46 protein-coding genes and 1 pseudogene (1 of these 47 running past the window's edge) are annotated in these 57,671 nt (G+C 41.2%); 20 read left to right on the forward strand and 27 right to left on the reverse strand.

Translation table 11 applies throughout. From position 1 onward, the window contains the following. Positions 1 to 16: 16 nt before the first annotated feature. Together WA1_RS10645 and WA1_RS10650 are read left to right on the forward strand one after the other, a co-directional pair. Positions 17 to 217 (forward strand): ATP-binding protein, encoded by a 201-nt coding sequence (locus WA1_RS10645; RefSeq protein ID WP_017743996.1) that lies wholly within the window; start codon positions 17 to 19, stop codon positions 215 to 217. Positions 218 to 255: 38 nt separating this feature from the next. Then, a complete protein-coding gene (locus WA1_RS10650) occupies positions 256 to 2,868 on the forward strand; it encodes a CHAT domain-containing protein (protein WP_051077054.1) in 2,613 nt (870 codons plus the stop codon). Positions 2,869 to 3,209: 341 nt separating this feature from the next. Here WA1_RS10650 and WA1_RS10655 read toward each other — a convergent pair whose 3' ends face one another. The 4 genes from WA1_RS10655 to WA1_RS10665 all read right to left on the reverse strand — a co-directional run bounded on the left by WA1_RS10655 (position 3,210) and on the right by WA1_RS10665 (position 9,812). Next, entirely contained in the window at positions 3,210 to 5,636 is a 2,427-nt protein-coding gene (locus WA1_RS10655) for a PAS domain-containing hybrid sensor histidine kinase/response regulator (protein WP_017743998.1), read from the reverse strand. Positions 5,637 to 5,707: 71 nt separating this feature from the next. Continuing rightward, entirely contained in the window at positions 5,708 to 7,966 is a 2,259-nt protein-coding gene (locus WA1_RS10660) for an FdhF/YdeP family oxidoreductase (RefSeq protein WP_017743999.1), read from the reverse strand. Between the two features lie 190 nt (positions 7,967 to 8,156). Next, the gene (locus WA1_RS62090; protein WP_473163460.1) at positions 8,157 to 8,483 is read right to left on the reverse strand and encodes an AcrVA2 family anti-CRISPR protein; all 327 of its coding nucleotides are present in this window, start codon (positions 8,481 to 8,483) and stop codon (positions 8,157 to 8,159) included. A gap of 9 nt (positions 8,484 to 8,492) precedes the next feature. Next, a complete protein-coding gene (locus WA1_RS10665) occupies positions 8,493 to 9,812 on the reverse strand; it encodes an RNA-guided endonuclease InsQ/TnpB family protein (RefSeq protein WP_017750191.1) in 1,320 nt (439 codons plus the stop codon). Positions 9,813 to 9,895: 83 nt separating this feature from the next. On the opposite strand from WA1_RS10665, the gene tnpA reads away from it, so the two are divergent. Continuing rightward, positions 9,896 to 10,300 carry an IS200/IS605 family transposase gene (tnpA, locus tag WA1_RS10670; protein ID WP_017750192.1) on the forward strand — a complete coding sequence of 135 codons (405 nt, stop codon included), beginning with the start codon at positions 9,896 to 9,898 and terminating at the stop codon, positions 10,298 to 10,300. A gap of 203 nt (positions 10,301 to 10,503) precedes the next feature. Here tnpA and WA1_RS10675 read toward each other — a convergent pair whose 3' ends face one another. Further along, entirely contained in the window at positions 10,504 to 11,583 is a 1,080-nt protein-coding gene (locus tag WA1_RS10675; RefSeq protein ID WP_066612820.1) for an AcrVA2 family anti-CRISPR protein, read from the reverse strand. A 46-nt stretch (positions 11,584 to 11,629) separates the two neighbouring features. Here WA1_RS10675 and WA1_RS56825 point away from each other — a divergent pair, with 46 nt between their 5' ends. Further along, complete coding sequence (locus tag WA1_RS56825; RefSeq protein WP_017744000.1) at positions 11,630 to 11,788, forward strand: pentapeptide repeat-containing protein; 159 nt, start codon at positions 11,630 to 11,632, stop codon at positions 11,786 to 11,788. A 387-nt stretch (positions 11,789 to 12,175) separates the two neighbouring features. After that, the gene (locus WA1_RS10680) at positions 12,176 to 12,760 is read left to right on the forward strand and encodes a hypothetical protein (RefSeq protein WP_017744001.1); all 585 of its coding nucleotides are present in this window, start codon (positions 12,176 to 12,178) and stop codon (positions 12,758 to 12,760) included. A 39-nt stretch (positions 12,761 to 12,799) separates the two neighbouring features. On the opposite strand, the gene WA1_RS10685 is transcribed toward WA1_RS10680, so the two are convergent. Then, positions 12,800 to 14,626, reverse strand: a complete 1,827-nt coding sequence (locus tag WA1_RS10685) for a response regulator (protein WP_017744002.1) — start codon at positions 14,624 to 14,626, stop codon at positions 12,800 to 12,802. 317 nt (positions 14,627 to 14,943) lie between these two features. Here WA1_RS10685 and WA1_RS10690 point away from each other — a divergent pair, with 317 nt between their 5' ends. Next, positions 14,944 to 15,387: an energy transducer TonB gene (locus tag WA1_RS10690; protein ID WP_017744003.1), complete on the forward strand. Its 444-nt coding sequence runs from the start codon at positions 14,944 to 14,946 to the stop codon at positions 15,385 to 15,387. 31 nt (positions 15,388 to 15,418) lie between these two features. Here WA1_RS10690 and WA1_RS10695 read toward each other — a convergent pair whose 3' ends face one another. The 6 genes from WA1_RS10695 to WA1_RS10725 form a co-directional block, all read right to left on the reverse strand. Then, positions 15,419 to 16,093: a DevA family ABC transporter ATP-binding protein gene (locus WA1_RS10695; RefSeq protein WP_017744004.1), complete on the reverse strand. Its 675-nt coding sequence runs from the start codon at positions 16,091 to 16,093 to the stop codon at positions 15,419 to 15,421. 36 nt (positions 16,094 to 16,129) lie between these two features. Further along, positions 16,130 to 17,173, reverse strand: a complete 1,044-nt coding sequence (locus tag WA1_RS10700; RefSeq protein ID WP_017744005.1) for an AI-2E family transporter — start codon at positions 17,171 to 17,173, stop codon at positions 16,130 to 16,132. Positions 17,174 to 17,317: 144 nt separating this feature from the next. Continuing rightward, the gene (devC, locus tag WA1_RS10705) at positions 17,318 to 18,484 is read right to left on the reverse strand and encodes an ABC transporter permease DevC (RefSeq protein ID WP_017744006.1); all 1,167 of its coding nucleotides are present in this window, start codon (positions 18,482 to 18,484) and stop codon (positions 17,318 to 17,320) included. Positions 18,485 to 18,529: 45 nt separating this feature from the next. Further along, a complete protein-coding gene (locus WA1_RS10710; RefSeq protein ID WP_017744007.1) occupies positions 18,530 to 18,871 on the reverse strand; it encodes a DUF2834 domain-containing protein in 342 nt (113 codons plus the stop codon). Positions 18,872 to 19,178: 307 nt separating this feature from the next. Further along, entirely contained in the window at positions 19,179 to 20,351 is a 1,173-nt protein-coding gene (locus WA1_RS10720; RefSeq protein ID WP_017744009.1) for an ABC exporter membrane fusion protein, read from the reverse strand. A 38-nt stretch (positions 20,352 to 20,389) separates the two neighbouring features. Beyond that, positions 20,390 to 20,974 (reverse strand): TetR/AcrR family transcriptional regulator, encoded by a 585-nt coding sequence (locus tag WA1_RS10725; RefSeq protein ID WP_017744010.1) that lies wholly within the window; start codon positions 20,972 to 20,974, stop codon positions 20,390 to 20,392. Between the two features lie 318 nt (positions 20,975 to 21,292). Between WA1_RS10725 and WA1_RS10730 the strand changes: the two genes are divergently transcribed. The 5 genes from WA1_RS10730 to WA1_RS10750 all read left to right on the forward strand — a co-directional run bounded on the left by WA1_RS10730 (position 21,293) and on the right by WA1_RS10750 (position 26,502). Next, the gene (locus tag WA1_RS10730) at positions 21,293 to 21,976 is read left to right on the forward strand and encodes a fasciclin domain-containing protein (RefSeq protein ID WP_017744011.1); all 684 of its coding nucleotides are present in this window, start codon (positions 21,293 to 21,295) and stop codon (positions 21,974 to 21,976) included. Positions 21,977 to 22,176: 200 nt separating this feature from the next. Then, the gene (locus tag WA1_RS10735; RefSeq protein ID WP_017744012.1) at positions 22,177 to 22,548 is read left to right on the forward strand and encodes a hypothetical protein; all 372 of its coding nucleotides are present in this window, start codon (positions 22,177 to 22,179) and stop codon (positions 22,546 to 22,548) included. 315 nt (positions 22,549 to 22,863) lie between these two features. Next, positions 22,864 to 24,216, forward strand: a complete 1,353-nt coding sequence (locus tag WA1_RS10740) for a histidine phosphatase family protein (protein WP_017744013.1) — start codon at positions 22,864 to 22,866, stop codon at positions 24,214 to 24,216. Between the two features lie 98 nt (positions 24,217 to 24,314). Continuing rightward, a complete protein-coding gene (locus tag WA1_RS10745) occupies positions 24,315 to 25,607 on the forward strand; it encodes a dihydroorotase (RefSeq protein WP_017744014.1) in 1,293 nt (430 codons plus the stop codon). A 202-nt stretch (positions 25,608 to 25,809) separates the two neighbouring features. Next, positions 25,810 to 26,502: a hypothetical protein gene (locus WA1_RS10750; RefSeq protein ID WP_017744015.1), complete on the forward strand. Its 693-nt coding sequence runs from the start codon at positions 25,810 to 25,812 to the stop codon at positions 26,500 to 26,502. Positions 26,503 to 26,576: 74 nt separating this feature from the next. Here the strand turns inward: WA1_RS10750 and WA1_RS10755 are convergent, their stop codons facing one another. Then, a complete protein-coding gene (locus WA1_RS10755) occupies positions 26,577 to 28,160 on the reverse strand; it encodes a phytoene desaturase family protein (protein WP_017744016.1) in 1,584 nt (527 codons plus the stop codon). A gap of 111 nt (positions 28,161 to 28,271) precedes the next feature. Between WA1_RS10755 and WA1_RS10760 the strand changes: the two genes are divergently transcribed. Continuing rightward, complete coding sequence (locus WA1_RS10760) at positions 28,272 to 29,054, forward strand: ABC transporter ATP-binding protein (RefSeq protein ID WP_017744017.1); 783 nt, start codon at positions 28,272 to 28,274, stop codon at positions 29,052 to 29,054. Between the two features lie 93 nt (positions 29,055 to 29,147). Next, positions 29,148 to 30,740 carry an MlaD family protein gene (locus WA1_RS10765; RefSeq protein ID WP_017744018.1) on the forward strand — a complete coding sequence of 531 codons (1,593 nt, stop codon included), beginning with the start codon at positions 29,148 to 29,150 and terminating at the stop codon, positions 30,738 to 30,740. A 111-nt stretch (positions 30,741 to 30,851) separates the two neighbouring features. Here WA1_RS10765 and WA1_RS10770 read toward each other — a convergent pair whose 3' ends face one another. Beyond that, on the reverse strand, positions 30,852 to 31,142 hold the full coding sequence (locus WA1_RS10770) for a DUF3288 family protein (RefSeq protein WP_017744019.1): 291 nt from the start codon (positions 31,140 to 31,142) through the stop codon (positions 30,852 to 30,854). Between the two features lie 277 nt (positions 31,143 to 31,419). Here WA1_RS10770 and WA1_RS10775 point away from each other — a divergent pair, with 277 nt between their 5' ends. Continuing rightward, positions 31,420 to 33,885: an ATP-dependent Clp protease ATP-binding subunit gene (locus WA1_RS10775; RefSeq protein WP_017744020.1), complete on the forward strand. Its 2,466-nt coding sequence runs from the start codon at positions 31,420 to 31,422 to the stop codon at positions 33,883 to 33,885. Between the two features lie 709 nt (positions 33,886 to 34,594). Here WA1_RS10775 and WA1_RS10780 read toward each other — a convergent pair. The 11 genes from WA1_RS10780 to WA1_RS59615 all read right to left on the reverse strand — a co-directional run bounded on the left by WA1_RS10780 (position 34,595) and on the right by WA1_RS59615 (position 45,702). Next, positions 34,595 to 36,169 (reverse strand): rhomboid family intramembrane serine protease, encoded by a 1,575-nt coding sequence (locus tag WA1_RS10780; protein WP_033335377.1) that lies wholly within the window; start codon positions 36,167 to 36,169, stop codon positions 34,595 to 34,597. A 96-nt stretch (positions 36,170 to 36,265) separates the two neighbouring features. Further along, positions 36,266 to 37,354, reverse strand: a complete 1,089-nt coding sequence (locus tag WA1_RS10785) for an AI-2E family transporter (protein ID WP_017744022.1) — start codon at positions 37,352 to 37,354, stop codon at positions 36,266 to 36,268. A gap of 465 nt (positions 37,355 to 37,819) precedes the next feature. Then, entirely contained in the window at positions 37,820 to 39,256 is a 1,437-nt protein-coding gene (locus WA1_RS10790) for a bifunctional orotidine-5'-phosphate decarboxylase/orotate phosphoribosyltransferase (protein ID WP_017744023.1), read from the reverse strand. A 225-nt stretch (positions 39,257 to 39,481) separates the two neighbouring features. After that, positions 39,482 to 40,162, reverse strand: coding sequence for a zinc-dependent metalloprotease family protein (locus tag WA1_RS10795; RefSeq protein WP_051077056.1), 681 nt, complete (start codon positions 40,160 to 40,162; stop codon positions 39,482 to 39,484). A 151-nt stretch (positions 40,163 to 40,313) separates the two neighbouring features. Next, positions 40,314 to 40,559 carry a hypothetical protein gene (locus WA1_RS10800; RefSeq protein ID WP_017744025.1) on the reverse strand — a complete coding sequence of 82 codons (246 nt, stop codon included), beginning with the start codon at positions 40,557 to 40,559 and terminating at the stop codon, positions 40,314 to 40,316. A gap of 276 nt (positions 40,560 to 40,835) precedes the next feature. Next, positions 40,836 to 41,369: a hypothetical protein gene (locus WA1_RS10805; RefSeq protein ID WP_272819115.1), complete on the reverse strand. Its 534-nt coding sequence runs from the start codon at positions 41,367 to 41,369 to the stop codon at positions 40,836 to 40,838. Next, positions 41,366 to 41,872 carry a DUF4365 domain-containing protein gene (locus WA1_RS10810; RefSeq protein WP_017744027.1) on the reverse strand — a complete coding sequence of 169 codons (507 nt, stop codon included), beginning with the start codon at positions 41,870 to 41,872 and terminating at the stop codon, positions 41,366 to 41,368. Before WA1_RS10810 ends, WA1_RS10805 begins: the two co-directional genes overlap by 4 nt. Before the next feature lie 13 nt (positions 41,873 to 41,885). Then, a complete protein-coding gene (locus WA1_RS10815; protein WP_017744028.1) occupies positions 41,886 to 42,608 on the reverse strand; it encodes a molybdopterin-dependent oxidoreductase in 723 nt (240 codons plus the stop codon). Positions 42,609 to 42,663: 55 nt separating this feature from the next. Further along, positions 42,664 to 43,263, reverse strand: a complete 600-nt coding sequence (locus tag WA1_RS10820) for a cytochrome b/b6 domain-containing protein (protein WP_017744029.1) — start codon at positions 43,261 to 43,263, stop codon at positions 42,664 to 42,666. A gap of 103 nt (positions 43,264 to 43,366) precedes the next feature. Next, positions 43,367 to 43,510: a hypothetical protein gene (locus WA1_RS56830; protein WP_017744030.1), complete on the reverse strand. Its 144-nt coding sequence runs from the start codon at positions 43,508 to 43,510 to the stop codon at positions 43,367 to 43,369. A 50-nt stretch (positions 43,511 to 43,560) separates the two neighbouring features. Further along, positions 43,561 to 45,702 carry a PAS domain-containing protein gene (locus WA1_RS59615; RefSeq protein WP_272819116.1) on the reverse strand — a complete coding sequence of 714 codons (2,142 nt, stop codon included), beginning with the start codon at positions 45,700 to 45,702 and terminating at the stop codon, positions 43,561 to 43,563. 368 nt (positions 45,703 to 46,070) lie between these two features. Here WA1_RS59615 and WA1_RS10830 point away from each other — a divergent pair, with 368 nt between their 5' ends. The 4 genes and pseudogenes from WA1_RS10830 (at position 46,071) to WA1_RS10840 (ending at position 54,674) form a co-directional block, all read left to right on the forward strand. Further along, positions 46,071 to 48,002 (forward strand): AAA-like domain-containing protein, encoded by a 1,932-nt coding sequence (locus tag WA1_RS10830; RefSeq protein ID WP_017744032.1) that lies wholly within the window; start codon positions 46,071 to 46,073, stop codon positions 48,000 to 48,002. A 632-nt stretch (positions 48,003 to 48,634) separates the two neighbouring features. Next, a pseudogene (locus WA1_RS52560) lies at positions 48,635 to 48,983 on the forward strand (IS4 family transposase); the annotation flags it as partial. Positions 48,984 to 49,020: 37 nt separating this feature from the next. Beyond that, positions 49,021 to 53,970 carry a HEAT repeat domain-containing protein gene (locus WA1_RS10835; RefSeq protein WP_017744034.1) on the forward strand — a complete coding sequence of 1,650 codons (4,950 nt, stop codon included), beginning with the start codon at positions 49,021 to 49,023 and terminating at the stop codon, positions 53,968 to 53,970. Continuing rightward, positions 53,955 to 54,674 carry a hypothetical protein gene (locus WA1_RS10840; RefSeq protein WP_066612826.1) on the forward strand — a complete coding sequence of 240 codons (720 nt, stop codon included), beginning with the start codon at positions 53,955 to 53,957 and terminating at the stop codon, positions 54,672 to 54,674. The genes WA1_RS10835 and WA1_RS10840 overlap by 16 nt, the downstream gene beginning before the upstream one ends. A 73-nt stretch (positions 54,675 to 54,747) precedes the next feature. On the opposite strand, the gene WA1_RS10845 is transcribed toward WA1_RS10840, so the two are convergent. Beyond that, entirely contained in the window at positions 54,748 to 55,128 is a 381-nt protein-coding gene (locus tag WA1_RS10845; protein ID WP_017750188.1) for a hypothetical protein, read from the reverse strand. 105 nt (positions 55,129 to 55,233) lie between these two features. On the opposite strand from WA1_RS10845, the gene WA1_RS10850 reads away from it, so the two are divergent. Continuing rightward, complete coding sequence (locus tag WA1_RS10850) at positions 55,234 to 56,634, forward strand: IS4 family transposase (protein ID WP_026135398.1); 1,401 nt, start codon at positions 55,234 to 55,236, stop codon at positions 56,632 to 56,634. Between the two features lie 214 nt (positions 56,635 to 56,848). Next, positions 56,849 to 57,364, forward strand: coding sequence for a hypothetical protein (locus WA1_RS10855; protein WP_066612828.1), 516 nt, complete (start codon positions 56,849 to 56,851; stop codon positions 57,362 to 57,364). A gap of 55 nt (positions 57,365 to 57,419) precedes the next feature. On the opposite strand, the gene WA1_RS10860 is transcribed toward WA1_RS10855, so the two are convergent. Continuing rightward, positions 57,420 to 57,671, reverse strand: the 3' portion of a protein-coding gene (locus WA1_RS10860; RefSeq protein WP_033336833.1) for a hypothetical protein. The gene runs 117 nt beyond the window's last position; the window shows 252 of its 369 coding nt (coding positions 118–369); the start codon falls outside the window, past its right edge — the gene reads right to left on this strand; the stop codon is at positions 57,420 to 57,422.

Below are 57,671 nucleotides of genomic sequence, written 5' to 3' on the forward strand. Positions count from 1 at the left end.
GATTTCAATCACAAGCATGTTTTTTCCAAATAGGGATGCTCCCCCTGGTTCAAGAATATTTGAACAATTTTTCACTATAAAAACTGTAGAGAAAGGAACTGGATTGGGATTATCAATTTCTCAAGAAATCATAGAACAAAAACATAAAGGTAAACTTTACTTTTGTTCGGAGTTGGGACAAGGAACGGAATTTTTAATTGAAATTCTTGTTAAATAATAGAGACCAAACTCAAATAAAAAAAATGAGGGAATAATATGTCTACAAAATGCATATTGAGGAGATTGGCAAAGTATAGTTCTGGCAGGAATTTACTCACATTTTTGCTACTAATAAGTAGTTTTTCAGAGATCGCACAAGCTGATTTAAGTCCGAAGTTAAAAACTCATACGACTGCATCTTGGGTAGCCTCTGATGCCAGTAATAATGGACAATTTCCAATCAAAGATGCCAAATCCCAATTGGATAGAGGGAGAACTTTGTTTGATGCGGGACAATTTGCTGCTGCGGCTAAATTTTGGGAATTAGCGGCTATGAGTTTTCAGGGAGAGGGTGATACGACAAATCAAGCAAAGAGCTTATCATATCTTTCCTTGGCGTATCAGAACTTAGGAGAGTTGTACAAGGCAGAGAAAACAATTGTTAACAGTCTTAATCTCTTAAAACAAAAAGAAGGATATCCAGGTACTCTGGCTGTAGCGTTAAATACTTTAGGAAATCTCAAGCTGGTACAAGGAAAAGGGGAAGACGCCCTGAAAAGTTGGCAAGAAGCTGAACGAGCTTATGCGGCTGCTGGCGATTTAGTAGGAAAAACAGGTAGTCAAATTAACCAAGCACAAGCACTAAAATCTTTGGGACATTATCGAAAGGCGCAAAGTCTATTAGCAAATATCACTCAGCAGTTTCAAAGCCTACCTGATTCCCTACTAAAAATGCAAGCCTTGCAAAGTTTGGGGGTAGCTTTACAAATGGTAGGAAATTTACAAGAATCTCAGGAGATTTTAGAACAAAGTTTGGCAATGAGTCATCGCCTTAACTCTCGTGCAGACAGCAGTCAAATTCTTTTTAGCTTGGGAAATACGGCAAGAGACTTACAACAAAACCAAGTAGCATTAAGTTATTACCAACAAGCGACCGTAAAAACAACTAACCCCCAAGTGCAACTAAAAGCACAATTAAACCAATTGAGCCTTTATACAGAAACATCACAATGGGTACAGGCTCAATCTTTATTAGCATCAATAAAATCTCAACTAAACAGCCTCCCTCCCTCTCGCGTATCGATTTATGCAGCTGTTAACTTTGCTCGCAGTCTTTCTCAATTGGCACAAAAACACGAAGGAAAAGCTACACAATATCAAGAAGCAGCAAAGGTATTAGCTCGTGGGATACAACAAGCAGAAACTTTGGGAGATACGCGAGCCAAAGCCTATGCTTTAGTTAAGTTAGGAGGATTGTATTTCCAGACACAACAGTTAGATCTGGCGTTGCAAGTCACAGAACAAGCCCAACAGATTGCTGAGGCGATTCATGCTTCTGACATCTCTTATCAAGCTTACTGGCAAATTGGGCGCATTCGTAAAATTCAAGGAGATACTAAAGCGGCTCTAGTAGCATACGATTTAGCCGTTAACACTCTCAAGTCTTTGCGTAGTGACTTGGTGTCGATTAATCAAGATGTGCAATTCTCTTTTCAAGAGAGTGTAGAGCCAGTTTATCGAGAGTTAGTGGATTTGTTGCTACAATCCAAGCCCAGTCAAGAGAATTTAGTCCAAGCGCGGGAAACAATTGAAGCCTTACAGTTAGCCGAACTAGACAACTTCTTTCGGGAAGCTTGTTTAGAAGCTAAACCACAGCAAATTGACCAAATCGACAAGACTGCTGCAATTATTTATCCGATTATTTTACCCGATCGCTTGGAAGTCATTGTATCGATTCCTGGAAAGCCTCTTTTAAGTTATAAAACTTTTTTATCTAAAACGGAGCTCGAAAACAGTCTTAAACAGATGCGACAGTCCCTCAATCTTGCTTACTCTAAAGAAGAACGCTTACGCTTATATCAATCTTTATACAATTGGCTGATTCGTCCTGTAGAGTCTGAATTAGCCAAGAGTGGAGTAAAAACTTTAGCATTTGTATTAGATGGCTCTTTGCGAACTTTGCCAATGGCTGCTTTACATGATGGCAAACAGTTTTTAGTGGAAAAATATAGTCTTGCTCTCTCTCCAGGGATGCAGTTATTGCAGGCGCGATCGCTCAAAGGAGATAATTTAAAAATGATGACAGCAGGATTGAGTAAAGCACGTCAAGGGTTTAAAGCTTTGCCAGGAGTCAATTTGGAAATCAAACAGATTGTCTCAGAAGTTTCTACTCAACTCCTTTTGAATGAAAAATTTACTAGCAGTAACCTACAAAAAGCTGTTCAATCAAAGCCTTTTTCAATTTTACATTTAGCAACTCACGGTCAGTTTAGTAGTAGATCTGATGACACTTTTATACTGACCTGGGATAGCAAGCTTAAAGTCAAAGAATTGGGTGAATTAATTAAGTCTAGAAATGAAGACGAAACTCAACCAGTAGAGTTATTGGTTCTGAGCGCCTGTCAAACAGCTAAAGGGGACGATCGCGCTATCTTGGGATTGGCGGGAATAGCAGTTCATTCACGTGTACGTAGTACCTTGGCGACACTCTGGGCTGTGAAAGATCAATCTACAGCCAAATTTATGTCACAGTTTTATAAACATCTCAGACAACCAGGAATTGGTAAAGCGGAAGCTTTGCGACAAACTCAGTTAACATTTTTGCACGATGCCAATTTTTCTCACCCTTTTTATTGGGCCCCCTTTGTCTTAGTTGGAAATTGGTTATAACTTTAGAGGATGTATTCCTATCAGAACTTGCTGAGTCTTAAAGAACTAACAATAAGTAGTACAAGAAATCCAAGTATATTTCTGATTTTGATGTTATTTTCAGATCCGATAGAAAGCTTATTTATAAGCATATCTACTGTCTCTGAAATCTTACCCTGTAAAACACTTGTTTCTTCTGATTTAACTTTAATATGTGTGGAGTCTGTAAATGAAAGTTTCAGCCCATTAAATAAATTTGTATATATTTAAGTTAAGCAGTAAACGCTAGACAAACTTAGAACAAAAAGGTGACAAACTTGAAACAAACGGGCGAAGTGATAGTCTCAAGAAAAAGAGACATTTTATTGCTTGGAAATTTTTAAAGTGACGATCGCTTCTATCAACTCCTCTGGTTCAACGGGTTTTGCAATATGCCTCTGAAATCCTGCAGCCAAAGCCCGGAGTCGATCGCGCTCTCCCGCATAAGCCGTTAGGGCAATTGCTGGAATTCCGCCTCCGTGTTCCGGGGGGAAACTCCTCAATTGACGTATAAGTTCATACCCATCCATTTCTGGCATACCAATATCGCCGATCAAAAGATCGGGTTTGAATAATGTAAAAACTTCCAAAGCTTCAAATGCGGATGCTGTGACTTTTATCTCTGCTCCAGTTTGTTCTAGAATTGTGAAAATGAGTTCTCGCATATCGGCTTCATCATCCACCACTAAAATTCGCAAATTAGCGAGTTGGGAAGTATCATCCACAGCGCTTGCAGATGCAGCCACATCTGTTTTTCCGCCGTTTTCATGCTTCAGCAGTGGCAGTGAAACTGTAAACGTTGCGCCCAATCCTTCTCCGGGACTGTCTGACTTAACGACGCCGCCATGCAGTTCAGTTAAATACCGGACGATCGCTAATCCTAGCCCCAAACCACCAAATTGTCGGGTCGTTGTGCTATCCTCTTGTCGAAAATGCTCAAACACGTGTGGGAGAAACTCTGGAGTGATACCTTTCCCTGTATCTTTGACTTGAATGTGAGCATTGGTGCCAACTTGTTCAAGCCGAATTTCGATTTGTCCTCCAGATGGTGTGAACTTCACGGCATTGGAGAGTAAATTCCACACAATCTGTTGTATGCGCCCCGAATCACCTGAGACAAGACCAATGTCGCCTGCTACGACCTTCTGAATTTCAATGTCCTTTGCCTCAACTGATAGGCGTACAGTTTCTAAAGCTGCATTAACGACTTCCACCAAATTCACCGGATAAACATTCAGCATCATTTTGCCGCGCAAGATGCGTGAGATATCAAGCAAGTCGTCAATTAGTTGAATTTGCAACTTGGCATTGCGTTCGATCGTCTCTAACGCTTGCTTTGCACTCGCTTGATCGAATTGGCGAGTTTGGAGTAGCCTTGCCCATCCCAGAATTGGGTTGAGGGGCGATCGCAACTCATGAGATAGTATAGCTAAAAACTCATCTTTGAGTCGGTTTGCAGTTTCGGCTTGTTCCCTCGCGACACGCTCCCGTTCTAATAATTGCTCCCGTTCTTGTTCTGCAAATTTGCGCTCGGTAATATCCAGCGCAATGCCCGTCATGCGTTTGGGTTGCTTGTTGTCATCGTAAAACGTCTGCCCGATCGCCGTTAGCCATCGCTCCCCTTGTGTTGGGTGGAGAATGCGGAATTCAACATTGAGATCGATTTGATGCTCTAGCGCTTCACGTGCTGCTCGATCTGCGTGCGTGCGGTCTTGTTCAACAATTGAACTTAACCAATTGTCATAAGAAGGCTGGGTGATTGCTGGATCGAGACCATAAAGACGATAGTATTCTTCTGACCAAGTGACGCGATCAGTGGTGATATCCCAGTCCCACACACCAGCGTTAGCTGCTTTTTGAGCAATTCTCAGTCTTTCTTCACTCTGCCGTAGTGTCTCTTCTGCTTGCTTGCGGTGGGTGATATCATTTACCAATACCACAAAACCTTCAACATTTCCTTGGCAATCGAAGTGAGGAACGTAAGTAGCAATGACATCACGCGTGCCACCTGCGCTATAAGGAATTCTGCTCTCAAAGGTAACCTTTTGCCCTGAGAGTACCTGCTCGACATAAGGATGAATAACTTCATATGCCGCTTTGCCCAACACTTCTCTGAGATGCTTTCCGTTCACTTCAGTCGCAGCTCGCCCAAACCACTCCTCATACTTCTGATTGTTAAAGCGGTAACGCTGTTCAGCATCAACAAATGAAATGAGAACAGGTACAGCATTTGTGAGCAAAAGCAGTTCGACTTCTCGCTGCTGCAAGGCGACCTTAAAATTTTGCTCTTGTTGTTGCAGTGACAATTCTGCTTGTTTGCGTTCGGTAATATCGTTAAAGGAAACTGCTATCCCGTCGTTTAACTTCACAACGACGTTCCGAAACCACCCTGTCAGAGCTTTGTTGTCGTAAAATGTCTCAAAAGTTGTCGAAATGCCAGTTTCGACGACTGTCACGTAGCGCTCAAAAATTCCACTGGTTTTACTATCGGGAAAGAGGTGCAGTAAAGACTGACCGAGTAACTCTTCTGGTGTACCGTTCAAACCTCTTGCAGCAACTGGATTGGTGTATTCGATAGTAAAGTCGGCGATCGCTCCTGCGACATCCCGGACGCCACGCAGAATGATAAATCCATCGGGTGATGCTTCTATCACCAACCGAAATCGCTCCTCACTCTCTGATAACGGAACTATTTCTTGACTCTCTACAGGAGAGGGACTATCAGAAATCCCAGCTTTCACCTCAGTCATCGAATTTTTCAAGCGTGGAGAGTTCAAGTACTACCTTATTTTGAGGAGATCGATTTATAAATCTATCTACCTCAAGGAGTAATTATTGGAATTTTACCACTAGAGAAGACCTTTTCCAAACGCACAACAGCGTTATAATCGGGAATACCTACTTCTGGCGATCGCTTGCTTTTATCTAACAAGACATTTCCCTCTGGCCAATGAATTTGTAAATTTCTTGGCATAACGGGTGCGATATACACCTGTCCCCTAAACTCACCAATGTCATTTTTCAGCATCACCGCATCCCCATCTTGAAGCTCCAACTTCTCCGCATCGACACCACTCATAAGTACAGCCGATCGCACTGCGCCAGTAATAGCATCCTTGCGTTCTTGTACCATGCTGTTAAATTGCTTACCACGGCGTGTTGTCACCCAGAAATAACCCTCTGGTAGATACCGTTCTTGAGGAGTCAGCACAGAAAATCGGGCTTTGCGATCGGGTGTTGGGAAGTTCCAACCAAAACACAGATGCGCTCCGCCATACTGAAATTGGTCGCCCGCTTCCTTCAAATGTTGAACTCCCGCATACTGAGGAATCACTTGAGCAATCTCTTGGCGCATTGCACTGGTGTTGTGAAAGTGTAACTTCTCTGCTAAATCTGGACGCACTCGCTTTGCTAACTCCAGAAACACTTCCCATTCTGGACGCGCCTCCCCAATACGGGAACCCGGAATTTCCGGGCTAAAAATGACACGGCGTTCTGTATTTGTCTCTGTGACTCCCCCTGGGATTTCATAACGAGTCGTTGCTGGTAAAATTACCACCGTCTCAACGGATTCCAAAAGCATTTGTTTGGATACAACAATATCCATGTGAACCCGCAGAGGTACGCGCTTTAAAGCTCTTTCCACATAATCTGGTTCTGGCAAAACCTCTAAAAAATTTCCGCCTACAGAGAACAAAACATCTAAATTGCCCTCAGCCGCAGCATCAATCATTTCAGAAGCAATTAACCCCTGAGTCGTGGGAACTTCAAAACCCCAAACTTCACTGATAGACGCTGCATTTTCCGGGGTGATAGGTTTTCCCCCTGGGAAAGTGGTGGCATAACATCCCATTTCTGCACCCCCCTGAACTCCAGAGTGTCCCCGAATTGGCATCAAACCACACCCTTCTCGACCAACAAATCCCTTCGTCAAAGCTAGATTAATAATTGCGCGAACATTATCTTCCCCACACTCATGCTGAGTAATGCCCATACTCCAGACAAAGACAGCTTTGTTTGCTTCGCCAACCATTTTGGCAAAGGCATACATAGAGTCGCGAGTCGCGCCAGAAATTTGCTCGAGTTCGGACCAAGACTGCGTATCGAGAAATGCTTTGAGTTCGTCAAAATTGGTGGTGTAGTTTTTGATAAAAGACTCGTCAATCCAACCATTGGCGATCGCGTGCTTCATTGTACCATTCAAGAAAGCCATGTCTCCGCCAATATTCACCAAAAAGAAATCTTCAGCAAACTTTGTACCAAACAAAGCGCTTTCAGGAATTGATGGTACCCAATAGCGTTCCATTCCTGGCTCGCGGTAAGTGTTAATCACGACTATCTTTGTACCCGCTTTTTTCGCCCAATGGAGATATTTCACGGTAACGGGCTGATTGTTGGCGACATTGGAACCAATGAAAACTAACAAATCGGTTCCGATCCAGTCTTTGTAGGAACAGGTGGTTGCAGCAACTCCGATAGTGGATTTCAAAGCGTTGGTGCTGGGGGAATGGCATATACGGGCAGCATTGTCAAGATTGTTAGTTCCCATTGCCCGCACGGCTTTTTGAGTGGCGTAGTAAGTTTCGTTGACCGTCCCCCGACTGGTGAAGTAGAAACCAAGGCGATCCGGTGTAGAGGCTTGGATATGCTTGGCAATTAAGTCCAGAGCCTCATCCCAAGTGATGCGACTGAAACCAAGTTCCGTGCGATCGCGTTTCATGGGATAAGGAAGTCGTCCCATGGACTGTAATTCAGCACCGCTTTTCTTTTGTAACTCAGAGACATTGGCGAGGAGTGTGGGGTCGAGTGCTGGCATTGTATTGAGGCGTAACAACCGCAGACGAACATTGCAGACATGGATGCCATCTACAGTCCAATCCTTCATCCCCGTTGTTCCCAAAGCACAACCATCGCAAACTCCTTTGTTTAGGATTTCCCAAGCATAAGGCAAATTGTCAGCGTTTTCCAACACAGCCCTAAACACTTCCCAGTAGTTATTCGGATACTGCTCGCCAATGCCGAAGGGTTTCCAGCTAGCCCAAATAGAAGGGTTCCAACTTTTTTTAGGCTTCCGCAACATGATGGCAGCTCCTTTTCACCGTTTCGCTTGCTAATGGGTTATTTCTATAATGATAGTGCTTGCTCACCTCGGTTACAACTTGTAGTGCAGTAGTAGAGTTGGCAATGCTAGCCCTCTCAAGGTGGATAAAAACTTCAGGAAATCAATAGCACTCTCACCTCTTACCTCTGCGTACTCTGCGTCTCGGCGGTTAACTTTCACGATCCGCAACTTCGTAAATCCTATAACAATTTGAAAGCTGATACTTTTGACGATGAATCGTTGTTTCTTTAATCCACATAAATCGCCACTGTTGTAAACCTTTACCGTATCGTTGTTTGCGGAGATGTGCTCGTCGCTTATGGGGGGAAACTACGCGCCCTACGCTAGGGACTAACATTAATTCTTCATCAACCGTTTCCCGTTCAAACTGCTCAAATGGCTGCTTAGCTCTTCCACAAAACTTAATCTTTCTGTATCCTAATTCGTTAAGTTTCTTTTGAGCATTGACGCCTCCCCTGCCTGAAGGCGAGGGGATTCTTTTCGCTCAAGCCGTCTTTGGCAGAGGCTGCTTACTCGCAACGTGCCAAAGATGTAGCCTGACTGGAGCCGTCAAAGTCTCCCTACACACTCCGTCAAGGTTTATACCCAACATCGTGTTTACTTTACGCAGAATATTAGCAGCACCGTTACAATCTGCGTTGATATACCAATTTTTATTTCCAGTACGGTACAATCCCCGCTTCACTCTTTTCCCAGATGGTTTATAGCCTATGGGTTTCTCACCATGTTTCGGCAATTCGTCACCATCAAAGAATGAAGATTTTGAAGTGTACGCTTCTTCAGTTTCTACAAAATCAATACCGTGCAGTTTGCACAGCTGTTCAATCCGATCTTTCAATTTAGCCGTGGGTATTTGGACAAAAGACTGATTGCCTTTCTTGCCCATATCAACTCTCTGTTTTTGTCCTGGGTTCCACCCAAATACAATTGTCCCAATGCTTTGTTTTAAGCAATGGTCAATCACAATACGAGATGCTTTGTTAACCGCATCTCGCATTTGTCGGTTGCGTTTCTCGGTGATGCTCGCAAGATGTTTACTCCAAAAACCTTGAGGTTTACCTTCTTTCAAAGTTGCAACCTGTTTATTAAACCATTGATTAAGCGATTTGATATGCAACCCGTCAACAATGAACGAAGTCCCAATATTAGACACACAGGTTAGCCAGTTATTTTTACCGTGGTCAATACCCAGCGCTTTCATTTTGTCGAGCTTAACGGCATCTGGAGACTTTGCCGCATAGGAGTAGGCAGCGTAGAACTCCCCGTTTCTGGGAACAATAGTTAGTTCTCTAATTTGTTCTGGGTCAATGTTTGTCGGAGTAGGAAGAAACAGTTCGCTTATTCCTTCCAAGGTTTTCAATTCAGCCCCTAAAGGAATACGAACAAACGAAATTCCTAAATCAAAAGTAAGTGCTTGCTTTGGGTATGAGACTTGAAACAGCCCTCCTTTTTTCCTATAGCTAGGCGGTTTTGGCTCTGAATTTAAATGCGGCAATTCCCCTCTACGCCACATAGGAAGCAGTTCTTTGAAGCTTTTAAATCCTTCAGCGACAGATTTTAATGTTTGTTGTGCTGACTGAGAATAGAGCAGTTTATAGTTAAGCTCTTCCTTCAAATCATGCGCCATTTGCTCATAAGGCACGCTTGGTAAGTTGCCAGGATGAGTTAGCTTGTGGTTCTGATTAATGTAATAGATAGCTTGATTCCAGAGACTGTTGGAACGCTTACAGATAAATTCCAGAATGTTTGTCTCAAACTGGGGTAGTTTAATGCGAATGAGTTGAGTTTGTATGAGTTCTGCCAAAAATTAAATCTCCTTTATTGTTGGCACAATTGTTTTATTATACAATAGCTGTATACAACAACGCAACCTTGAATTCCGGATATATGGCTAAATTTTCTCCTGACGAGTACAGACACGAAGGGAATGCAGTCTCACTACTCAACTACCATTTCGTTTTCATTCCTAAGCGTAGAAAAAAAGTATTAGTTGGTCGTATAGCTGAAAGACTACAAGAAATTATTTGTGATGTTTGCAACGAAAACCGATGGAAGATTGTGGCAATGGAAATTATGCCTGACCACGTGCATCTATTTATTAATGCTAAACCTACCGACAACCCGTCCTTGATTATGAATCGTGTTAAAGGAAGAGCATCTCATTTCTTGCGTAAAGAGTTTCCTGAATTACTTAAACTCCCTACTTTATGGACTCCCAGCTATTTTGTTTCAACTGCTGGTAATATTTGTACGGAAACCGTGAAGCGGTATATTGCACAACAGAGAGAATAGCGAAAGTACCTGCACCCTAAAGGGTGCTTGCGGCTTTCATCCGGGAGACCAAGCTCTTAAAAAATGGGGAAACCCTCAAACCCCTTAACTGTCTAGAGGTAGTGCAGGATATCCATAAATAGGGTTTCCCCATTTTTCTTGCCCAATTCCAGCCCTTGTCTAAAGCACAGATGTATCTCTCCGCCACGCTCCGAGCTACATCTTCAAGGGTTTTCAGCCGTTTTCCTTATAATTCCAGACTGTGATGCGTACTTAGTTCGATTGACAAGATTTTCAGGGGCTACCTGAGGATAATCTTCTTGGATTTCTTCCGGGTAAGATTGCAAGTAAAGCAGGCAGTTAACAACTAAATTTATATAATTAATTATTTGCTTAAATTTGCTGTCCATTCCTAATTTATGTTGATTTTTAAAATTTTCTAGATCTGAACTGGAAAAACGATCTTCTTTCTGTCTTTTGATCCTTTGCTTGTTATTGATTTCTTCTAATCTTTTTCGTTCTAATTCTGCCGCTTCCCCAACAGTTATATTTGCGAACGATCTGTTTAATATGAAATGGATTACATCTTCATAACAATCAATGCAATTATTCGGATATTTATTCGTCTTACTTTTAATGCTAGTCAGTGCAATTCTTAAAGAACTAGTATTAGGACATTGACTCACATAAACACCATCTAACCAAAAACAAACATCATTTTTCAAAGTAGATGATTTTTGAGAAACGATTGATGTAATCAAAGAATTGATGTTTCCATCAAATTTTTTATCGTCCTGTTTACCAAAATATAGATAAATTGTCGGAAATGGCAGGTGAATATCTTTTAATAATACGTTCTTGATGTCAGTTTTCCCAAATAATTCTAGTAATTGCGGTGAAAAATCAAAAATGTTACTTCCGTGATAACTAAGGGATATATATTGTCGTAAAGTTATATAATCATCGTTATGAAATATTTCTAAAAAATCTAGCCCTCTTTCATATTGAGTTACTTTTCCTAAAAAATAATATTTATTAATTGTTCGATAAACTTTTCTTAAATAATCTGGATATATATCTGAAGATAATGAAGATTGAATATCTTTTATTCGTTGGCTAACCAGATAATTATAAGATTTTTCTAGTTGTTTTTGAGAGCAAGAAAAGATAATATCGACATCTTTACCACTATCTAATGAAAAAGTTTGAATAGCTTCATTGAGAAAATGACTTTTTGATGAAGCATAACGAATAGGGTGGTAATGAGATAGAGGGTTGGGCTTGCATTCTTGTTTTTTACTCATACTTGGGTGTTACTCATTGTTTACCCCAAGTATTCCCCAATCAAAGATGAAAATTACAAGCAAAGTCATATTGTATGGAGCTGACTTGACTAAAGCTGACTTGTTCGGTGCTAGCCTTACTACTGCTGATGCCAGATATCTCACCTTGTGCAACACCATTATGCCAGATGGTACTGTTAGAACTGAGTTCATTGATACTGAGTGATTGAGCTACTGATTCTGTATCGGCTAGGAGAGGTGAGCACAATAGCTTCTGATAATGGTGACAATATCATCAATCGAACCTGGTTTAAGTACGGCTTTTGGAGTAACAAATTGATACATTTCGCTAATTCAAAATAAGTAAACCAAAAATGGTTTATAAACTGACTTTCCAACAATTGTCAACAATCGTAGGGGCGCAGCAGCCTTGTACCCCTACAAAGATCCCCTCATATCCTCTTGTAACCAATAGTTGTCTGTCATTGGTAAGGGTTTCAACTCTCTTTACATTTTGTAACTTAATTCTGTTTATTTCTGCCTACCTACTTATATCAGATATCATTCATCAAATTTTGGGAATTATAAATTTATGCATTCCTAAACTTTAACTATGAATTTTAAACTAACTGCCCTAGTTGTTCTTGCTCTTGCTGTAGTATCTATAGCCACCCCAACCCTGGCTCAACAACTTCAGAAATCTCAATACAAAGCCGGAGAATTGCTCGTTACTTTGGGAAGTGATGACTCCTATCAAGGATGTGACAGAGAAAATCAATGCATCACACTTCATGGCTCCGAAACCGTAATTGATAGAAAGTATAGCAGTAAGCGCTGGTTAAATGGTGAATACACTTACGCAATATCCTGGCGTGAAGGTAAAAGGGAAAATATGCGCTTGAGTATTCTGAAAAACGATCGCCGCATTTTTACTAGCGAACTTGTTCCCTTCTCCGATCTAAAGTGGGAGAAATGGTGTGATGTTACAGGCGTGTACGCGGGACAACTCCCTATTCTTTATGCCCCTGCAGGCAAATCAAAGGCAGCATTAAACAATGGAAACATCGTTCGTGCTATTCGGCAAAAAGATGATTGGACTTATGTGGAAGTAGCGCGGGGTTCAAATGCTGGAGTGAACAGAGTGCGGGGATGGGTAAACTCCAACTATTTACAATGCACTAAAGAAGCAAATAAGTGAATTTTGGATGCGTGGATTTTGGATTGAAAAAGCCTTAAACTATACTTGCTGTTTCCTTATTCTACTGAGGCGGCGGAGAACCCGAGTTGTTAGTTCGGCTTCTTCAACAGACTTGTTAATGTAGTCATCTGCACCGACTGCAAATGCTTTGTCAATCTCACTCTTTTGTGTGCGTGCTGACCAAAAGATAATTGGTATCCTGTACCATTTCGGGTCGCAACGCACAACCTGACACAATTCCAAGCTGTTTAATTCAGGCATTTCCACATCTAGTATGAGTAAATCTGGTCTCGAAGCAATCAGCACTTCCCAAAATTGATGCGGATCGCTTAATGTTGTGACTTCCACTCCTAACGGCTGCAGGAGATTTGTCAGATGTGATAAAGCTGCTTCATCTTTATCTACTACCATTACCCGGTTACCAGAAGAAGTCTCTTGCGTACTGCTTAATACCTTAGTCACAACTTTGAGGATACTATAGCTTGATTGGGGTTTTTGTAAAAAAATACACCCACCTAGGCGAGCAACTTCCAACCTGTTTGCTAGACTTCCTTCTCCAGAAAAGACCAAAACAGGTATTTTGGGAATTTGCTGTGCTAGTTCGTGAAGTAATGTCAGCCCATCTTCTGTAGAACTGGGGAAGTTAAGGTCAAGCAGGATAACATTGGGTGGAGTTTGGGCAATGACCTTTCGCGCAACTTCTAAATCTGTTGCTACTTCCACTCGCAACTTCCAAGCGATCGCTTCAATCCTAATTCTTTCTGCTAACATCAAATCGTCATCCACAATCAAAATCAGTGGAGAGTCAGAACTTTGCTCTCCTTCTGTTTCGGATATTGGTGTTTTTTGTAACTCTTGTCCAAGTAATTCCACTACCATAACAATTTGCTTAACGTCATCAGCTTGCAATTGCTTGTAAGGTTGAAAAAAATCCTCTAACTCCCTTGCTAGTTCAGAACCGTGCATCAAACCAAATATTCCCAATGACCCGGCTAACGTGTGTGCTTCGTATTTAGCCTGTTGTAGCAATTCGGGAGTCAACTGACCTGTTGCTAGTGCGGAAGTTGCTTGTTCTAACACAGCAAAATGTTCTACATATTTACCCTTGAATTTTTCCCAAACTTTAGAGGTGGTTGCTTTCACCTTTTTTTGGTTGATTGTTTGCTTAACGGAAAAATCATCTTCTTTTGATTTTGATGGAGTTTTCAGTCGATACCCCAACCCGTGAACTGTTTCAATTGGATCGGATGCACCTGCTGCTCTAAATTTTTGTCGCAAACATTTGATGTGAGTGCTAACAGTTTCTTCTCCCGGTGAATCAGCAAAATCCCATAGTTTCTCTAAAACAGCTTTGCGGCTAAAAACACGCTTAGGATTGAGCAGGAAAAGCTCTAACAAACAATACTCTTTAGGAGTTAATCGTAAGGGTTTTTGTCCGCAAGTCACTTGGTTGTTAACAGTATCAAAATGTATATCTTCCCAAACAATGACAGATGACGGTACTGTTTTTCCTCGCCGTAAAAGAGCACGCACCCGTGCTAACAATTCATTCATTTCAAATGGCTTAACAACATAATCATCTGCTCCTGCATCCAAACCCATGACTCGGTCTGTTGTGCTGTCTTTGCCAGTCAAGAGTAAAATAGGACTTTGATACCCTAAAGAGCGCAGGCGTCTGCACACACTAATACCATCCATATCCGGAAGCATAATGTCTAAAAGAACTAGGTCATATTCAAATGCCTTCGCCAGTTCTAAACCAGTCTGTCCATCCATTGCTTGGTTAACTGTATAGTTATGAGCAATCAGAATGTCAGAAACCACTAAACTGGTAGGGCGATCGTCTTCTACCAACAGAATTTTCACGGATTTGCTTCCCTTTTATAATATAGAGTGCCTCAGGTTATAGCGATCGCAGCAATCTGGGGATAAAGTGTAATATTAGTTACATTATAAGGGATGGAGCTTAAGATACAAGTCTAAAGGCTGCAAGTTTGAGTCTGACAAGTGCTATCAAAAGTCTTTCAGGTAAAAATGAAGAACTTGTGGAGACAACATTAATTATAAATTATAAATTATAAATTGAAGGTTTAAGCATTTAGTAGGTTAACAGATGACTGTGGAAAAATACTGGCATAGAATAGCGGCTACTCTATGTTTTATTTTTTGCAAGCGAGGCTTTTGTGAAGTTATTTCTTGTTCGCTCTCTATGGGTAGCACCCACCGTTTTGGTTTTAGCATCTACGCCAGCCCGATCGCAAGTTAGTACAAAAATTAATATAATCCCGCCTGCCGAGCAAACAGGTATAAATGGTAGTAGCGGTTTTGAGACTAAAATCCTAGAACAGCCGAAATCAGCAGTAGGGAATGGTTCTCAATTTATTGAAAATTGCGCCTTTTGTAACTTCAAGTATCCAGAAACTGCAAGACAGCAAGGTATGACAGGCACGGTGGAAATGAGTGTTGAGGCTGATGATGTTGGTAATGTAACCAAGGTGAAACTGATTCGTTCTAGCGGTTACAAAGAATTGGATGCCTCTGCTATTGAACAAGTCGGGAAGTTGAAGTTAGCACCACAAGCAGGAGGACGACAAGATATGCGAGTCAAAATAAATTATCAATTATGAATGCTTAAACCTTCGATTCATAATTCATAATTCATAATTTTAGATTTCCATCTTCCATATAGACGATGCGATCGGCTATATCAAGAATGCGATTGTCATGAGTGACAAGCAAAATGGTACACTCTTGCTCTTTTGCTAGCTTCTGCATTAATTCCACAACATCACGCCCAGATTTTTTATCAAGTGCTGCTGTTGGTTCATCTGCTAAAACAATTTTTGGCTGACTCACAAGCGCACGGGCGATCGCAACCCGTTGCTTTTGTCCGCCTGACAAACTCTCTGGATAATAAGAAACGCGATTCCCCAATCCAACACTCTCAAGCATGGCAATTGCTTTACCATCCATGTCTTGGTCTAGATACTTGTCATGCAATTCTAAAGACATTCGTACATTTTCTTTAGCTGTTAAAAACGTCATTAAATTATGTGCCTGAAAAATATAGCCAATGTTGCAGCGAACCTCCCTCAACTGTTTTTGACCTGCACCACGCATTTCTTGACCTAAAATTCTCAAACTTCCTTCATGAGCAGAACGCAATCCACCCATTAAAGTCAACAAAGTTGTTTTTCCCGAACCTGAAGGTCCAGTCATAATCACAATTTCGCCTGCATTAATTTCTAAATTAATGTCAAATAGTGCTTGTTTGCGAAGCGCACCTTCTCCAAAGTAATGATTGAGATTTTGTGCAACAATTACAGGTTCCATAGGAGTCCCTTTACAAAGTTGGTCACTGGTCACTGGTCACTGGTCACTGGTCACTGTTCCTCGTAATGAATTGGCTGTTTTTTTGATAAAACTAGCTGTTGGAACTGCCATCAGTAAACCTAATACTCCTGCAAACTTTGCTCCTAGAAGTAGAGAAATAAATACCCAAGCAGGATTAAGCCCGGTAATACCTCCTATTAATCGAGGTGCAACAACATTCTCGTTAATTTGACCGAGGACAACAGCGACTATTAACACTTTGAGTCCCAGCCATACATCTTGAAATGCCACTAACACGCTAATGAGTGCGATACTAACAACTCCACCAAATGGGATTAAGCTTGCTACCCCTATACCCAGTCCAAAAAGTAACCCAAATGGTACTTGTAACGCCAGAAATGCCAGAACCATAATTGCACTGAGAATAGTGGCTATGATTGCTTGACCTGCAAAGTAGTTTTGAAAACTTTGCTTGAGAGATAATTGAATTTGTTTGTACCAATCAGGGGGTAACCAGCTTAAAAGGCCCTCCCAAAGACTTTTGCCATACAACACTAGAAAAATCGTGAGTACTAAAGTTAACACAAGATTGAGCGCACTATTGATAGTATCAAGCGTTACATTAATAATTTGTTTAGTAAAAGATTGCATCGCTCCAGTAAGTTGACCTGTTAGTTGACCCGCAATCCCACTGATATCAATGGGTAGCTGCTGAAACAGTGTTTGCTCGTCTAAGGCTTGCAGTTCTTGCTTTCCTGCTTCAATCCAAGCAGGTACGCGGTTGCCAAACTCAACAAGTTGTTCAAAAACTAATGGACCTAAGACCAACCCGATAATACTAAACAGGAGTAGCGATATGAGGAGCACAAGCCCAATTGCCAAGCTTCTTTTCACTCCTCGCTCTTCTAAAAAGACAATAGGGTAGTTTAGTAGAAAAGCGATCAGGCTGGCTGTAAATACAATACTCACGATTGGTTGTAAGTATTGACAAAGCAAAAGTATGAGCCAACCATTGACAAATATGACAGGAAATGCTATTCCTATGTTCAGCCAGCGTGGTAGTTTTTTAGTACCAGTCATAACTAAGAAGTGGGGAGTAGGGAGTAGGGAGTAGGGAGTAGGGGTAAGAAATTTTCATGCGTTCGCGAAGCGTCTCTACAGGAGATACGCGAACGTCGTTGAGAAAAGTGTTACTTGTTGAGAATACAACAAAAAACACGGGTGCTAGAAAATATCTGCGGGATCGGCAGATTGCAGTTTCCGCATTGCGACTGTCCCAGAAAAGCCACACATCCCTACTGTCAGTACAAATACAGTTATTGCTCGACTTATTGTCATGGCAATCGGTAGCAATGTTGCTACATACGTCAATTGGTAAAGTGCGATCGCAATTACAAATCCTGGTATAAATCCTAAGACTGCCAATAGCAAGGCTTCTTGTAACAACATACCGATTAGATAACCATCGCTGTAACCCATCGCCTTTAGTGTTGCGTATTCCGGTAAATGGTCGGCAACATCGCTGTAGAGAATCTGGTAAACAATGATGATTCCTACAATAAATCCAACAACCACACCAAGCCCAAAAATAAATCCGATTGTCCCTTGACTTTCCCAATAGTATTTTTCCACTGCTGCAAAGCCTTCGGGTGTTAAAATTCTCACATCTCCTGATAATTCTTTTGTCAACTCCGCTTGTACTTTAGCTGCATCAAAACCTGGTTTAAGCTGAATCAAGCCGACTTCTATCCGATTGGGTTGACGCTCTGGAAACAATTTTAAAAATGTCGAATCGCTTGTGATGACATTGCCATCAGCAGCAAAAGATGAACCAATGGTAAATAACCCTGTCACTTGAATATTCTGCTGGTTCAATTCTGCTTCTAGGGTTCCTTGTTTTTGCAGCTTACTAGCAATATCTCCATATTCCGGACGCGATGCACGGTCAAACAACACTTGATTCAAAAGTTTTACTTGTGTGGCATTTTGCTTGATTTCTGGTAACTTCAAGCTAGGGGCGTCTGGTTCAATTCCCCAGATGAGAATAGCCCGGTTAAGACGGTTTTCAGGATTTTTCCACTGTCCCGAACCTATATATATAGAACTCACTGATTTTACTGCTTCATGACCCAATGTTTGATAAAGTCTTTCTCTGGAAAAGGTTTTCACTGAGAAGAGAGTTTGGAATTGGGGATTTGTCATCACTAAATCTGCTTCAAGCAAGCGATGGGGTAGTGTCGCGCTATCGTAGAGGGCATCTTGAAACCCTAGTTGTACGAACATCAGCATATCTGCAAAGGCAATACCTGCAACTGCGATCGCCAAACGGTTTTTTTCTTTTATCACCTGTCGCCACGCTAGTGGTGTTCTGCGTAACCATTTGCTAAACATAATTGAATACCTTCATTCAGCTGAATTTTTGGAATTTGTAGAAATTCATTCTTTGCTCTCTACAACTGGTGCTGTTTCTTCAAGTTCTCTTTGTCGTATCAGAAGAAATAGAGGTAAGCCTAGAGACACTCCAACTAGTAAAGTACTTGCAACATAAATCCACAAATTCTTCATCTTTAGTCGTGAACCTTCCTGAAATACAAAGACTAGAAGAATGATTGCTGAGACAAACATATCCATAGCAAAGAATGCAGAAATTCTGTTGGCAAAAAGCTGTTCTAGGAAAAGGCGTAGATCTAGTCCATTTTCTAAAAGAAATGGGACAAATTGAGATAAGGGTAAAATAGTACCTAAAACACAAAGAATAAAGTATGCTGTTTTCAACATTTTAATCCCTCTACCTAAAGGGTTAGAAAATCATGTCATTGATGCTCGATAGAACTTTGGCAAAGTCAATTTTGAAAAAAGCTGTAAAAAAACGAATTTTTTCTCTATTTCTATTGACATTTCTTGAGAATATAAGTCTCCAACTTGTAATTACTAAAGTTGCCCAGGGATACGTTTTTCTCAAAATTTGATACCAAATTTTGGAAAACCAGATTTGAGGTGTTTGGCAAAACATTTCTGGGAGTCTTTTCATGCGCATCCTTTAATCTATACCGAACATTCGTTATATTTTGAGCGAGAAATAAAGTTATAGTTCGATAGCTGTCTGCACTTGTAAATTAGTCAAACCTGCAACCTTTTTACTGTCTTCAGGGCTAAGACGAATTTTGACCTCAACAACTCGCTTGTCTAAGTTCTCTCCTGGTTGGTTGCTGAAAACATTTTGTTTGTCAACTTGCAAGCCAATCTGGGAAACAGATCCAAGGAGTTTTCCAGTCACGGCTTGACCTGTGACAGTGGCCTTTTGTCCGAGTTTGACTTGGACGATATCAGATTGATATACTTCTGCTACGGCGACCATGCGATCTGTTTGTGCCAAGTCAACAATTCCGGATTCGCTCATTTTTTCTCCTTCTCGCGTGCGAATCTTCAGAATATTTCCTGAAATGGGGGATCTAATGTAGGCTTTTTCTAAATCAGTTTGTGCTTGTTTAACAGATGCAATGGCATCATCAACTTCTGCTTGCGCCGTCCCCACATCCACAGGACGAACTTCAGCAATTTTATCAAGAGTGGCTTTGGCTTCTGCAATTTCTGCCTGTAGTGTATCTGCTGTACGGTTCCGATTGGCTTTAGCTTCAATTAATTTTGTTTGGGCTGTTTCAAAAGCTAATCTTTTGTTGTCAAAGTTCAAGGCAGATTCTGCTCCTTCTCGGTATAGTATTTGGTAGCGATCGTATTCTGCACGAGCAATGTTCAACTCAGACTGACGGCGGGTAATGATGGCTTTTTGAGTTGCAATGTCGCCCTGTAATTGGGCTTTTAAACGCTCTATTGTGGCTTTTTGAGCGGCGATTTCTCCAGTTTTTGCTCCTGCTTTCACCTGAGCAAGTTTGGCTTGAGCCATCTTGACTTGCTCTTGTGCTTTTTTGAGAGCATCTTGCAGTTTATCCCTCGAATCGAGAATTGCCACCACCTGTCCAACTTTCACGCGATCGCCCTCTTGAACCAGGAGTTTAGTCAAGCGATCGCCATCCAATGCTAGGGGTGCAGACAGCTTAATAACTTCAGATTCTGGTTCCAATCTCCCCAAGGCTGTCACTTTTTTCATTGGTGAAGTTGTTACCAGCGGTGTAGGTTTTTGACTGACACCTCCAAACTGAGAAATGCTATAAACAACTGTTCCACCCATCATGACAGTAGCACCGATAACTAAAGCCATCATCCATTGATTTTTTTGTTTAGATAAATTATTTAACATTTGTCATTTGTCCTTTGGTATTGGTCACTGGTCACTGGTCACTGGTCACTCCCTTGATACTTTTCCAAATAAGCTGTTACCATTTTGCTCAACAAATCAAATTGTTCTGTAAGAGAAATACTGTCATTATTCATAAGTAATTCCAGAAATAAGCCATCAATTAGGCTCAGAATCAACCAAACTAATACCCGATCTTCAACACCTAACAACTCATAAAATGCTTGTTCGTATCGCTTATTGGCACGCCGAAACACATCATTACCCTGCATCTCCTTAAAGTCTGGATGCTGGCAGAAATCAACAAGTAGATAAGTCCACTTAACGTAGTAATCCTGCTTTTTAACCAGAAATCGCCCCAACCCGTCTAATCGTGCTTTTGGAGTTTGTACCCCTTCCAACTCAATCATTGCCAAAGACACATCTCGCTCGCATATTTCTTCCACTAATTGCTCAAATAAGGCTTTTTTATTGGGAAAGTAATGATAGAGGGTTCCGGTAGACACGCCCAAGCCTTCGGCTATTTGGCGCATAGTAATAGTGCTGTATCCTTTGTCTGCAAATAAGTCAAAACATTTGCTGAGTAGTTCTTTACGATACAACTCATGGTCTACTATTTTTGGCATGGTTCATATTTATATCGAACATCCGTTATATAAAGTGTATGCAGTAAGCAGTTACTTTGTCAAGACTGTTTCTGATAAGGGAACTGGCATGGTTATTTCTGCCGTGTTGTACTCGCGTTGCTGGTTCCTATTCGAGAGTTCCGGTTATCTCATTTAATGATTTTTTAAGCTTGAATTAACTACTGTGAAACCGTTGCAGTCATTGATGTAAATTTTCTATGCTGATAGGTCTATGTCTTTTATGAGAGGGCAAGGAATAAATTATTAATTAAATTTAAGAAAGTTAACACATTGTTTCAACTAGGAGACAACAGCAACATGAAGACTGGCTATCTAAATCGGTGCGCTCGGAAACTGACGGCGATCGCAGGTATTATTGGTGTAACGACCTTCTTTGGCGTTCCAGCGATCGCACAAGGTCAAACCATTACTCCCGACAACGCATCACCCGTGCCAATGGATAACTCCGTACCACCGACACGTGGTTCACAGTATCCTCAATCCGGTTCTGGCACACCTGGTACAAATGGTGCCACTTCTGGAAACTTGGTAGAACTTGCCTCAACAAATCAGTCCTTCAGCACTTTGGCACAAGCTGTAGAAGCAGCAGGATTGTCTAACACACTTGCTAGTGGTGACTATACCGTCTTTGCACCAACAGACGAAGCTTTCAACAATTCTTTACCTCAAGGGGCTGTAGAATTTTTGCTCAGACCTGAGAACAGAACTCTTTTACGCCAAGTTCTCACCTATCATGTTGTACCTGGCGAAGTAACTTCCAACGAATTAGCAACTGGATCAGTAACTACACTAGGGGGTGGGGTAGCAGTTCGCGTAACTCCCGAAAGAGTGATTGTAAATGATGGTAGTGTCGTGCAACCCGATATTCGTGCAAATAATGGAGTGATCCACGCAGTTAACCGCGTACTACTTCCTCAACAACTGCGGCAGACCATTGCTTCTCGCTTAGAGACACAGCAACCAAACCAAGCTCCTCAATAGGATAGACTTCTTAATTCTGCCTGCTAAACCCGAAGGCTTAGCAGGATACCCTAATTTGAGAATTTACTTTGGTGTAGAGATAATTAAACAAAATATGTATAGGGATATACTGATTTTTTTGTCCCTGAGCCTACAATGAAGGAAAAACTAAGCCTTTTATAATATCATTAAAAATAAAGTTTAGAGATTGGGTGAAGACAATGAATACTGGAACTATCGCTGCCTTAACTGCTATGGCAGCAATTATCGGTGCATGGGGTGCAGCTTACGGGCAATCTTCGCAGAAACCTCAATCCAACCAAGAAAAATATACCATTCAGGGTGGCTCTTTGACGGGGATCGGCAATAGATCTGCTGAAAACGACTACTCAAGATTTTTTTCAGACATAAATTCAGGTGGCACTGCAAGGACAAATGTTCAAGTAGCTCCAACGGGTATCATACCACTAAGCGATCGCGTTGAATTGCGTCAGAATGAGAGGTTTAACCCAAATAACGTAATTATACCACAAGGTGGAAATGAGCCATTTGATAGTGGAAACGCAGTGGAAGTTCAAGTGACACCCAGGTAGAACTCCTTGATTTCACGTAGCGTTTTTCAGCAAAAAGGTGACCAAAGTTTTGGAAAATCTCTATCAGTTGTGTGACTCCCTCCAGATTTTAGGCTTCAGCTTAAAATCTGGAGGGACACTTATATATTGAGAGCAAGAAAAATATTAAGTCGCAATCATCTCACGAGGCAAGGGATGATACTCTTTTTATATGTTACGCAAGTAAATCTCCCGCGATCGCAATTTACTAGTGGAAAACTGTCCTGTACTTACGGGTAACCATCTGCTAGTAATAGAGGTTTCCTTCGCGCACGTAAATATAGAGGAGGGCAAAAAGTGACCCGTGTAATTATTGTGCGTCACGGTCAAAGCACATACAACGCCGAAAAACGCATACAAGGACGTACTGATGCATCCAAGCTCACAGAACAAGGTTGTGCTGATTCAAGTAAAGCGGGCAAGGCTCTTGCTAATATCGTATTTAGCGCAATATACACTAGTCCCCTACAACGAGCTAAAGACACAGCAGAGACTATCCGCAATGAATTAGCCAATCATTCCGAACAAAGTCCTCTTCCTCAAACTTCTGAGAAATTGTTGGAAATTGACCTTCCTTTATGGCAAGGATTGGCAACTGCTGAAGTCAACGAGAAGTTTGCCGAAGACTACCGCATTTGGAAGGAAACTCCGGATCGACTCCAAATGTTGGTTCAAAACGGTGAAGAAACAAGAGAATTCTTTCCTGTCCTAGCTTTATACGAACAAGCGCGTCAGTTTTGGCAAGAAGTTTTACACCGCCATCAAGGCGAAACTATTCTTATTGTTGGACATAATGGTATTAATCGTGCTTTGATTAGCACGGCACTCTCCATTCCCCCATCTCGCTACCATTCCATACAACAATCCAACTGCAACATTAGCGTCCTCAATTTTTCTGGTGGATTAGGAGAATCAGTCCAACTAGAATCCCTCAATCAAACCCAACATCTTGGAGAAACGTTCCCCTCTTTAAGACCCAATCATCAAGGGGTAAGATTATTATTGGTGCGCCATGGCGAAACTGAGTGGAACCGCCAAACGAGATTTCAGGGTCAAATTGATGTTCCTCTGAATGACAATGGCAGACAGCAAGCCCAGAAAGCCGCCCAATTTCTCAAAGATGTCGCCATTGATTTTGCTGTTAGCAGCCCAATGCTGCGTCCTAAAGAAACAGCAGAAATTATTTTGGCACTCCATCCCAATCTAGAATTGGCTCTCTATGATGGTTTGAGAGAAATCAGCCACGGGCTTTGGGAAGGAAAATTAGAAAAAGAAATAGACCAAGAGTTTCCTGGCGAGTTGCATCGTTGGCGTACAACACCAGCCCAAGTGCAAATGCCAGAAGGGGAAAATTTGCAGCAAGTTTGGGATCGTGCTGTTGTCGCATGGCAATCTATTGTAGAAACAGCATTGGCAAAGGGTCTCAAAACCGGATTAGTTGTTGCTCACGATGCAACTAATAAAACTTTGCTCTGCCATATTCTAGGTTTGTCATCAGAACAATTCTGGAATTTCCGTCAGGGGAATGGTGCAGTTAGCGTTATTGATTACCCCTTGGGCGCTAATGGTTTGCCAGTACTGCAAGCAATGAACATTACCGCTCACTTAGGTGGAGGTGTGTTGGATAAAACAGCAGCAGGAGCGTTGTAGCATATTTAGCAGAGCGTCTAAAAAACTGTAAACTTGTACAAGCTGATATTTGAATAAATGCAAGTTGATAGCTAATAGCTAATGGCTAATTAGATAAAATGACAAGCGAACTGCTACAACAAGTAAGGGTTATTGACCCGGTTTCTGGGATTGACCGCATTACTGATGTGCTCATTAACGATGGCTTAATTAGGTTTGTTGCTGAGAACATTTCTGATTTGCCAAATGATACCCACATCAACAATTGTCAGGGTTTAGTTCTGGGACCGGGATTGGTGGATTTATACAGTCACTCTGGGGAACCTGGGTTTGAAGAACGGGAAAGTCTCCTTTCTCTCATGCAAGCTGCCTCTGCTGGAGGTTTTACAAGAATTAATATATTACCTGATACATCCCCATCTGTTGATGACCCCTCTGTTGTTGCACAGTTGTTGCAGAAAAGCAAAAAACACAGAGATATTTCCCCTGTTCCTCACTTCCCCCTTCCTCTCGTTCACGTTTGGGGTGCAATTACTGAGAAAGTGACTGGCAAGCAAATGACCGAATTGGCAGATTTAGCCGCCGCAGGAGTGGTTGGTTTTACTGATGGTCAGCCTTGGGAAAATTTTGCATTGGTGCGGCGAGTGTTGGAATATCTCCAACCTTTAGGGAAGCCCGTGGCGTTTTACTGCTGCGATCCTGAGTTGAAGGGAAATGGGGTAGTACGGGAAGGTTTAGACGCTATCAGGTTGGGGTTGCCTTTTATACCTGCGAGTGCTGAAGCCTCTGCCATTGCTGCTTTACTGGAATTAGCTTCTCCCATAGGCGTACCAATACACATTATGCGTGTTTCTACTGCTCGTAGTGTTGAACTTATTACTTCAGCAAAAGCTAGTGGCGTGCCTGTGACTGCTAGTACAACTTGGATGCATCTTTTATTGGATACAAAAGCAGTGAAAAGTTACGATCCGAGCCTGCGTTTGGAACCACCTTTAGGAAATTCGCAAGATTTAGCGGCGTTGCGGCAAGGAGTAAAAACAGGTGCGCTCGATGCGATCGCTATTGACCACTCGCCCTACACTTATGAGGAAAAAACTGTTGCCTTTGCTGAAGCCCCACCAGGTGCAATTGGTTTTGAATTAGCATTACCTTTTCTATGGCAGTATCTAGTGGAAAGTGGGGAATGGACGGCTGTAGAATTGTGGAGAGCTTTAAGTACCCGTCCCGCAGAGTGCTTGCAACAAAAACCCAGTGCGATCGCACCAGGGCAACAAGTAGAAATGATTTTATTCGATCCCCAGGAAAGCTGGAAAGTTGAAAAGAAAAATCTTTACACGCTTTCAACTAATACGCCTTGGTTGGGTCAACAAATTCAAGGTCGTGTTATACGGACAGTGACCAGTGACCAGTGACCAGTGACCAGTGACCAGTGACCAGTGACCAGTGAGATTGAGTACTATCCTTAACTCGTTTCTACAGGAAATTTTTTCAAAAATTAACAATACTAGAGTACCATAATGTTGTAATATGCACAGAAAAGGGACGCATCCAAGTTCCCGCGAGGATACGTCCCTTTAAAAGAATAAAAAACTAAAATTCTGGAGTCATCATAACATGAACAACATCCTAGAAACAGATCAGTATGCGGATTTTTCACAAACGATCGCAGAAGAATTTCATCATTTCGTTGAGTGGGCTTTAATAAAGGAGCAAAACCCCGTAGAAGAGGTTATCGGCGAGCTTCACTACTGTAGTTTCTCAACTCTGTACGGAATTGCTCAAATGGGGCAACATTTAGCTTTTCTCAAAGAGAAGCTAAAGCCGAAACAATATGAAGAAGCGATCGCATCCACTCTTGGATGGGCATCAGGGATTGCCAACAGGATTTTGAAGTTAGCCCCTGTGCTTGGTGAGTTTACCCTGAAGCAACTTCAAGAAATTGAAGGAAATCTTGACCTGCAAGTACTTTACAAACTAGCAGCAGGGAGAGTATCGCTAGAGATAATTAAAGAAACACTTCTAAAAGCTTGTAGTGCAAGGGTTTCAAAAAAAGATATTCCGAAACAGCTAAGAAAAAAGCCTACGCCTTGGAGGTATGTAGGCAATGGTCGCGAATATCAACCACCAAGAATCTCTGAGAGATTTGGTATAGTTATTGAACAGTTATTTCAAGAAACGCTAATACCTCGACGATTGCTGATTGAGCAGGCAATTGAGTCAATAATGGATGCTCAGCAAAAGGCTCAATTGGAACTCATGGAATATATTGAGTCGCAATTCCAAGAAAATAAAGCTTATGTTCTTTAAAGCTTGCTCGAGCTAAAACGGGCGAGACGCCCGTTCCACGGGACAATTATTTGTTCCACAATCCGTGAAAACCGCTATAAAACTTTCAATAACTCTTCTGTCTGTCGTGGCTGAACCAGTGTATTCGCGCACAGAATACCAGAAGCAGCTACAGCTGGTACACCAATTCCAGGCATAGTGCTATCACCTACACGGTACAAACCCTGTATTGGTGTTTGTGTTCCTGGAAACATCCCCTTACCTGCCTCAATTGCAGGACCGTAAGTTCCGCGATCCCTTCGCAAATAATGAGCGTGAGTTAAAGGTGTACCGATGAGTTCTAACACCACACGTTCCCTAATATCTGGGATAATTCGTTCTAAGGCTCGATATAAAGTTTGGGCTTTTTCCTGCTTCTTCTGTTCGTAACCATTATTCCGTTCCCACCCAGTAAAAGGTTCCAAAGTATAGGCGTGAATCACGTGATGACCGAATGGCGCTAACGTTGCATCCCAAACGCTAGGAATAGATATCATACAAGTATTTCCGGGTACTGTGATATCTTTATGACCATCATGAACAACTACATGATGCCCTGTTAAATTTTCTAAAGCCTCAGCACGAATGCCTAAATGCAAGTGCATAAAACTGTCAACAGCAGGTGTACTTAAAGCTGTTTTGCAGAAAGATGGAGGCAAATCTTCAGGTTGCAGCAGATGAGAGTACGTATCCCAAAGACTAGCATTGGAAATAACCACAGGTGCTTTTAGTGTTTGACCGGTTTTCAGGCGCACACCAGTAACCCTATGTAGAGACGCGCCATGGCGCGTCTTATCTTGTTGCGCCTTATCATGCGTCTTGTCATCTCGCGTCTTACCATGAAACGTCTCTACAAGAATTTGCTCAACGTGATGACCCAATAATAATTCACCGCCCCAACGTTCCAGTCCCCGAACCAAAGCCTTGACAATTGCGTCACTTCCACCTGTGGGATACTCCACATGAGTACGGGAACGTTCACCCAACATAAAAGCTACTTCAGGGGCAATAGTGCCATGTGCTTTTAAACCAGATAACAGAAAACATTCCAAATCAATCAGCTGCCTTACCCAAGGATCTTTTACTGTTGCATCCATCACACTACCTGCAGAAGATTGCACAAGTGGCAAGTTAGGTAACATCTTGAATAAAGATGGTAAGTACCGCCCAATCAACACAAGCACTAACTGCCAATCAGCCCTCAAAACCAAAGAAGGAATATCCTTCATCGCTTCGTACAGAGGTAACAAGCGGTCTGCAAATTGCTTCCACTCCCTAGCACCTTGGGGTGTTCTTTTAGCTATTTCTTCACAATAACGTTCCGCATTACTGTAAACGGGAAAAGAAATATTTGGCAAGTGATAATGACCAAGGGGGTCATAAGCTACAGTTTGTAAAGATTCGCCTAGAGCATCTAAAACCTGTTTTACAGGATTTAAACTCTTGGCACCAGTCAGACCACAATAGAATGAAGGACCAGAATCAAATTCAAACCCCCGTCTTTTAAAGCTATGTGCAGCGCCTCCTGGAACTGTATGGCTTTCACAAACAACAACCCGCTTACCATAACGAGCAAGTAATGCAGCAGCAGTTAACCCGCCAATACCACTTCCAATGACTATGACATCGATATTTTCCATTTTTGTTAGTAGTTAGTAGTTAGTAGTTTATCTCCCACTAACCATGTAGGGGCGCAATCAATGCCTTGCACCTCTACTAACCACTAACCACTAACTAGTGACCAATGACCAATGACCAAACCATTGATTGAACTAAAAGGCATTTCTAAGTCTTTTGGTAGCAATAAAGTATTAGATAATGTAGATTTGACGATTGACCGAGGAGATGCACTGGGAATTATAGGTCCTAGCGGTACTGGTAAATCAACAATTCTACGAGTGATTGCTGGATTGCTTTCTCCTGATGAAGGAGAGATTTACATAGAAGGAGAACGGCGACAGGGTTTGATTGAAGATGCTACCGATCCAGTTGGTATCGGTATGGTATTTCAACAAGCAGCATTGTTTGATTCTTTGACAGTTGAGGAAAATGTGGGTTTTTTACTCTATCAACACTCAAAACTGTCTCATCAACGGGTTCGAGAACTGGTTGCTGAAAAATTAGAAATGGTTGGGTTGGGAGGAATAAGCAACCTTTATCCAGCCGAACTTTCTGGTGGTATGAGAAAACGGGTTAGTTTTGCTCGTGCTATCATGTCTAATCCCGATAGTTCCAAAGATACTCCAGAGGTTTTGCTATACGATGAACCAACAGCCGGACTCGATCCCATTGCTTCGACGGTGATAGAAGATTTAATCCGGCATTTGCAATCTACACAAGGAGTTTGTAGCACTTATGCTATCGTAACCCACCAAGAGAGCACTATTCGTCGCACGGCTGATAGATTGGTGTTTCTTTATCAAGGTAAAGTGCAATGGCAAGGTACCGTTAGTGAATTGGATAAAACAGACCATCCTTTGATTAGACAATTTATGAGCGGAAGCGTAACTGGACCAATTCAGGTTATCGGCTAGAACGATTTTGGATTTTAGATTTTAGATTTTGGATTGGTCTTCAATCCAAAATCTAAAATCCAAAGTCTAAAATTTATAGAGAGGAGAATTGATATGCGATCGCGAACATTTCGAGAAGGTTCTGTAGGACTATTACTTTTACTAGGATTGGGTGTATTCGGTCTAATTTTCGTATGGTTAAATAGAGTGAATGCTGGACGCAATTCCTACAAAGCTGTTGTTGAATTTGCTAATGCTGGAGGAATGCAAAAAGGCGCAGTTGTCCGGTATCGTGGTGTTAAAGTAGGCAGAATCTCCGACATTAGACCCGGTCCAAATAATGTTGAAGTGGAAATCGAAATTGGCGATCCCAACCTCATTATTCCCAGTGATGTAAAAGTTGAAGCCAATCAATCGGGGTTGATTAGCGAAAGTGTTGTTGATATTACACCAAAAACGAAATTGATCCCCTCTAGTAATTTTACTAAACCCTTGGACAAAAATTGCAATTCCCAAATAATTGTTTGTAATGGCTCTCGGTTAAAAGGTCAAATTGGCATCAGTCTTGACGAACTTATTCGCACGACAACAGATTTAGCCACTCTATACACGAATCCACAATTTTATAAAAATGTTAATAAAGCTGTGGAAAACACTGCAGTTGCGGCAGAAAGTGTTGCTCAATTAAGCCGCAATCTTAATGTTTTAAGCAAAAGCTTACAACAACAAGTCAATGGCATTTCCGAAACAACAGAGACAATTCAACAAGCCACAACTCAACTAACGTCATCTACTACTACAACTTTAAATCAACTTAGTACATCCACTACTCAAACCTTAAACCAGATTAGTAAAACGGCGGGTCAGTTTAGTGGTACTGCAGGGCAATTTGGTGAGACTGCTAGGGAAATCCGTTTAACAGCGAATCAAGCTAATAAACTGATTAACAACCTTGATACCGTGCTCATAGACAACCGTTCTTCACTGGTTGCCGCATTAAATAATATTACTGAAACGAGTAATGCGTTGCGTCAAACAGTGACCAGCTTATCACCTACTGTCAATCGCGTTACCCAAGGGCAATTACTGCAAAATTTAGAAACTCTCTCAGCAAACGCCGCACAAGCTTCTGCCAACTTGCGCGATGTTACCAATACTCTCAACAATTCCAACAATTTATTAGTACTGCAACAAACTCTAGATTCTGCACGAGTAACGTTTGAGAATACCCAGAAAATCACATCCGATTTAGATGAATTGACAGGAGACCCAGCTTTTCGGCAAAACCTCCGACAACTTGTTAATGGTTTAAGTAGCTTGGTGTCTTCCACACAGCAAATGCAGCAGGAAGTACGCGTTGCGACTACTTTGGATTCAATCAAAGCTGTCGTTCATAATTCTCATATTGCAACTCCCCCCACAAGTACAAAGATACCACAGATGAAGTTTAACATTCCATTAGATAGCGATCGCAGTCCCATGAAAACCTCTCTACCAACATCAATTACCTTTACTACTGATACTCCAAGCACAAATCAGCAGCCAATCGTGATTGATGAGGTCGTACCTACGGTGATAAAAAGTTTTGACAAACAACCCCAGCAACCTCAACAACCTCAAAATGCGATAACTTCTATCAATTCCCCTTCATCCCAAGAAAATCTTTTAAAACAACTCAGACAGCATCGTGAAGGTGTGAGGGAGTAGGGAGTAGGGGGTAGGGAGGGGACAAGGAAGATAACTCATCGCGAATTCTCAATGCTCAATCCAAAATCCAAAATCCAAAATCCAAAATCTAAAATCCAAAATCCAAAATCGTTAGTTCCAATCTTCTTCTTCTCGTTTACCGCGACTCTTGTAGATACCCCCAAGGCTGTGAAGCTGACGGGTTTTTTCAAACAATTGTTCTTCGGTAAGGTCCCATTGCTGTAAGATCTGGTTTAGATCCCGTTGAATGTCTCTTGCACCAGGAAAACCTTGATAGCGAATTCGCAATCTAGCTAATTCTGCTAGATTATAATCAGTTGCCTCTTGAGTTAGTAAAGTATCAACGATGAGGCGATCGCGATTGTATAGAGGGTGCTGCTGTTCTTTATTACCTGCAATCATAGAATTTAGGATGAAAAAATGTTAGTAGTTAGTAGTGAGTAGTTACTTGTTTAAAAATTACCACTAACCACTAACCAGTGACCAGTGACCAGTGACCAGTGACCAGTAACACTAACCACTAATCGCATCGGCTAACACACCTTACCTCTTACGGGTCTCACCACTGTCAGTCACCTTTGAATAAAGATACATTGTCATTAAGTAAAGTAAACAAATGTTCAGGTGAGGGTGAGTCACATCACCCGAAGCCCAAGCAGCAAGGGAGCAAGTACCCGCTATGTTTGAACACTTCACATCTGAAGCTATAAAAGTGATTATGCTAGCCCAGGAAGAGGCGCGTCGCCTGGGACACAACTTCGTAGGCACGGAGCAAATTCTCTTGGGTTTGATTGGCGAAGGAACAGGGGTTGCTGCCAAAGTGCTGACCGACTTGGGCGTTACTCTCAAAGACGCACGTCGCGAAGTAGAAAGAATTATTGGTCGGGGTTCTGGCTTTGTCCCCCCGGAAATTCCTTTCACTCCCAAGGTGAAAAGCCTGTTTGAGCAAGCGTTTAAGGAAGCTCGCAGCCTGGGACATAACTACATCAGTACCGAACATTTACTGTTAGGTTTAACTGAGGCTGGTGAAGGTGTCGCCGCTAAAGTTCTGCAAAATCTCGGACTGGATCTTTCACAAGTCCGCACTGCAGTAATTCGCAATCTAGGCGAAGCGACATCGGTGTCTGGAAGTCGCGGTGGGAGCAGCAACGGTCAACGGCGCAACCAATCCCTCACTTTAGAAGAATATGGTAAAAATCTGACCAAGCTAGCCAAAGAAGGCAAGCTCGACCCTGTTGTTGGTCGTGAGAAAGAAATTGAGCGTGCAGTTCAAATTCTAGGTCGCCGCACGAAGAACAATCCTGTTTTGATTGGGGAACCTGGAGTAGGGAAAACTGCGATCGCAGAAGGTCTCGCTCAACGTATTGTCAATCAAGATATACCTGATATTCTACAAGATAAGCAAGTCATTAGCCTCGATATGGGGTTAGTGGTCGCAGGGACTCGCTTTCGGGGCGATTTTGAAGAACGCCTGAAGAAAATCATGGATGAAATTCGTTCATCGGGTAATATCATCCTGGTGATCGATGAACTTCACACTTTAGTAGGCGCTGGTGGTAGTGAAGGCGGTATGGATGCTGCTAATATCCTCAAGCCAGCACTTGCAAGAGGTGAACTTCAGTGCATTGGCGCAACCACTCTTGATGAGTACCGGAAGCACATTGAGCGTGATGCAGCTCTTGAGCGTCGTTTTCAACCAATTATGGTAGGTGAACCATCGGTTGAGGAAACGATTGAAATACTGTACGGTTTGCGTTCTGCCTACGAGAATCACCACAGAGTGCAAATTTCTGACGAAGCCTTGGTAGCTGCAGCTAATTTGTCAGATCGTTATATTAGCGATCGCTTTTTACCTGATAAAGCTATCGACTTGATTGATGAGGCAGGTTCTCGCGTTCGCTTGCGGAATTCTACAAACGCCGCAAATCGCGAGATTAAGAAAGAGTTGGCACAAGTAAGCAAGTCCAAAGACGAAGTGGTTAGGGCGCAAGATTTTGATAAGGCAGGGAAACTGCGCGATCGCGAGTTAGAACTTGAAGCACAGTTAAGAGAGATATCACAAAATGATTTGGCTGTCAATAGCCCTGTCGTTGATGAAGAAGACATTGCTCAAATTGTTGCTTCTTGGACGGGCGTACCAGTTAACAAGCTGACCGAATCCGAATCGGAGTTGCTGCTGCACTTAGAAGATACTTTGCACCAACGTTTGATTGGTCAAGAGCAAGCAGTTACTGCAGTTTCTAGAGCCATCCGTCGTGCAAGAGTTGGGTTAAAGAATCCCAATCGACCTATTGCCAGTTTTATTTTCTCCGGTCCTACGGGAGTTGGTAAGACAGAATTGACCAAGGCGTTGGCTTCCTACTTCTTCGGTTCCGAAGATGCGATGATTCGGCTAGATATGTCCGAATTTATGGAACGCCATACAGTTTCCAAGCTGATCGGTTCGCCTCCCGGTTATGTAGGATTTGACGAAGGCGGACAATTGACGGAAGCAGTACGCCGCAAACCATACACGGTAGTGCTATTTGATGAAATCGAAAAAGCACATCCCGATGTGTTTAATATGCTGCTGCAAATTCTAGAAGATGGTCGCCTTACCGATGCTAAAGGTCGCACAGTGGACTTTAAGAACACACTGATTATCATGACTTCTAACATTGGTTCCAAGGTGATTGAGAAAGGTGGCGGTGGTTTGGGCTTCCAGTTTGCAGAAGATGCAGCTGAAGCAAGCTACAACCGCATCCGCAGCTTGGTGAATGAAGAATTGAAGTCTTTCTTCCGTCCCGAATTCCTCAACCGTCTTGATGAGATTATCGTCTTCACTCAGTTGAAGAAAGACGAAATCAAGCAAATTGCTGAGATTATGCTGCGCGAAGTTGCCAGTCGCTTGACCGAGAAAGGAATTAGTCTAGAAGTGAGCGATCGCTTTAAAGACCGTGTTATACAGGAAGGATATGACCCCAGTTATGGTGCTAGACCATTACGTCGGGCAATTGTGCGCCTGTTAGAAGACTCTCTTGCCGAGGCAATGCTTTCCGGCGAGATTACAGAAGGCGACACAGCCATTATAGATGTTGACGATGACGGTCAGGTGAAAGTGCAGAAGTCTGAGAGTCGAGAGTTGTTACTCGCCAATCTTGGTTAATTGAAGGATGAAGTATAAAAACCTTTATACTTTATCCCTCATACTTTTTGGTAGCATTTAAAAACCTTCTTAACCCTTGCTTAGCTCAGGGAGTTTAGAGGTTCGTCAAGGTAAACATTTGGTGAAATGGTAATAAATCTTACCCTGGTAGCAATGCCAGGGAATTTTTTTACTCCTTTCCCGCCTGAAGATTACCGTTCGGGAAGCAGGGGAGCACGGGAGAAAAGGAGCAGGGGAGAAGAAATTACAACGGTAATCTTACACCGGAAAGGAAGTATATAATACCAAATCCGTTTTGCTAACTGCTTTTAGCCCAGCGATTGGAAATCGCGGCTATACAAACGAAGTCCGCCTGCGCGGACTTTATTTGTTAGCTTCAGAATAGAATTCTGAATGCTTTTGCCAAAATGGATACTCGAATTTCTTTAATAACCAATGATAATTATCCCTTTTAATGCCAAGGTAACCCTTTGGCTTGCGTATAAAGTTTTCAAATAAGCACAAACTGTTAGGACTTACGCACGCTCTACGAATTCTTGGCGCTCTTGGCGTCTTGGCGGTTCGATAAATCAAGGTTTCTAGCAATTTTTGCGTAAGTCCTGACTGTATTGAAGTCGTCCTTGCCACGATAAGTTACGTTTGTATAGTTCCCAGAAAACTTTCTGAAATAACGGAGATCTGAACTATGGCTTACGCCTTGATAGAGGTACTAGTGTCTACCCCGAAAGCCATACTTCAAAAGTATCCCCATCACAAACCCAACAATCAATCCGGAAGTATGACCAACAAAACTAATCTGTGGTGTCGTTAAATCGAAAATCACTTGCAAAATAATCAGTGTAACAATTCCTCGCAAACTTCTAGCAGCAATGCGCGTTTTTTTCCTTTGCCAGTCAAGTAACAAAATAGCGGCAAAAGCACCAACAAGCCCCATAATACATCCAGAAGCGCCAACTGCAAAATTTGTCTGGGAATAACCTTTAACTGACATAAAGGTAACAGCTAGCATTGAGCCGATCGCACTGGTAAAATACAACAAAAGAAATCGAGGAAGCCCGATAGCAAATTCTACTAGACGACCGAACAAATAAAGACCTAGCATATTAAGTGCAAGGTGCAAAAAACCATAGTGAAGAAAAGCAGCAGCTAACAAACGCCACCAATCTCCTGCTATCACTTCTCTAGGAACTAACGCACCTAATTTATATAAGCTCTCAAGGTTAGTACTTCCTCCAAGTTTCACCTCAAGACCAAAGACCAGCAAATTTAAACCGATAATAAAGTATGTGGCAAATGCTTGGCGCGGCTTAACGCCAACTCTACCGCTATATCTAGCTTCAGATTCCATTTCAGTACTGATTCTAGATAAAATCTGTTTGCTTCTCTCAGTCAAAACTGTTTCAGCTTCAACAACAGGATTGGATAAACGTCTTGCTACTGCTTTTTTGATCCGAAGATCGCTGCTATCACTTATATTTAAAAATTGTTCGCGAGCGATTGTGTCTTTTCCTGCAGATTGGTCAGCCGTTGCTAGCCAGAATGTTTTAATGGTATCAGAATAGTTGAAGAGGGAACTGCTAAGTAGTTTTGTCACTTGTTCTGTTTCACCGCAAAAGGCAAAGACAAACAAACGTGCTAGGTTTCGCGTTCTGATGTTAAGTATTTTCTCAAAAGTCTGTTCGTAACGCTCCCAGGTTAAAAGCATACCATTTAAGTTGCCAATTTCTCCAAGCGCTCTTAAGTAGCTATTTAGTATATCGAAGTCCTTGCGTAATGTTGCTGAAGATAGATTATCCTGTATCCATAGCAGCAGATCTTCCCAACGACCTTCTATTTGATAGAGTGTTGCGATCGCAGATCGACCACTCGGTGTTAGATCGCTTTTGTAACGGTTTAGAATTGCACTCGCTTCAGGTATATTCCCCTTCTGCGCTAATTCTAGAGCACGTAACAGTTCTGGTCGTTCGCGCCAGCCATCTGCTGGATGTAACAGGGAAATAAATTTAGCTAATTTGCTGGCTTGACCGAAACTTTGTTGGGCGCTCAGTTGGTCAACTTTTCTGTTACCAATATTAGGTACAACTATTAAGATCGCCCACAGACATCCACTAATCAAGCCTGCTGCGGCTGGTGTAGCGTAAGCACTCACTGCTGTAACACCTAAGATAAGCACAGAGATTAGAATCCAACCACGATTGTTTTTAGCAGAGATAAGTGCTGCATTCACCATGGTTGAAACACATGACAGACACACTAACCAAATCAGTAGGTGATTAAGATCCATAGAATTTAGATAAATTAGGCAATCCTGTATTTTATGTTAGTGGTTAGTTGTTGATTCGCCACTAACCACTTACCACTATCAACTACCAACTATCAACTAACAATCCTTAATTTCTGCCAATTCTTTACTCTCAATAATGTTCTGAGAAGAATCAGATACGGACGACCAACCATTGATAGCATCTTTAATCACACCAGCTACAGGAACAGCAATTAATAACCCCAGTACTCCACCAATATATGTTCCTATTAACAAAGAAATTAAAATCCATATTGGTTTAAGCCCAGTAAAACTACCTAATAGCCGAGGTGCGATCGCTTGATCGATGACCTGGTCAACAACCACAGAAACACCTAAAACCCTAACTGCTAGCCAAAAGTTGTGTGACACTATGATGAGAGTGACTATGGCAAGACTTGCAACATCACCAAAAGGAATTAAGCTTAAAATTCCCACTCCCAATCCAAATAATAAAGCAAACTGAACGTTGAGAAGCAGAAATACTACAGTCAGTGAAAATCCCATCAACAAACCCAACGCTATCTGACCAATTAAGTAGTTTTGAAAATTTTGTTGAACAGATTGTTTCAATTGCTGACCAAAACTCCAAGGTAGCTTCTTAAATATTCCTTCCCAGATTTTACCACCATCCAATAAAAGATAGAAAGTTAGTACTACAGTAACTAAAGCTTCAGAAATACTATCAATTGTTTCTCTGACAAGACTAAATAGTTTATCGGCAAAATACTCTAATTCATCAGGTAAGCGATGTGCTATTTGAGTAAATACTTGATTTAAATTTAAATTGAACCCGTGGCTAATCGTCCAATTATGAAAAATCTGAAATTGGTGCTCGCTAGAATTAACCCATTCAGGAAGAACCGCATCCATTTCATTAACTTGTTGTGAAATAATAGGAATTAATGTCAGACCCAAACCCAACAAAATAATTAAAGTGATTATAAAAACTAATGTAACGGCATAATTCCGTTTAATTCCCTGATTTTCTAGAATCAAAACTGGGTAATTCAAAATAAAAGCTAGTAAAGTTGCTAAGACAAGAGTTGTGACAATGGGTTGAAAGTATTGAAAAAATCGAAATGCTAGCCATCCATTGAGAAAAAATAAAGGAAATATAAGTGTCAGAATTAACAATTGTAGTAATTTATTGAGTGAAATTGTCATGTTATTTTTAGTAGAATTTATGGGTTATCCCAATTCTATATGAGGTGGCGCTTAAAACCCCCATACATTGGAAATGTGGGGCTATACAAACAAAGCCCGCCTACGCGGGCTAATTAGATGAATTTTCATACAGAAATGGTATTAGGCAATGCCTGATAATATTATTAGGTATGTTAATTTTACTAAAAAATCTACCACCTTTAGTCATAAAATGTCAGAAAATATAGGGATCCTATTTGATTTTTGAAATATACGTAGGTAGGGCTATGCCGTACACAAGCTTTATGTGGTGGGCATTGCCCACCCTACATTACTAAAAATTTTTCACAATTTTCAAAAGTCCGCGTAGGCGGACTTCGTTTGTATAGTAGCGAATTCTATTCGCCCAAAACTACATCTTGCCCAAAACTACATCTCGCCCAAAACCACATCTCGCCCAAAACCATACATAACACGACTACAACATTACTCTTCAGTCTTCAAAGCTAAAAATTGTTCCCGCTCGATCCGTCCAGCTGTGTAGAGCGTTTCTGTAATTTCTGATATTGTTAAAACGGCATAACCTCGATAACCGTTTTCTTGTAGCCTGTTCATAACTCCTTGTTCGTGGTTGATAAAAACCACAATATCCTCAACATTTAACCCCGCAGATTTTAATTTTTCTGCTCCTTCCATCACGCTTTTGCCACTAATGAGAATATCATCAACAACTACAATCGTCTCACCGGGATAAAACTCTCCCTCAATCACCCGTCGCGTACCGTGGGCTTTTACCTCTTTGCGAGGGAAAATCATGGGACAATGGAGACGTAGGGCTAAACCAGTTGCTGTAGGCAAAGATCCGTAGGGTATACCTGCTACTCTATCGAATTTTAATGTTCTTAAAATATCCTCATATGCTTTAAGAACTTGATTAAAAAGTTGAGGATTGGAAATAATTTTGCGTAAATCGATGTAGTAAGGAAATACAGCACCTGAAGCTTGCACGTAGTTGCCAAACATAACGCAGCCAATGTCGTAAAGTTGCAAAATCAAATCTTGTAGGGGATGTTGATTGAGCAAACAAATGTTAGGTAACCAGACAGAACAACTCGAAGCATCAAGGTTAATTTCTGTTTTTGCTCGATTGATTTCTTCTTGTAAAGACAGGACTTGCTTGGATAAATCTTCCCGTGACAACATATCTTGGGGTACGGGAATTAACAGACCATCGCCATTTTTGTTTAAACCTGCTGCTAAAATTTGATTAATGTTGTTTCCTTCTGCCCAGATACTACGAGTCATAATAATACGTTCGGGAGCATCTGCACGAATCCGTGCTATCACTTCAGACTTTGTTGTTCCCACTTCCAAACCTAATTGTTCTGGGGTTCCCCAAGTTCTAGATTCTTTAACTATTTGTAAATAAAAAGGTGATTCATCTGTAGGATAATGCTGTAACTTTATAGCAGTAGGATTGGAAGTACAGCATAAAATAAAAACAGCTTTATCTGGATAAACTAAAAACGGTGCAACATGGTCTTGTCCTGCATAAGAACTCAAAGTGATGGCATCAACATTCCATTCTGTAAACACAGTATGGGCAAAGAGGGTACTTGTGTTTAAATCGCTGTGTTTGGCATCTAAAATAATTGGAATATGGGAAGGAATAGCTGCTAGGGTTTTGTGCAGCAGTTCTAAGCCTGGAATACCTAAAGCTTCATAAAATCCCAGTGTTGGTTTATACGCGCAAACTTTATCGGCTGTTTCGGAAATGATGAATTGCAACCAATCCCACAAGCGAGGCATGATATCTTGGGATTTGTATCCAACAGGCATCATTTCTGGGTTGGGGTCGAGTCCGACAAAAAGGATACTTTGATTTTGTACAATTGCTTCATTTAATTTATCAAAAAAGTTCATATTTGGTTTTTAAAAAGAATAAACAGCAAAAGAGATTAAACTTAAGTAAATCAAACTTGACACACTCAGTGCAATAGTAGTAAACAATCAATATTGCCAGTATGGTCAAGATTTATATAAAGAATAATTAATTAAATAACCGCACCAGACACAGAGAACGCAGAGGGCAGATAAATAGAGAAAATAGGTAATTTTATAGCGGTAAAGAACCTTTAAACTCTAAATTTAGCTATCTTTGATAGGTTTTAAGGGACTTTTAAGGGTCGCGTATTTGCGAATGGTATTGTTCATGGAGTTGATTTGCGAAGCGTGAAATGATGGAGGCATTAAGCTATGAATCATATGATCGAGTCCATCATGCATAACATCCGTGGGTAGTGCAGAGTGATCTAACCCCAATGTATGGCCAATTTCATGGGCGATGGTATTAGCAATTAAGTTAGACAATTGATTGATGTTAAGACTAGCGTTGTAAGAAGCGTTAAAGACTTGGTCAATGCGGACAATAGCAAGGTCTGTAACCATACCAAGTTTAAAAGTAGCCACTCCTAAATAATCAACTACTTGGTTGTCAGCAAATACATGGACGTGAGTAAAACCGTCTACCCATTCTTTAGGATTGGGTGGATCTGAGGTTAAAAATACTTTGACGCTTCTAAATGCACCGTAAAGCTTGGAAAAAGCATCAATAAGAATAGCAGTGATTGTTTCTCTGTTCTCGTCTTCTACCTCCATTCCAGATATATCTACCCAGATGCAACGGCGAAATTCGTTATCTTTTTCTATAAGAGTTTGTCCGCAGGAAGGACAAAACTCCCACTGAGTCTGGATGCGTGAATGGCATCCCTGACATCGTGGTTTTGGCGGTCTAGTCAAGTCTATACGTTCCCAAATGGGAGTTTTCAACTTGCGAGTCGGTCTGCTTTGTTAGTCCTGGTGCTTCTTTAGAAAGTGAAATACGTTGTCCTTTTTGTAGGTTGATTGCCATGTAAATTTATACCGAATATATCCAGGGTAGTCAGTTTTATTTAGCGACTTGATTCAGTAGCTGTTTGCTTCAAAAATTATTTATGCTTGGTTCTTGCTTTTGAACCTTATTGATATTTACAACTTTTGACGTTGTTGGGTTAGTATTGTCTATCTTTGCAATAACACACCATTTTCCAACTTCTTCAGAGGTTAATGGCACTTCAATGCGATCGCCAACATCGGTCTTTACAAGAACTTTGCCATCATATTTGGCAAAACTATCTTCTGGTGATAAAAAGCCAAAAAATCGAAAAATATTTGTGGCAATTAGCACATAGTCTACATGTGCTAACGTGGCTATTTTGATATTCTCTCGATTATCACCTGGTGTTGCACCAACACCAGCATCTTTTGGATTTATTGTTTGATGAAGAGTGATGTTGCTGAGACAAGAAGACTAGGAAACAATGACAGCGATCGCAGCGGAATCCTTGAAATAACAAATTATGTATCAAGTTGCCAGTGTAATGTGTAGTGTAAGATGACACGCTCGTTTAGCCTTAGCCAAAGTTATGGCCTAAAGCTTAAGCCTGTGGAAACGGTAAAAGCTTTACCCCTTGATAACGGTAAAATCGTGCTGATTTTTCAGTACAAAATAACTACCATCTTTAATTAAATCTCCAGTACACGCGACTGGCAGACGTTCTTGGTAAGCTTTAATAGCCAGACTGCGCTCTGATTCACTTAGCCGAATATGGATTTGACGAAGTTTACCTACGACAAAGCCCATTATTGTTATATTACCTCCATAGTTCCCCTCCTCCAGTTGAATCACTATGCCTTGAACTTGAGTGTTTAGAAGTTGCGTAATCAGATCGCTTAAAATATCTAGCTGAGAATGCCCAGAGGCTTTCTCTAAAGTTTCCAATATTTCAGACATCCGCAAAGCGTAAGACCGAATCGTGGGATTCAGAGGTAGGGTAATATCAAATTCTTCACCAGAATCCGTCGTTTTGTACCAAACTGATTCCGAATTGCCAATTTGTCTTTCTTGATTCCATCCGTTTGCTTGAAGGTAGGTTGTTAATTGCTGTGGATCTAAATTAGAGAGAATTCCAGGGTCGCGCACGGTTACTATCATCATATACGTTCTCCAGAGGCAGTGCGTTGCATCAGATTTTTTAAAGTGTCTACACTAAATACGTTTTGACGGGGTAGATAGACAGTGACAGTGGTTTGATTTTCACTTTGTGGTTGACCATACAGGGACATCCAATAAGCACAATGTTTTAAGCAAAGTTTGTCTTCAGACTGATGTAACCAATCATCTACATTATCAGGAACTAAAACAACGACCAAGATAAGGGGGTCATCGTCAGGATTATCATTTCTCAATTCATCGTAATTTTTTATATCTAAAGGATATCTAATAGAGTCACTGCCTAGTAAATCTCTTGAAGTACATTTCACTTGTAAATCAAGACGAGTACGACGCCGGGAATCTGGGGAAACTAATCCTGTAATGGTGATGTCAACTCCAACTAAATCCAAAGGTCTAGGTGCTATCTGGAATGAATAACCTGCTGCAGATGCTACTGCATTGATATAAGCATAGCTAAATTCTTCTTTCTGAGTCGTTATGTACATGAAAACTTATAATCTACAATCCTGCAAACCATTCATAACCTTGGTCTTCCCAATATCCCTTAAAAAGCGATAATTGACTAACCAGTGTAACTTGTGTCACCCACTTACTTTGCTTGTATCCAAGTTTCACTGGAGAAGCCAAACGTAAAGGTGCGCCATTCTCCACTGGTAATGTTTCACCATTCTTTTGATAAGCTAACAATGTTTGGGGATGTGAGGCTGAAGCAATATCCCAACTTGAATAGTAGCCATCGGCTGATTTAAAGTAAACATAGCGAACATTTGACTGAGGTTGGGCAAGAGCAATAATCTCTTGCAAACGCACACCCGCCCATTGTACGATCGCAGCCCAACCTTCTACACAAACATGGCGAATAATCATAGATGTTAAAGGTAAAGCTTGAATGTCAGCCATGCTAAGATTGAGGGGATTGTTTACCTCACCATCAACAATTAAACGGTATTTTGTCCGATCAATAATTGGATTATACCTAAAGCTATTTACTAACAATCCTTCTGGTTGAATTTCGCTAGGAGCAAATTCTGGAATGGGCTTTTGTGGATTCAATAGTAAGGCTTCCACCTTTTGATTCAGGGGTTCGGAAAGTTTTCCTACAACATCTTCAAACAAGGGTGTACCGCATCCACTCAGTAGAAAGCCAATACTGGAAATTCCCGAAATGTTAAGAAATTGACGGCGGGTTAGTTGAGGGCGATTTACGCGAATTATATTCATAAGGATGGATTAGTGGTTAGTGGTTGGTGATTGTAGTTGATAACAACTAACTCTTTTACCAAAACATAGATTCTGTTAACTCTGTACCGCCAGCCTCACGCCCCAATAACCAGTGAGTTACGGAGAACAAAATAACTATCGGTACAGAGGAAAAATGCACAATTCTTAGTGCTTGCCAACTCCCAAAGATATCTACAATCCAATAGAATTGAGCGGGTTTATACATTCCTATTCCTGTAAATAAAGCCAAAACCAAGATAGGAATTATAGATGTATAAACAATCCGATGAAAAGCATAGATTAACCGCTTGGAATTTTTACTTTTTTGTAGTGCTTTCAAGTCATTAGTTCCCACAAACCGATGTCGCCAGCGTCGTGTGGCTAAAACATAAAGTCCATACCACAGCAAATTCAACGAAAATAACCACATGGCAGCAAAATGCCAATGTCTACCCCCTGCTAGCCAACCTCCCAGTGTAAATAAAGGGGGAATATGCCAACCAGCCCGCCCGCCAAATACGGGATTGGCATTATAAATTTGCAATCCACTAGTGAGCATGATAAATAAGCTGATGATATTAACCCAATGAAAAATCTTTGCTCCTATTGCTTGAGTTGGTAGCTTTCCAGGTTTAAAGGGAATGGTTGGAGTCATGATTTTGGATTTTGGATTTTGGATTTTAGATTGAGGGAATTTTGGGCTGCAAGATCCCCGACTTCTTTAAGAAGTCGGGGATCTGACCAACTTAAATATCTTACTAAAAAAAAGGAGCAGGATTAAACCCCACTCCAATTTGCTCTCTTGCTACCAAACCTAAATATTTTAACGCCTCCCTCTCAACTACAAGATTACCAATCTTCTTCTCCTCTTCCTTTGTGTCCTTTGCGTCTTTGCGGTTCATTATAAATTAGGTAATCTTCATCTGAGGGACTATAAACCTAATAACTTATTCTAAAAACTAGCACTTTGTATAATGTCAGCATAAGTTGTGGTCTTATGACTTAATTCAATCGCAAACTCTGTTCCTTGACCTAATTGAGAGTTACACCTCAGTTTCCCTTGATGTTTCTCAACTATAATTTGTTGGCTGATTGATAACCCCAGTCCTCTTACTTTGCCTTCTGATTTGGTGGTAAAGAAGGGTTCAAAAATATGCTTTTTCAGGTGAGGAAGAATTCCTTTGCCATTATCAGCGATGCGAATAACAATTTTACGCTGTTTTGATGGTTGTTTGTTCTGGTTACCAACCAATGATAAATGACTGTTGATAACTTCTGTACGAATCCAAATCTTGGGAATAAAGGAATTATCTTGGTATATCCTTTCTTCTAATGCATCAATAGCATTATTTAATACATTCATGAATACCTGATTTAGCTCGCTTGCATAACAATTTACGAGCGGTAATTCCCCAAATTCTTTAATGATTTGTATTCGAGGTTTGTCGGGTCGTTCTTTTAAACGCTGTTGTAAAATTCTCAGAACGCAATCCAACCCTGTATGTAGGTCAGCCTTAACCATTCGATTGTCTTCAAACCGTGAAAAATTCCACAAGGCAGAGGCAATTTCTTTAACGCGTTCGGAACTTGCTCGCACTGACCATAACAATTTTAAAAAATCTGTTTTCACAAAGTTTAAGTCCAAGCGTTGAAGTTGTGAGGCAATTTCTGCTTTGGATTTGGGATGACTTTGTTGGTAAAATTCTAGCAGTTGAATTAGTTCTTCTGCATATTCACCGACAGGATGCAAGGAAGTAGCTATAAAGTTAGTGGAATTGTAAATCTCCCCAGCTACATCTACTACAAGTTTACCGAGATTAGCGATTTTCTCATTCTGCAATAACTGCTCTCGGAAATGTCTCAATTCCTCTTGAGTGTCTTTTAGTTGCTGTGCTGTTTTTTGTTCTTGAGCTTCGACAATCACCCTTGAGGCAATTTCTTGGTGGACTTGTTCAATTAACTGGCATTGCTGAATTGCGATCGCAATTTCAACACTCACTTGTCTTAAAGTTTCTACCTCCCATTCCTGCCACTGACGGTTACTGGAACTATTATAAACCATAAGCAAGCCCCATAAGTTGCTTTGGCAACAGTAGCCGAGAAGTTCTTTCTCCTGATTGGCGACTTGCAAGTGATGATTGGGAATAGACGATATGGTATTTTGATGCTCTTCCGATCTTAGAGAGATGGGAAAAACCAAACTGGCTTTAGTTTGAAGTTTATCTCCATAAATATCTTGATTTTGCTCGTTGACCGACTCAACAGCCATCATCTTGTTTTCATCCCAGGGAAAACGATAAATGACTGTACGGTCTGTTGGTAAAAACTGCTGTACTTCCTTCGCTATTGTTTCAAGTATTGGCTGTAGCTGAGAACGAGAAGAAATGCATTTGCGGATGGTATTCAGCAAACGTTCCCGTTTTCTTATCTGCTGCAATGCTTGTTCTTGACGTTTTTGCCTGGTAATGTCTTGGTGTGTTCCCACCATTTGCACTGGCTGACCGGATCGATCCCACTCAAACACTCTCCCTCGGTCAAAAATCCACTTCCACTCTCCCGATTTAGCTAACATTCTAAATTCGACTTCGTAGACTGGTATGCGACCTTCCAAATAATCATCTAACGCCGCCATCACCTTGGGAAAATCCTCTGGGTGTACGAGTCTCTCAAAGGATTTGCGGTGATTTTCTATTTCTTCTACTTCATATCCCAAAATATGCTTCCACTGAGGGTCGTAGTAAGTCTTGTCAGTCACTAAATTCCAATCCCACAGACCCAAGCCAGTTGCTGCTAATGCTGTTTGCAAGTGCAAACTAGTGTGTGAGCGTTGGCAAAGTTCTGTGAAAGCTTGGTTTGTCTGCTGTTGCTCTTGCTTTGCTAACGCTTCGGCGCTTCGTGATGAAAGTAGAGCTTCTCTGTGATGAGTAGCCGATCCTTTTGTATACATAGCTGCTGGTCCGGTAAGGAAAATAGCTTGTAGCTCAATAGCTGCTTTAGCACCCTGATGGTATATGCATAGAAAGTGCTGGTATATTCCTAGATGATGAGTTCCCCTGTAACTGGCATGACTAGATATGTCAATCCCTGTTAACAATTTCGATTGAATTTGAAAAAAGGTAAACAGAATAATGTAACCTATCTTTTGGTCAGAAATACAGTTGTTTAGAAACAATTGGCTACATTTTATCCTGCTACTCTTTCAAAATGGCAGAATACTAAGTATATAAAATCACAAACAAACAGTTTAAGATTTGGTGTGGAATAGTTTAAAAAAGCTACAATCTAGTCTAGACAAATAACTCATAAGTTTACACAATTGTCAATAGTTTTTTGTAGCTTTTTTACAATAAACCTGCCCAATCTTACAAAACGGAGGCTACATTTGAATCAATACTTACCAATTAAACTTTTACAGGAAAAAAATTTGGGGAAAGCTCACACACAAGTCGGGTCTAATGACTAATGACTATAGATGAAATCGTATTACTACTAAAGGCAAACATTCCTAACTCTCTCTCTGAGCTCCAAGAGTTGGTGTTACGCTCTTCTTGGGAAGGAAAAACTTATACAAGTATAGCAGCTGAAGCACATTACGGAGAAGAGAGGGTTAGAAAAGTCGCTGCTCATTTATGGCAAGTGCTGAGTGACTTTTGGAAGGAGCCAATCAGCAAATCCAACTTCCGTCAGATTCTAGAGCCTCGCCGTTTAAGCAGAACTCAACAACAAGTTCTCCGGGAATTCAACCGTAAAGATGAAGTCACTCCCTTAGAATTTCCTAGTGGTCCGGTATCACTTAACTCTAAATTCTACGTTCCTCGTTCATCAATTGAAGAACTAGCTTACGCGGAAATAGCAGAACCAGGAAGTGTTACTTGCATCAAAGCTCCTAAGAAAATGGGAAAAAGTTCCCTAATTCTACGGATTCTTGCTCATGCAGCAAGCCTTGGTTATAGCACGGTTCATTTAGATTTTCAGCAGGCGGATAGGGCAGTTTTTACCAATCTTGATAAATTTTTGCGATGGTTCTGCGCTAATGTTAGCCGGGAGTTGGCTTTGGAACCCAGACTGAACGATTATTGGGATGAGGATATGGGGAGTAAAGTCTGTTGTTCTCTCTATTTCCAATACTATTTACTCCCTTCTCTCAACAGCCCTCTGGTTTTGGTGTTTAACGGAGTCGATTGGGTGTTTGAGTATCCAGAAATTGCTGAAGATTTTCTCCCTCTACTGCGTTCTTGGTACGAACAAGCCAAATTGGTGGAGGTTTGGCAAAAACTTCGTCTTGTTCTGGCTTACTCAATGGAATTTTTGTTACCTCTCAACTTGACTCATTCTCCATTTAATATCGGTTTGACTATCAAGTTACGGGAATTCACAAAAGAGCAAGTGCAGGATTTGGCACATCGCCACGGGTTGGATTGGAGTCACGGTTCTGATGCTGATAAACTGATGGCAATGGTGGGGGGACACCCATATTTGGTGAGGCTGGCGTTGTATCATCTTGTGAGTAAGGGGGGGACGGAACGCCATTTAGGGCAATTATTGCAACAAGCACCTACGGAAGCAGGAATTTATAACGACTATCTCAGGCAATGTTTGTTGGTTCTGCGGGAGAAACCACAATTGGGAGATGCTTTTCGTGAAGTTGTTTTTGCTACAAGTCCCCTACAATTGGAACCAACTGTGGCGTATAAGTTATATGCTATGGGGTTGGTGAGCATAGAGGGCGATCGCTGTACTCCGTTATGTGAGTTGTACCGCTTGTATTTTAGAGAGCAACTCAACACGAATAGCGATCGCGCTCCCCGTTTGCAAGAATTGGAAAAAGAGAACCAACAGTTACGCGTTCTCTCTGGTTTAGATGAACTGACTCAACTGGTTAGCCGTCGTTCTTTTAATACTTACCTTCAAATAGAGTGGCAAAAAGCGATGAGCAAACGCGCTCCTTTGTCACTGATTTTATGTGATATTGACTACTTTAAATTTTATAATAAGACATACGGAATTACTGCTGGTGATGACTGTTTGCGACAAATTTCTGGTGTTATTAATAAGTGCGTAAAACTATCTTTTCCCAGTGAAGATTTAAATAGCGATCGCAATTCGGCTTTAGTTGCGCGTTATGGAGGCGAGCAATTTGCAATTCTCATTCAAACAGATGCGGCTAATGCTTTACACGTTGCTGAAGTTATTCGAGAGGAAGTGAAAGCACTGGGAATTCCTTGCGATTATCCTAATATTGGTGGACTTCCTGCTGAGGTTTTAACTGTCAGTTTGGGTGTTGCTAGCTTGATTCCAGAAGCACAAACAGATCCTCATACTTTGTTAGTGACTGCGGAAAGAGCGCTGATTCAAGCAAAAAGAAGGGGACGCGATCGGGTAGTTTTTAATTAGAATTTTTAGAGATTCGATCCCCCTGGTAGGTTGGGTTGAGGAACGAAACCCAACATTTACAAATTCTCGAAATACCGTTGAAGTTGCATAAGTCCCAGAGGTTTTCAATGGTGGGCAATATATTAAATAATTAAGGAACCGCAGATGAACGCAGATGAACGCGGATAAATCTGTACTTTATTCAAGTGAAAACCGCTATATAAATTTGATTTCTCTTGATACTTCTTTACACGAATGATTGATCGTAAAACCTTGGAAAGGGAAGGGAGCTAGGAATCCAATTTCCCCCTTTCACGCATGAGGATTAAGGGGGGTAAAGCTACTCCCTTCCCACTCAAAGATTACTCCTATCCTGCTAGAAGATTACCTAATTAAATGAACCGCAGAGGCGCAGAGAACACAGAGAAAAGAGGAGAAGAAGATCGGTAATCTTATGGCGGAAAGGGAGTATTTATCTAAATGAACCGCAAAGACGCAAAGAGCGCGAAGAAAGAGGAACATATGTTCGGTAGTCTTATAGTAAGAAGGGAGTAATTTTTGTGTACACCGTAGTTTTTAAGGGGAGGAACTAGAAATCCAATTTCCCCCCCTATCCATTACCCGCATCTTTCTTAACAATTGCAAAACTGTGTTACCACTATGCATTAAAGAGTGGCTGTGGAATTGAAAAATTACAGTTAGAAACTGGACGTCGCATCCACATGGCACTAGCAACTTTTTCAATTGTGGCATGGCGTTTACTCTGGCTTACTTATGAAGCGCGGATGCATCCGCAGACTCCGTGCGATACAGTTTTAGAAACCTATGAATGGCAAACCCGCATGTGTGACTATTTCGCAAAATCCTTATCCACCTCAAACACCACCCTCCCTGGCTGAGGCTGTGAGAATGATTGCTAGTCTTGGTGGTTTTTTAGGGCGCAAAAGTGACGGAGAACCAGGTTTAAAGACCATTTGGAGCGATTTAAAGTTAAACCGTTAAACTAAGAGTTATATTGCGGTACATAGAACTTATAGGTATGGCTTCACCTCTTTGGAGACAACGACTCGCCTCAGTTTCATCTCAGATTCCTTTATTCCGTCTCCAAATTATGCCCAACAGCCGCAGCAAAACTGGTAAGCCCTCCCCCTTTATCCTTTATCTTTTAGCCTTCGTCCTGACTTTATTCTTCTCCCTCTCTTGGGTAAATGCCAAAGAAGCCAAAAAACCGAAGCTAGAACCTTGGCAGATTGACGGCATTATGGCTGCCCTTGATGATGGTCATGACAAGGTAAAAGAATATGCACTGAATAAATTAGCAGAATATGATCAAAGTTCTTTAGGCAATAAACAAGAGAGTATTGCTGAGAAAGCTGCTACTATCCTCAACGATGAAAAGGTAGACGCCAACGTTCGTGGCAAAGCGACTAGTGCATTGGGCAGCTTGAGACCATCAGCGGCTAAATACATTCCAGACATCCTCAAGTTTCTCAACGATGAAAAAGTAGACGCCAACGTTCGGGCCTCGGCGGCTACTGCATTGGGCAACTTGGGATTATCATGGGCAAAATACATTCCAGATTACGTCAAAATCCTCAAAGATACAAAGGTTAACACCGACGTTCGTGGCAAAGCGGCTAGAGTATTGAGCAACTTGGGACCATCAGCGGCTAAATACATTCCAGATATCCTCAAGTTCCTCAAAGATGCAAAGATTAACGCTGACGTTCGTGGCAAAGCGGCTAGAGTATTGGGCAACTTGGGACCATCGGCGGTTAAATACATTCCAGACATCCTCAAGTTCCTCAACGATGAAAAGGTAGATGCCAACGTTCGGGTTTCTGCGGCTACTGCATTGGGCAACTTGGGAGTATCAGCAGCAAAATACATTCCAGACATCCTCAAGTTCCTCAACGATGAAAAGGTTGACGCCTACGTTCGGGGCTCTACGGCAAGAGCATTAGGCAACTTGAGACCATCGGCGGCTAAATATGTTCCAGACCTCGTCAAAATCCTCAACGATGAAAAGGTTGACGCCCACGTTCGGGGCTTTGCGGCTACTGCATTGGGTAACTTGAGACCATCGGCGATTAAATATGTTCCAGACCTCGTCAAAATCCTCAACGATGAAAAGGTTGACACCTATATTCGAGCCTCGGCGGCTACTGCATTGGGCAACTTGGGAGCATCAGCAGCAAAATACACTCCAGACATCCTCAAGTTTCTCAATGATAAAAAGGTAGACGCCGACGTTCGTGGCGAAGCGGCAAGAGCATTGGGCAACTTGGGCCCATCGGCAGCAAAATACATTCCAGACATCCTCAAAATCCTTAACGATGAAAAGGTAGACGCCAACGTTCGTGGCGAAGCGGCAAGAGCATTGGGCAACTTGGGCCCATCGGCAGCAAAATACATTCCAGACCTCGTTAAAATCCTCAAGGATGAAAAGGTTGACGCCGATGTTCGTCGCTCTGCGGCAAGAGCATTGGGCAACATAAGACGACTGGAGTTGGAAGAGGTTTTTGTTATTCTCAATTATGTTTATGAGCCAAATCAAGGAAAGTTTTCGTCTTCAATCTCAGAACAGAGCGACTTTGAATCTTGGCGATTTTTCACTTATTTTCTTGGAGGAGGCACTGAAGAGGTAAAAACTTTGGTGAAATGGCTTGGCTACCCGAAAGAAACACCTGATAAATTGACACACAATGAAAGTAGAAAAACACTGGAAATCCTTCTTAAAGCTTGGAATAGCAGCCAGGAATTGGAGCGATTACAATCAGATTTAGCAAGACAAATTGCCGCAGTTACCAAAAAGGTGACTTGGCAATGGCAAGACATTAACTTACTTCAATCTCACTACAACAATCTCAAAAATGCCTCATTTAACGAAGCTGATACGGTACTCTCAGTCATCAATCAATTAGAATTTTGGAAGTGGTTTTTCCTCTTCACCAAAATTCTCCTTATTCACTTTGCTATTTGGCTAATCCTCATTATTACTTACCCTAAATTTCCTCAAATCCTATCAACCTTATTCTGGAATCCTTGGCTAAGACTCATTTTCGGTCTGGGCTACATTGGCTTTCTCCTCGCTGTCATTCCCTTTCTACGACAAAGACTCTTTGAGCCTTTCAAATCTTTTCTACTAGCAGATGCAAGTTTAAATAATTTTGACGACCAAGCTTACTTCCCAGATACAATGGTTAGGGTTCGCGGTTTGGAGGAAAACAAAGCAATTACGGAAGTTATCCCCAGTCTCAAAGGGCAAATTATTTTACAAGGTGATTCTGGATTGGGTAAGTCGATGTTTCTGCGACATTTGGTGAAAAACTCCCAAAGAATTGTTGCTTATCTTCCTGCGCGAAAGTGCGATAGGGGTGTCGTAGAAGCAATTCAGGCAAAGCTACAAGGGCAAGTACAAAATACAAATTTTCTCAAAAACCTAATACAAAATGGTGCAATTGACATCTGTATTGATGGTTTGAACGAAGTAACGGCAGACACCCGTGCTAAAATCGGGCAATTTGTGGAAAGCTATTTTCGGGGTAACATTATTATGACAACTCAACCCTTGGAATGGATACCGCCCTCTATGGCTGTTGTCCATGAATTGCAGCCCCTTAAGCCACAACAAATTGAAAAGTTTCTGTTATCCCGCAAACAACGCTTTCCTCAAGATGCTTCAGTTCAAGGTGCTAAATACGAGCAAGTATGTCAGTACTATTTATCACAAACTTTAAACGAACAGCAACCGTCGGAAGAGTTAAAAGCAGCATACCGGATTCTTTCCAATCCAATGGATCTTACTTTGGTAGCCCTCATGCTTTCCCAAGGGAAACCACCTGATTTGTTTCGCTTGCAACAACAGCAATACAATCAAATAGCGGAGGAATATCAGCAAAAGTGGAAACATGAATTTCCTCTCAAGAAATTCTCCTTCGCTGTTTATCAAATGCAGCTTCAAGATGAAAAAGCGCTTCCTGAAGACATTTTCCACCAAGAAATTGAAAGTATGGAAGATGAGAAATACAAAATGGTTGTCAGCCGTCAGTGGGAAGATACCAACGGTGAAGCCAGGAAGGAATGGTATTTCCGCCACGATAAAATCATGGACTTTTTCCTGGTGCAAAACTTTCTTGAGGATAGTGAAGAAGCAAAAGCACGGGTGACTGACCACATGGGCGATCCCCGTTTTCGCGGTGTCTACTTTTTGTTGGCTGGTTTACTCCCTTTAAATGCTGCTTTGGAACTACGGGAAAAGTTTATCTTATATGCTGCTAACACCAAAGACCATACAGTCACGGATACATTTGTACAACTGATACAGTTACGCTGGTCGCAAGGAGCACAAGAAGTTACTTTCAAGCAGGTGTTACGACAGCAGGAACAAAAAGCGCAATTTTTAGATTGGGTAACGCAGTTTCTAGAACTGATTGGTGGGAAGATTATACGTGAAAGGGAACTTTACTTGACTGTTGAAACTATTGAAGGTAGTCTCGGTACTTATACGCCTTTACCAGTCTTAGTGGCTGTTGATACACCAAATGACCGGGATGTGGTTCAAATTGTTGAATTTTCCAAAAAGTTAGACCGGGAACCTGTAGAAAGAGTTGGTCTGCTAATATACAAGTTTCCACCAGATACAACAGCTAGAATGGAAATGGCTAAGGTACGGTTGCGCGATCGCTTTGTTTTAATCCCCATTCCTCTGACATCGATAGAAACTACATTATCAAATAAATTTGACTGTGTGGGATTGTTGGAAGAATATGTCGATCGCTACTTGCAACGTGCTGACTTCTTTGATGACAAAAACGCCATCAGTGACACGTTTTCTTTCTTTGGTCGAACTGAGATACTGCAGCGACTGGGAGAAGAACTTCTCAGATATCAAGGGATTGGCTTATTTGGATTGCGTAAGTCTGGTAAAACTTCTGTACTTCTCCAGTTAAGCTTCTTGTTACGGGAACATCCCGTTGTGCATATAGACTTACAAAGATATGGCGGTTCTCGTTACGGTGCTGCTTTATTTAATGATATCCTTCAGCGATTATCTGCACTAGAAACTGATATCCAACTTCCACAGTTTGAACCATTTTCTCACGAAAAACTTGCCGCAGAATTAACAGCAGAATTTATTCAAAGATTCAGCGAACTTGCTCGTGCTATTGAGAAAAATAACAAATATAAATTACCCATTTTTTGCTTTTTAGATGAAGTAGAGCGAATTATTCCAACCCCAGAAGACCACTGGGAAAAAGCCGAAGAATTTAATGCTTGTTTTGGAGCGCTACGAGTGTTAAACCAAGAACAACGCCAATTGTCGCTGCTCGTGGCTGACGTGCATCCAGATTGCAATCGGATGAATACGTGGAACCAAGAAGGAGTGTCAACAAATCCTGTTTTTAGCTTCTTCAAAGAAATATTTTTGCCGCCTTTTTCCCAAGAAGAAACCCAAGATATGCTGACAAATATTGGCAAATTAATGGGATTAGAATTTGATGAAGAAACTCTCAGACAAATTCATGGGCAAAGTGGCGGTCACCCATTTGTTTCTCGGCAACTTGCTCGTTTCTTAACGGAAAAAATCAAGCAAAACGGAAGTGGACTGGTGGAATGGGAAGTAGTAGGTCGTTATTTAGACAAAGCCTTGAGTCGTAAAGGCGAGTTGAAAAACTACGTAGAAAAAAGTATTTGGGAAGATTTAGAAAAACGAGACTTTCAAGTTGCGATCGCAGTCCTTAAAATCATAGCTTGCAACGAACTCGACAGACAGGGCATAACCGAACAAGCATTACTCAACCAACTCAGTGCTAATTTTACAACCAACCAATGTTCAGACGCTTGTCATTGGCTGACAAATGTTGGATTGTTGTATCAAGAGGAAATAGAACATCAGGATATCTACCAAATCCGGATTCCCCTCCTATCAAGGTGGATTCAAATGCAGATGACAGAAGAGGAAATTGAACAATGCAAGATTCTCTAGGAGAACGCCCATTTGACAATTATCGAGTCGCAATTACCGATCCTTCCCACTTTTTTGGACGCAATGACTTACTTGATACCATGCTCAAGTCACCCTTCCAAGTACGGATACTCCTGGGAGGAAGACGCTTGGGTAAGACGAGTGCTTTACGTGCTGTAGAATGGAATTTACTCAATCCAAATACAAGTACATCACGGCGAGCATTTCCCGTACTACTCAACCTACAATTAGAACAACCCAAAGACTTAGATAATCTTCGTTACTTACTGATAGCCAGACTCCGGGAAGCCATAGAACGCTGGAAAGAAGTTCCTCTCGCTGGTACGCGACAGATGTATCGCGAATTTCTTGGTAGAGTCAAGGGAGGCGAAGTCACCTTCAGCTTCCTTCAGCAATTAAATATTAAATTAAACATTGACAATCCCGATCGTGAACGCCGCTTAAATAATGATAGCTTCCGAATAGCGTTTTTAAAAACCATAGAAGAACTTCGCAAATCAAATTTTCAAGGCGTCTGCTTTCTCATAGACGGATCTGAGTTCATTGTACGCCAAAATTGGGCAAGTGACGCTTGGTCTTACCTGCGAGGATTAAAAGATACAGACACAGCCATCAAACCTTTTTTAGGGCTTTTGCTATCAGGTTATCGAGATTTAAAAGAGTACCAACAACGAGTCGGTTCACCCCCAATACTGCTCGGTTAAGGGAAATAAAGGGTAAAACAGTGTCAAATGTGTTCGCGTATTAAAAACGATAACTGAAAGCGGATGGGCAAGGTTATTTTTTGTCTTTGAGACTTTCGTACAAATCTATCCAGTTTTGTCTGAGAGAATGAATCGTATTTTTTAAGGTGTCGATTTGCATTCTTCGTGTAACTTGCATAACAGCATCAATATGAGCGGGGCTTCCAGCTTTCCCCAAATGCTTATATTTACTTAATTTATTAGGAGTTTGCGTAGGGAAAATCGGCATTTGAGCGTGCAACTTATAGTACCAGTAAGTTCCTTTTTGACCGCGTGCCTGGTAGCGCAGGACACAACAACCTTCGGGTGCAACTTCTCCTGAAGCTTGAATTTGTTGAATTTGTAGTTGTAGAGTAGCGATCGCTTGCTGTAAGAGTTCGGCTCTGGCAATAATATCGTCAGTTTTCGTAGGCATCAATTGGAATTGGGGAAAGATAGAGTTCTCGAATAGATTACGAGAACAAAAAGTGTTTTAATCAATATTATCTTATACGAAATTTCACTTCAAAACTGAGTGCTAATGATGCTAGTTAACTTTGAATTCAACAATCAAATCCTAAATCGGGCACAATTACTGCTGGCTCTTAACCAGATCATCCCTACCGAGTCGATTATGGCAGCGATTACAACAACGAGTAGTACCGCACGGCGTCAAAGAATACTTCCTACACACGTAGTAATCTCTCTAGTAATCGCCATGAGTTTTTGGTCCTCCGATTCAATCGTGGATGTATTGAAAAATCTCATTCAGGGTTTTAATTCTTTGCAAATCCCCTTTAAGAGACGTTTTAAGATACCAACATCTTCATCAATAAGTGAAGCTAGACAACGAATTGGTGCTGCTGTTATGACTCGTTTATTTGAAATTGTTGCAAAACCTTTAGCAACAATTAAAACACCAGGTGCTTTTTTGGGTGGACTGAGAATAATGGCTTTGGATGGCACAGTTTTTGATGTTCCTGATACAGAAACTAATGCTAAAGTATTTGGTTACCCTGGTTCTCGTCCTGGTACAAATCCGGCTTTTCCCAAAGCTAGGTTAACTTTTTTAGTCGAAGCAGGAACTCATTTAATTATCGACATATTTTGTTGTCCATATCGAATTGGAGAGAGAAAAGGAGCTTTAAAGCTATTAAGAAGTGTTGAGGAGAGTATGTTGTTAATGTGGGACAGAGGACTGCACTCATTTAAAATGATTCATGCTGCAATCAAACAAAAATGTCATATTCTTGGTCGCGTGCCATCTCATGTAAAATTTGAGTTTGTTAAAGCTTTTCCTGATGGTTCCTATCTAAGTTGGCTTGCTCCTGATGGAAAGTCAAGAAAGAAGGGAGCGACGAAAATACCTGTTCGTGTCATTGAATATATTATTGAAGTTGAGGGTGTAGAAAAGGTGTATCGTTTAGTAACTGATTTGATGGATATTTCAACTTTTCCTGCATTGCTCTTAGCCCAAGAATACCATCAACGGTGGGAAGCTGAGAACACCTTGGATGAGTTAAAAGTCCATCTGAACGGTCGTAAAATTCCTATCCGCTCGAAGAATCCTCGTGAAGTTATCCAAGAAATTTATGGTTGGTTACTAGGACACTATTGTATACGTTATTTAATGTTTCAAAGTGCAGCAATCAAGGGAATATCTCCCCTAAGTTTAAGTTTTACCAGTTCTCTAAGAGTTGTCAGACGTGCTATTCCTCAGTTTCAACAGCAAGTTAATCATTCTCTTGAGAATATGAATATATATTTTAGCTGGTTAATCTGGGAAATCTTAGACTTACAAATACCACCAACCTCAGGCAGAACTAATCCGAGGGTAATCAAGAAAACTCGTTCTAAATTTAAAACTAAAAAACGATGTCATAGAAATAATTATACTCCCCGGCAACAACTATCTTTTACAATTTTTACAACCGCTAGTTGACATCATCTAGTAGTAGAAGATAGTTGAACTAGATAGAAAATTAAAAGGGACAAGGTTTAGAGATTTTTTCAATTAAATATAAACATTCTTGAGAGATACTTGCTCATCTCTTGTGGGTTCATTTATACAAATTTCTCTCATTTTTGTTCTCGTAAATAAAACGAGAACAGTTTCTTCGGAATTTTAGGCTTCACTTTCCCTTAACCGAGCAGTATTGGGTTCACCCCTGTTAAACATAGCAGAAATTGAATGGTTGACTTCCTTAAGTGAAGAACAAGCCAAAACATTGATAGGCGATCGGATAGAACAGGAACAGATTTCTTTAACAGAAGAAAGAATAAATTCTATTATAGAATGGTCGGGATGCCATCCATATTTAATACAACAAGCACTAAACATTATTTTTGATGGCGATCTCCAAAGAGAAACACGCACTAATTTTATAGATAAATTATTACAACATCATGATAACGACTTTTCAGCATGGTGGAATGCAGAAGAATATTCCGGTTGCTTTGGAGAAACCGAACGAAAAGTTTATTATGCCCTAGTTCAAAACCGAAAAGGAAATTCTAAAACTTTGTCACAGTCTACTAGTTTAAGTCGAATCAAAGTTACAGATGCGTTAGAAGTAATTGCAGGAACTGGGGTCATTCAACAGTTAGATGATGAGTATTATGAAATTGGCTCTCGATTATTTGAAGAATGGGTCACCCAGCAAGCTGCTTAAAAACCTCTACTCTTCTCTCTGCGCTCTCTGCGTCTCTGTGGTTCAATAAATTTTTTTACCGCAGAGGCGCAGAGAACGCAGAGGAAAGAGAGGAGTCTTCATCAAGTGCTTGGCGGAGATATTCCCAAGTTTCTGTTTGTTCTTGTTCATCTCCTTCATCAATCCATTCCTGAGTTAACTTACTCAAGGCTTCATGCTGTTGAGTAAGTTTATCAGTTTCCTGAATTTTTTCTTCAGAAGTATTTGAAACTTCAGATGTCAAAGTTACGCTTTCACGAAATAAACGCATGATTTGAAGTAAATTACC

Origin of the sequence: Scytonema hofmannii PCC 7110 (assembly GCF_000346485.2) — a bacterium.
Classification (GTDB): domain Bacteria; phylum Cyanobacteriota; class Cyanobacteriia; order Cyanobacteriales; family Nostocaceae; genus Scytonema; species Scytonema hofmannii.

Coding starts and splice junctions, on each gene's coding strand:
- WA1_RS56830 (WP_017744030.1), bottom strand. CDS start 43,510: ATGAACCGCAAAGACGCAAAGGACACAAAGGAAGAGGAGAAGAAGATT.
- WA1_RS10760 (WP_017744017.1), top strand. CDS start 28,272: ATGACCAAACCATTGATTGAACTAAAAGGCATTTCTAAGTCTTTTGGT.
- WA1_RS10680 (WP_017744001.1), top strand. CDS start 12,176: ATGAATTTTAAACTAACTGCCCTAGTTGTTCTTGCTCTTGCTGTAGTA.
- WA1_RS10675 (WP_066612820.1), bottom strand. CDS start 11,583: ATGAGTAAAAAACAAGAATGCAAGCCCAACCCTCTATCTCATTACCAC.
- devC (WP_017744006.1), bottom strand. CDS start 18,484: ATGTTTAGCAAATGGTTACGCAGAACACCACTAGCGTGGCGACAGGTG.
- WA1_RS10650 (WP_051077054.1), top strand. CDS start 256: ATGTCTACAAAATGCATATTGAGGAGATTGGCAAAGTATAGTTCTGGC.
- WA1_RS10845 (WP_017750188.1), bottom strand. CDS start 55,128: ATGCCTACGAAAACTGACGATATTATTGCCAGAGCCGAACTCTTACAG.
- tnpA (WP_017750192.1), top strand. CDS start 9,896: ATGGCTAAATTTTCTCCTGACGAGTACAGACACGAAGGGAATGCAGTC.
- WA1_RS10695 (WP_017744004.1), bottom strand. CDS start 16,093: ATGGAACCTGTAATTGTTGCACAAAATCTCAATCATTACTTTGGAGAA.
- WA1_RS10785 (WP_017744022.1), bottom strand. CDS start 37,354: ATGACAATTTCACTCAATAAATTACTACAATTGTTAATTCTGACACTT.
- WA1_RS10840 (WP_066612826.1), top strand. CDS start 53,955: ATGCAAGATTCTCTAGGAGAACGCCCATTTGACAATTATCGAGTCGCA.
- WA1_RS10710 (WP_017744007.1), bottom strand. CDS start 18,871: ATGTTGAAAACAGCATACTTTATTCTTTGTGTTTTAGGTACTATTTTA.
- WA1_RS10750 (WP_017744015.1), top strand. CDS start 25,810: ATGAACAACATCCTAGAAACAGATCAGTATGCGGATTTTTCACAAACG.
- WA1_RS10700 (WP_017744005.1), bottom strand. CDS start 17,173: ATGACTGGTACTAAAAAACTACCACGCTGGCTGAACATAGGAATAGCA.
- WA1_RS10735 (WP_017744012.1), top strand. CDS start 22,177: ATGAATACTGGAACTATCGCTGCCTTAACTGCTATGGCAGCAATTATC.
- WA1_RS10780 (WP_033335377.1), bottom strand. CDS start 36,169: ATGGATCTTAATCACCTACTGATTTGGTTAGTGTGTCTGTCATGTGTT.
- WA1_RS10775 (WP_017744020.1), top strand. CDS start 31,420: ATGTTTGAACACTTCACATCTGAAGCTATAAAAGTGATTATGCTAGCC.
- WA1_RS56825 (WP_017744000.1), top strand. CDS start 11,630: ATGAAAATTACAAGCAAAGTCATATTGTATGGAGCTGACTTGACTAAA.
- WA1_RS10655 (WP_017743998.1), bottom strand. CDS start 5,636: ATGACTGAGGTGAAAGCTGGGATTTCTGATAGTCCCTCTCCTGTAGAG.
- WA1_RS10835 (WP_017744034.1), top strand. CDS start 49,021: ATGGCTTCACCTCTTTGGAGACAACGACTCGCCTCAGTTTCATCTCAG.
- WA1_RS10730 (WP_017744011.1), top strand. CDS start 21,293: ATGAAGACTGGCTATCTAAATCGGTGCGCTCGGAAACTGACGGCGATC.
- WA1_RS10725 (WP_017744010.1), bottom strand. CDS start 20,974: ATGCCAAAAATAGTAGACCATGAGTTGTATCGTAAAGAACTACTCAGC.
- WA1_RS10830 (WP_017744032.1), top strand. CDS start 46,071: ATGACTATAGATGAAATCGTATTACTACTAAAGGCAAACATTCCTAAC.
- WA1_RS10745 (WP_017744014.1), top strand. CDS start 24,315: ATGACAAGCGAACTGCTACAACAAGTAAGGGTTATTGACCCGGTTTCT.
- WA1_RS10850 (WP_026135398.1), top strand. CDS start 55,234: ATGATGCTAGTTAACTTTGAATTCAACAATCAAATCCTAAATCGGGCA.
- WA1_RS10765 (WP_017744018.1), top strand. CDS start 29,148: ATGCGATCGCGAACATTTCGAGAAGGTTCTGTAGGACTATTACTTTTA.
- WA1_RS10790 (WP_017744023.1), bottom strand. CDS start 39,256: ATGAACTTTTTTGATAAATTAAATGAAGCAATTGTACAAAATCAAAGT.
- WA1_RS10810 (WP_017744027.1), bottom strand. CDS start 41,872: ATGTACATAACGACTCAGAAAGAAGAATTTAGCTATGCTTATATCAAT.
- WA1_RS10770 (WP_017744019.1), bottom strand. CDS start 31,142: ATGATTGCAGGTAATAAAGAACAGCAGCACCCTCTATACAATCGCGAT.
- WA1_RS10815 (WP_017744028.1), bottom strand. CDS start 42,608: ATGAATATAATTCGCGTAAATCGCCCTCAACTAACCCGCCGTCAATTT.
- WA1_RS10805 (WP_272819115.1), bottom strand. CDS start 41,369: ATGATGATAGTAACCGTGCGCGACCCTGGAATTCTCTCTAATTTAGAT.
- WA1_RS10755 (WP_017744016.1), bottom strand. CDS start 28,160: ATGGAAAATATCGATGTCATAGTCATTGGAAGTGGTATTGGCGGGTTA.
- WA1_RS10820 (WP_017744029.1), bottom strand. CDS start 43,263: ATGACTCCAACCATTCCCTTTAAACCTGGAAAGCTACCAACTCAAGCA.
- WA1_RS10645 (WP_017743996.1), top strand. CDS start 17: ATGTTTTTTCCAAATAGGGATGCTCCCCCTGGTTCAAGAATATTTGAA.
- WA1_RS10660 (WP_017743999.1), bottom strand. CDS start 7,966: ATGTTGCGGAAGCCTAAAAAAAGTTGGAACCCTTCTATTTGGGCTAGC.
- WA1_RS10720 (WP_017744009.1), bottom strand. CDS start 20,351: ATGTTAAATAATTTATCTAAACAAAAAAATCAATGGATGATGGCTTTA.